This is a genomic window from Methylobacterium sp. XJLW (assembly GCF_003254375.1).
Taxonomy (GTDB): Bacteria; Pseudomonadota; Alphaproteobacteria; order Rhizobiales; family Beijerinckiaceae; genus Methylobacterium; species Methylobacterium fujisawaense.
This window is the reverse complement of record NZ_CP016429.1, coordinates 5,823,577-5,878,866: the sequence shown is the minus strand read 5'-3', so window position 1 is coordinate 5,878,866 and position 55,290 is coordinate 5,823,577. Positions and strand designations below refer to the sequence as shown.

Annotated in this window: 57 protein-coding genes (2 of these 57 cut by a window edge); 20 read left to right on the top strand and 37 right to left on the bottom strand. The window is 71.2% G+C overall.

What is annotated here, in order from left to right; all coding sequences use genetic code 11:
• From A3862_RS27085 to A3862_RS27050, 8 genes are all read right to left on the bottom strand, one after another.
• Positions 1–288, bottom strand: partial view of a DUF4194 domain-containing protein gene (locus A3862_RS27085; protein ID WP_043345479.1) — the start only. The gene continues 339 nt to the left of window position 1, outside the view; the window shows 288 of its 627 coding nt (coding positions 1–288); it begins with the start codon at positions 286–288; its stop codon lies off the left edge, out of view.
• Positions 281–1,651 carry a Wadjet anti-phage system protein JetA family protein gene (locus A3862_RS27080; protein WP_043345481.1) on the bottom strand — a complete coding sequence of 457 codons (1,371 nt, stop codon included), beginning with the start codon at positions 1,649–1,651 and terminating at the stop codon, positions 281–283. Before A3862_RS27080 ends, A3862_RS27085 begins: the two co-directional genes overlap by 8 nt.
• Before the next feature lie 37 nt (positions 1,652–1,688).
• Entirely contained in the window at positions 1,689–2,105 is a 417-nt protein-coding gene (locus A3862_RS27075; protein ID WP_043345483.1) for an FKBP-type peptidyl-prolyl cis-trans isomerase, read from the bottom strand.
• A 107-nt stretch (positions 2,106–2,212) separates the two neighbouring features.
• Positions 2,213–4,309 carry a methyl-accepting chemotaxis protein gene (locus A3862_RS27070; protein WP_100794074.1) on the bottom strand — a complete coding sequence of 699 codons (2,097 nt, stop codon included), beginning with the start codon at positions 4,307–4,309 and terminating at the stop codon, positions 2,213–2,215.
• A gap of 329 nt (positions 4,310–4,638) precedes the next feature.
• Positions 4,639–5,862: a bifunctional phosphopantothenoylcysteine decarboxylase/phosphopantothenate--cysteine ligase CoaBC gene (gene coaBC / locus A3862_RS27065; protein WP_043755923.1), complete on the bottom strand. Its 1,224-nt coding sequence runs from the start codon at positions 5,860–5,862 to the stop codon at positions 4,639–4,641.
• A gap of 43 nt (positions 5,863–5,905) precedes the next feature.
• The gene (locus A3862_RS27060; RefSeq protein ID WP_043755924.1) at positions 5,906–6,628 is read right to left on the bottom strand and encodes a di-trans,poly-cis-decaprenylcistransferase; all 723 of its coding nucleotides are present in this window, start codon (positions 6,626–6,628) and stop codon (positions 5,906–5,908) included.
• 77 nt (positions 6,629–6,705) lie between these two features.
• Complete coding sequence (locus A3862_RS27055) at positions 6,706–7,095, bottom strand: transcriptional regulator (RefSeq protein WP_043345490.1); 390 nt, start codon at positions 7,093–7,095, stop codon at positions 6,706–6,708.
• Positions 7,082–7,699, bottom strand: a complete 618-nt coding sequence (locus tag A3862_RS27050) for a hypothetical protein (RefSeq protein ID WP_043345491.1) — start codon at positions 7,697–7,699, stop codon at positions 7,082–7,084. The genes A3862_RS27055 and A3862_RS27050 overlap by 14 nt, the downstream gene beginning before the upstream one ends.
• Positions 7,700–8,003: 304 nt before the next feature.
• On the opposite strand from A3862_RS27050, the gene uvrB reads away from it, so the two are divergent.
• Complete coding sequence (uvrB, locus tag A3862_RS27045; protein WP_043388682.1) at positions 8,004–10,766, top strand: excinuclease ABC subunit UvrB; 2,763 nt, start codon at positions 8,004–8,006, stop codon at positions 10,764–10,766.
• A 15-nt stretch (positions 10,767–10,781) separates the two neighbouring features.
• Here uvrB and A3862_RS27040 read toward each other — a convergent pair whose 3' ends face one another.
• Positions 10,782–10,994, bottom strand: a complete 213-nt coding sequence (locus A3862_RS27040) for a hypothetical protein (protein WP_043388686.1) — start codon at positions 10,992–10,994, stop codon at positions 10,782–10,784.
• 136 nt (positions 10,995–11,130) lie between these two features.
• Between A3862_RS27040 and A3862_RS27035 the strand changes: the two genes are divergently transcribed.
• From A3862_RS27035 to A3862_RS27025, 3 genes are all read left to right on the top strand, one after another.
• The gene (locus A3862_RS27035) at positions 11,131–11,664 is read left to right on the top strand and encodes an ankyrin repeat domain-containing protein (protein ID WP_043755925.1); all 534 of its coding nucleotides are present in this window, start codon (positions 11,131–11,133) and stop codon (positions 11,662–11,664) included.
• A gap of 84 nt (positions 11,665–11,748) precedes the next feature.
• Positions 11,749–13,482: a pyrroloquinoline quinone-dependent dehydrogenase gene (locus A3862_RS27030; protein ID WP_236962143.1), complete on the top strand. Its 1,734-nt coding sequence runs from the start codon at positions 11,749–11,751 to the stop codon at positions 13,480–13,482.
• 52 nt (positions 13,483–13,534) lie between these two features.
• Positions 13,535–13,966, top strand: coding sequence for an acyl-CoA thioesterase (locus tag A3862_RS27025; RefSeq protein ID WP_051976355.1), 432 nt, complete (start codon positions 13,535–13,537; stop codon positions 13,964–13,966).
• Positions 13,967–14,559: 593 nt separating this feature from the next.
• Here A3862_RS27025 and A3862_RS27020 read toward each other — a convergent pair.
• From A3862_RS27020 to A3862_RS27010, 3 genes are all read right to left on the bottom strand, one after another.
• Complete coding sequence (locus A3862_RS27020; protein WP_043346764.1) at positions 14,560–15,885, bottom strand: O-antigen ligase family protein; 1,326 nt, start codon at positions 15,883–15,885, stop codon at positions 14,560–14,562.
• 126 nt (positions 15,886–16,011) lie between these two features.
• Positions 16,012–16,914 carry an alpha/beta hydrolase gene (locus tag A3862_RS27015; protein WP_043346765.1) on the bottom strand — a complete coding sequence of 301 codons (903 nt, stop codon included), beginning with the start codon at positions 16,912–16,914 and terminating at the stop codon, positions 16,012–16,014.
• An 83-nt stretch (positions 16,915–16,997) separates the two neighbouring features.
• Positions 16,998–17,939, bottom strand: coding sequence for a lytic transglycosylase domain-containing protein (locus A3862_RS27010; protein WP_043755930.1), 942 nt, complete (start codon positions 17,937–17,939; stop codon positions 16,998–17,000).
• 153 nt (positions 17,940–18,092) lie between these two features.
• Between A3862_RS27010 and A3862_RS27005 the strand changes: the two genes are divergently transcribed.
• The gene (locus tag A3862_RS27005) at positions 18,093–18,692 is read left to right on the top strand and encodes a cysteine hydrolase family protein (RefSeq protein WP_043755932.1); all 600 of its coding nucleotides are present in this window, start codon (positions 18,093–18,095) and stop codon (positions 18,690–18,692) included.
• A gap of 80 nt (positions 18,693–18,772) precedes the next feature.
• Here A3862_RS27005 and A3862_RS27000 read toward each other — a convergent pair whose 3' ends face one another.
• From A3862_RS27000 to fliL, 8 genes are all read right to left on the bottom strand, one after another.
• Positions 18,773–20,071 carry a leucine-rich repeat-containing protein kinase family protein gene (locus tag A3862_RS27000; RefSeq protein WP_043755934.1) on the bottom strand — a complete coding sequence of 433 codons (1,299 nt, stop codon included), beginning with the start codon at positions 20,069–20,071 and terminating at the stop codon, positions 18,773–18,775.
• 3 nt (positions 20,072–20,074) lie between these two features.
• A complete protein-coding gene (locus tag A3862_RS26995; protein WP_043388707.1) occupies positions 20,075–20,266 on the bottom strand; it encodes a DUF1192 domain-containing protein in 192 nt (63 codons plus the stop codon).
• Positions 20,267–20,278: 12 nt separating this feature from the next.
• On the bottom strand, positions 20,279–21,502 hold the full coding sequence (locus A3862_RS26990) for a phosphopentomutase (protein ID WP_043755936.1): 1,224 nt from the start codon (positions 21,500–21,502) through the stop codon (positions 20,279–20,281).
• A 2-nt stretch (positions 21,503–21,504) separates the two neighbouring features.
• The gene (locus A3862_RS26985; protein WP_111474121.1) at positions 21,505–23,142 is read right to left on the bottom strand and encodes an ABC transporter ATP-binding protein; all 1,638 of its coding nucleotides are present in this window, start codon (positions 23,140–23,142) and stop codon (positions 21,505–21,507) included.
• Positions 23,143–23,264: 122 nt separating this feature from the next.
• A complete protein-coding gene (locus A3862_RS26980) occupies positions 23,265–24,125 on the bottom strand; it encodes a MotE family protein (RefSeq protein WP_236961559.1) in 861 nt (286 codons plus the stop codon).
• On the bottom strand, positions 24,122–24,622 hold the full coding sequence (locus A3862_RS26975) for a DUF6468 domain-containing protein (RefSeq protein WP_043352105.1): 501 nt from the start codon (positions 24,620–24,622) through the stop codon (positions 24,122–24,124). The genes A3862_RS26980 and A3862_RS26975 overlap by 4 nt, the downstream gene beginning before the upstream one ends.
• 19 nt (positions 24,623–24,641) lie before the next feature.
• Positions 24,642–25,859: a flagellar motor switch protein FliM gene (fliM, locus tag A3862_RS26970; protein WP_085987666.1), complete on the bottom strand. Its 1,218-nt coding sequence runs from the start codon at positions 25,857–25,859 to the stop codon at positions 24,642–24,644.
• A 64-nt stretch (positions 25,860–25,923) separates the two neighbouring features.
• Positions 25,924–26,472, bottom strand: a complete 549-nt coding sequence (gene fliL, locus A3862_RS26965) for a flagellar basal body-associated protein FliL (RefSeq protein ID WP_043755939.1) — start codon at positions 26,470–26,472, stop codon at positions 25,924–25,926.
• 255 nt (positions 26,473–26,727) lie between these two features.
• Between fliL and flgF the strand changes: the two genes are divergently transcribed.
• Genes flgF through flgH form a run of 4 tightly spaced genes read left to right on the top strand, consistent with a single transcriptional unit; the run spans position 26,728 to position 30,246 of the window.
• The gene (gene flgF / locus A3862_RS26960) at positions 26,728–27,468 is read left to right on the top strand and encodes a flagellar basal-body rod protein FlgF (protein WP_043388715.1); all 741 of its coding nucleotides are present in this window, start codon (positions 26,728–26,730) and stop codon (positions 27,466–27,468) included.
• Positions 27,469–27,482: 14 nt separating this feature from the next.
• On the top strand, positions 27,483–28,274 hold the full coding sequence (gene flgG / locus A3862_RS26955) for a flagellar basal-body rod protein FlgG (protein ID WP_043388717.1): 792 nt from the start codon (positions 27,483–27,485) through the stop codon (positions 28,272–28,274).
• 34 nt (positions 28,275–28,308) lie between these two features.
• The gene (gene flgA / locus A3862_RS26950; protein WP_100793914.1) at positions 28,309–29,460 is read left to right on the top strand and encodes a flagellar basal body P-ring formation chaperone FlgA; all 1,152 of its coding nucleotides are present in this window, start codon (positions 28,309–28,311) and stop codon (positions 29,458–29,460) included.
• 36 nt (positions 29,461–29,496) lie between these two features.
• Complete coding sequence (flgH, locus tag A3862_RS26945; RefSeq protein ID WP_043352094.1) at positions 29,497–30,246, top strand: flagellar basal body L-ring protein FlgH; 750 nt, start codon at positions 29,497–29,499, stop codon at positions 30,244–30,246.
• A gap of 6 nt (positions 30,247–30,252) precedes the next feature.
• Here flgH and A3862_RS26940 read toward each other — a convergent pair whose 3' ends face one another.
• The 5 genes from A3862_RS26940 to A3862_RS26920 all read right to left on the bottom strand — a co-directional run bounded on the left by A3862_RS26940 (position 30,253) and on the right by A3862_RS26920 (position 34,568).
• Positions 30,253–31,563, bottom strand: a complete 1,311-nt coding sequence (locus A3862_RS26940; RefSeq protein WP_043755943.1) for a Gfo/Idh/MocA family protein — start codon at positions 31,561–31,563, stop codon at positions 30,253–30,255.
• 83 nt (positions 31,564–31,646) lie between these two features.
• Positions 31,647–32,015: a PilZ domain-containing protein gene (locus A3862_RS26935; RefSeq protein ID WP_043388725.1), complete on the bottom strand. Its 369-nt coding sequence runs from the start codon at positions 32,013–32,015 to the stop codon at positions 31,647–31,649.
• 102 nt (positions 32,016–32,117) lie between these two features.
• Positions 32,118–32,876: a phosphatase PAP2 family protein gene (locus tag A3862_RS26930; RefSeq protein WP_043356220.1), complete on the bottom strand. Its 759-nt coding sequence runs from the start codon at positions 32,874–32,876 to the stop codon at positions 32,118–32,120.
• A gap of 31 nt (positions 32,877–32,907) precedes the next feature.
• Positions 32,908–33,426: a 2'-5' RNA ligase family protein gene (locus tag A3862_RS26925; RefSeq protein WP_043755945.1), complete on the bottom strand. Its 519-nt coding sequence runs from the start codon at positions 33,424–33,426 to the stop codon at positions 32,908–32,910.
• 26 nt (positions 33,427–33,452) lie between these two features.
• Positions 33,453–34,568 carry an SPL family radical SAM protein gene (locus A3862_RS26920; RefSeq protein ID WP_043755948.1) on the bottom strand — a complete coding sequence of 372 codons (1,116 nt, stop codon included), beginning with the start codon at positions 34,566–34,568 and terminating at the stop codon, positions 33,453–33,455.
• A gap of 72 nt (positions 34,569–34,640) precedes the next feature.
• On the opposite strand from A3862_RS26920, the gene A3862_RS26915 reads away from it, so the two are divergent.
• Positions 34,641–35,600: an alginate O-acetyltransferase AlgX-related protein gene (locus A3862_RS26915; RefSeq protein WP_043755950.1), complete on the top strand. Its 960-nt coding sequence runs from the start codon at positions 34,641–34,643 to the stop codon at positions 35,598–35,600.
• Here the strand turns inward: A3862_RS26915 and A3862_RS26910 are convergent.
• On the bottom strand, positions 35,594–35,818 hold the full coding sequence (locus tag A3862_RS26910; RefSeq protein ID WP_043352033.1) for a hypothetical protein: 225 nt from the start codon (positions 35,816–35,818) through the stop codon (positions 35,594–35,596). The genes A3862_RS26915 and A3862_RS26910 overlap by 7 nt on opposite strands.
• A gap of 264 nt (positions 35,819–36,082) precedes the next feature.
• On the opposite strand from A3862_RS26910, the gene A3862_RS26905 reads away from it, so the two are divergent.
• The 6 genes from A3862_RS26905 to A3862_RS26880 all read left to right on the top strand — a co-directional run bounded on the left by A3862_RS26905 (position 36,083) and on the right by A3862_RS26880 (position 40,330).
• Entirely contained in the window at positions 36,083–37,060 is a 978-nt protein-coding gene (locus A3862_RS26905; RefSeq protein WP_043760800.1) for a glutathione S-transferase family protein, read from the top strand.
• A gap of 122 nt (positions 37,061–37,182) precedes the next feature.
• Positions 37,183–37,650 (top strand): hypothetical protein, encoded by a 468-nt coding sequence (locus A3862_RS26900; protein ID WP_043352034.1) that lies wholly within the window; start codon positions 37,183–37,185, stop codon positions 37,648–37,650.
• A gap of 82 nt (positions 37,651–37,732) precedes the next feature.
• Positions 37,733–38,647 (top strand): thioredoxin, encoded by a 915-nt coding sequence (trxA, locus tag A3862_RS26895; RefSeq protein WP_043388738.1) that lies wholly within the window; start codon positions 37,733–37,735, stop codon positions 38,645–38,647.
• Positions 38,648–38,696: 49 nt separating this feature from the next.
• Positions 38,697–39,362 (top strand): LON peptidase substrate-binding domain-containing protein, encoded by a 666-nt coding sequence (locus tag A3862_RS26890; protein ID WP_043352038.1) that lies wholly within the window; start codon positions 38,697–38,699, stop codon positions 39,360–39,362.
• Between the two features lie 12 nt (positions 39,363–39,374).
• A complete protein-coding gene (locus A3862_RS26885) occupies positions 39,375–39,581 on the top strand; it encodes a Trm112 family protein (RefSeq protein WP_043352039.1) in 207 nt (68 codons plus the stop codon).
• A 359-nt stretch (positions 39,582–39,940) separates the two neighbouring features.
• The gene (locus tag A3862_RS26880; RefSeq protein WP_043352078.1) at positions 39,941–40,330 is read left to right on the top strand and encodes a hypothetical protein; all 390 of its coding nucleotides are present in this window, start codon (positions 39,941–39,943) and stop codon (positions 40,328–40,330) included.
• A gap of 6 nt (positions 40,331–40,336) precedes the next feature.
• Here the strand turns inward: A3862_RS26880 and A3862_RS26875 are convergent, their stop codons facing one another.
• The 7 genes from A3862_RS26875 to A3862_RS26845 all read right to left on the bottom strand — a co-directional run bounded on the left by A3862_RS26875 (position 40,337) and on the right by A3862_RS26845 (position 47,581).
• Entirely contained in the window at positions 40,337–40,699 is a 363-nt protein-coding gene (locus A3862_RS26875) for an STAS/SEC14 domain-containing protein (RefSeq protein WP_043352080.1), read from the bottom strand.
• Positions 40,700–40,773: 74 nt separating this feature from the next.
• Positions 40,774–42,963, bottom strand: a complete 2,190-nt coding sequence (locus A3862_RS26870; protein ID WP_043388741.1) for a primosomal protein N' — start codon at positions 42,961–42,963, stop codon at positions 40,774–40,776.
• A 65-nt stretch (positions 42,964–43,028) separates the two neighbouring features.
• A complete protein-coding gene (locus tag A3862_RS26865; protein ID WP_111474120.1) occupies positions 43,029–44,195 on the bottom strand; it encodes an MFS transporter in 1,167 nt (388 codons plus the stop codon).
• A gap of 37 nt (positions 44,196–44,232) precedes the next feature.
• On the bottom strand, positions 44,233–44,490 hold the full coding sequence (locus tag A3862_RS26860) for a hypothetical protein (RefSeq protein ID WP_043352044.1): 258 nt from the start codon (positions 44,488–44,490) through the stop codon (positions 44,233–44,235).
• A 150-nt stretch (positions 44,491–44,640) separates the two neighbouring features.
• The gene (locus tag A3862_RS26855) at positions 44,641–45,756 is read right to left on the bottom strand and encodes an alpha/beta hydrolase (RefSeq protein ID WP_043388744.1); all 1,116 of its coding nucleotides are present in this window, start codon (positions 45,754–45,756) and stop codon (positions 44,641–44,643) included.
• A gap of 124 nt (positions 45,757–45,880) precedes the next feature.
• Positions 45,881–47,161, bottom strand: a complete 1,281-nt coding sequence (locus A3862_RS26850; protein WP_043388746.1) for an App1 family protein — start codon at positions 47,159–47,161, stop codon at positions 45,881–45,883.
• A 21-nt stretch (positions 47,162–47,182) separates the two neighbouring features.
• Positions 47,183–47,581 (bottom strand): DUF3775 domain-containing protein, encoded by a 399-nt coding sequence (locus tag A3862_RS26845; protein ID WP_043352051.1) that lies wholly within the window; start codon positions 47,579–47,581, stop codon positions 47,183–47,185.
• 330 nt (positions 47,582–47,911) lie between these two features.
• Between A3862_RS26845 and A3862_RS26840 the strand changes: the two genes are divergently transcribed.
• Both A3862_RS26840 and A3862_RS26835 read left to right on the top strand, forming a co-directional pair.
• A complete protein-coding gene (locus tag A3862_RS26840) occupies positions 47,912–49,363 on the top strand; it encodes a hypothetical protein (RefSeq protein ID WP_236961551.1) in 1,452 nt (483 codons plus the stop codon).
• Positions 49,364–49,423: 60 nt separating this feature from the next.
• Complete coding sequence (locus tag A3862_RS26835) at positions 49,424–50,746, top strand: HlyC/CorC family transporter (RefSeq protein WP_043388750.1); 1,323 nt, start codon at positions 49,424–49,426, stop codon at positions 50,744–50,746.
• Positions 50,747–50,965: 219 nt separating this feature from the next.
• On the opposite strand, the gene A3862_RS26830 is transcribed toward A3862_RS26835, so the two are convergent.
• Positions 50,966–52,354, bottom strand: a complete 1,389-nt coding sequence (locus A3862_RS26830) for an aminotransferase (RefSeq protein ID WP_043755953.1) — start codon at positions 52,352–52,354, stop codon at positions 50,966–50,968.
• A gap of 136 nt (positions 52,355–52,490) precedes the next feature.
• Here A3862_RS26830 and A3862_RS26825 point away from each other — a divergent pair, with 136 nt between their 5' ends.
• Positions 52,491–53,024, top strand: a complete 534-nt coding sequence (locus A3862_RS26825) for a hypothetical protein (protein WP_111474118.1) — start codon at positions 52,491–52,493, stop codon at positions 53,022–53,024.
• Positions 53,025–53,322: 298 nt separating this feature from the next.
• A complete protein-coding gene (locus A3862_RS26820) occupies positions 53,323–53,814 on the top strand; it encodes a glutathione peroxidase (protein WP_043352061.1) in 492 nt (163 codons plus the stop codon).
• Between the two features lie 23 nt (positions 53,815–53,837).
• Here A3862_RS26820 and A3862_RS31695 read toward each other — a convergent pair whose 3' ends face one another.
• From A3862_RS31695 to A3862_RS26805, 3 genes are all read right to left on the bottom strand, one after another.
• Positions 53,838–53,996: a hypothetical protein gene (locus A3862_RS31695; RefSeq protein WP_162494518.1), complete on the bottom strand. Its 159-nt coding sequence runs from the start codon at positions 53,994–53,996 to the stop codon at positions 53,838–53,840.
• Between the two features lie 299 nt (positions 53,997–54,295).
• Positions 54,296–55,087, bottom strand: coding sequence for an ATP12 family chaperone protein (locus A3862_RS26810; RefSeq protein ID WP_111474117.1), 792 nt, complete (start codon positions 55,085–55,087; stop codon positions 54,296–54,298).
• 46 nt (positions 55,088–55,133) lie between these two features.
• Positions 55,134–55,290: the 3' end of an HAD-IA family hydrolase gene (locus A3862_RS26805; RefSeq protein WP_043352067.1), read on the bottom strand. It continues 509 nt past the right edge of the window; the window shows 157 of its 666 coding nt (coding positions 510–666); the start codon falls outside the window, past its right edge; it ends in the stop codon at positions 55,134–55,136.

The following is a 55,290-nucleotide window of genomic DNA, read 5'->3' as shown; positions in this document are numbered from 1 at the left end:
CGAGACGATGTCGTGGCGGGGCGCGTCGGCGGCCGGGCTCAGCGAGACCATCTGGTCGCGATGCGAGACCGTGAGCGCGTAGCCGAGGCAGGCGAAGTAGTCGGTGAAGAACGGGGCGTAGTGCCGGGCGAGCTCGTAGGAGCGGCCGATCCCCTGGGTCTCGGCGTAGATCACCTGCCCCTTCAGAAGCACTTGGAGGGCACGGCTCAGCTCTTCGGCATCCGGCGCCCTTGCGCCGGGCGGCGGCGGCTCGTCGCCGTCGATGATCGCGCGGAAGCCCTCAAGCATAGGGGCGGCGCTCCAGAAGGAAATCCGGGCAGTCGAGCCAGCCATTGGCCACCCGCTCGGGCAGCCGGGTGACGGCGTAGCGCTCGCCGAGCTTGGCGTCGAACAGCACGTCGATCTCGCGCAGGCGCTGGAACACGATGAAGTCGTCGACGCCCGCGATCACGATCTGCGACCCGCGCAGCCGCACCGCCTTTCCGAGTCGGGCCTCCACGAAGGCGCTCATGCTTTCGGGCGTCACGGTGGTGCGGCGCCGGAACTCCGCCTTGGCGGCCGCGAAGGCGTCGACCACCGGATCGTCCTCGATGTCGGGCAGGGGCTCCATGTCGATCGCGGCCTTGCGGGCCCGCGGCGCCTGGAGATGCGCGTGCCCGATGGGCGGCCGCAGCAGCGAGACGTCGCCCGGCACGTCGGGGGCGATCTCCGACCCGCCGACGGCGCGCAGCATCGCGGCCACGCGCTCGACGCCGCTCGGATCCGGGCGGTCCATCACGTGCAGGGCGGAGGCGATCCGGCGCTCCAGACGCGCCACCACGGCGTCGACGGCATCGAGATGGTTGTCGAGCCCCTCGAACACCGCGAGAATCTGGGCGAGATCCGTCCGGACGGCCCGCTGCGCCGCGTCGAGATCGGCGCTCCGCCCCTCCCGGATGAGGCCCTCGGCCAGGGCCCGGACGGTGAGGGCGTCGCGCAGCGCCCGGCCGGCCTCGCGCACCACGCTGGCGCGGAAGCGGAACGGGTTGAAGCGGGTGTGGAGCGTCCGGTAGTCGCTGATCAGGTGGCGCTCGACGAAATCCTCGAAGAACAGCCGGAAGGTCTTGGCGCGGTCGGGCTCGCGCAGGATGCGCTCCTCGACCTTGCGCATGCCGGCCGCGAGCCCGCGCACGTGCGACAGGAAGGCGGCCGCGCCCCGGGCGGCGTTGGAGAGAGCCTCGGAGCGGTTCGCCGGATCCGACAGGGCGCTCTCGAGGCCACCCAGAACCTCCAGCACGGCCCCGCCGTAGGAGCGGGTCTCGCCCCGTTCCAGCCGGGACAGCTCCTCCAGGAGGAGCCGCGCCTCGGGGTCGAACTCCGCGACGGGGACGTAGCGCTCGCGGCGCTCGATCAGCCAGCCGGTGTCGAGGAGGCGCCGGTAAAGCGCCGTGCGGCGCTCGGTCGGATCGGCGGAGATCGGCTCGTCGCCGCTGACCTCGGGATCGCTCCAGCCGGCGGCGAAGTCGCCGATCTCGGCCAGAAGCTCGGCCTTGCGCACCGGCTCGGCCCCGAGGACGCGCCGGTGCAGATGCAGGAGCAGGGCCGCGTTGAAGCTGCGGCTCGGCGAAGCCAGCGGCTTGAACAGCTCGTCGGACAGCTGCGCGAACAGCATGGTTCTGGAAACTCTCGCCGTCGCGCAGCCGTGCCGCTTACTTCGCGCCGAGGAGTTCGACGTCGAAGATCAGGGTGGCGTTCGGCGGGATCACGCCACCGGCGCCCCGGGCGCCGTAGCCGAGCTGCGGCGGGATGATCAGGGTGCGCTTGCCGCCGGTCTTCATGGTGGCGACGCCCTCGTCCCAGCCCTTGATCACCTGGCCGGCGCCGAGGGGGAAGCTGAAGGGCTGGTTGCGGTCGCGGGACGAATCGAACTTCTTGCCCTTCTTGCCGCCCTCGTCGAGCCAGCCGGTGTACTGGACGGTGACCTGCTGGCCGGCCTTCGGCTCAGGCCCGGTGCCGACGACCTCGTCCTGATACTTGAGGCCGGAGGGCGTGGTCACGGTCTCGGCAGTGGCGGCTGTGGTCATGGCGATCAACGCGGCTCCGAAGAGGGGGGACAGGCGAGGCATGGTTTCTCCCTGGAGCCGGCGCCGTGCGCGCCGGCCGTCGGGAGGCCTTCTATCGCCTCGGACCCGTCCAGGCCAGGGAGCCCGGTCGCCCGAGCCTCCGGGACCGTTCAGGCGGCGCGGACGCTGTCCAGGAACCGGTCGACCTCGGCGGTCAGATGCGCGGACTGGGCCGACAGGGCCGCGGCCGCGGCCAGAACTTCCCCCGCCGCCGCCTCGGTCGCGCTCGAGGCTTCGGCGACGCCGGCGATATGGCCGGTGACCGCGGCCGCGCCCTGCGCCGCCTGTCCGACGTTGCGGACGATCTCTTGAGTGGCGGCGCCCTGCTGCTCTACCGCGGCGGCGATCGAGGTCGCCACGCCGTCGATCTCGCGGATCCGGGCCGTGATCGTCCCGATCGCCGCGACGGCCTCGCCCGTCGAGGCCTGAACCCGCCCGATCTGGCCCGAGATCTCGTCCGTGGCGCGGGCAGTCTGAACGGCCAGCGCCTTCACTTCGGCGGCGACGACCGCGAAGCCGCGACCGGCGGCGCCCGCCCGCGCCGCCTCGATCGTGGCGTTCAACGCCAGCAGGTTCGTCTGGCCCGCGATGGTCGCGATCAGCCCGACGACGTCGCCGATCCGCGACACGGCCTCGCTCAGGTCCCGGACCAGCGCGCCGGTCTGATCGGCCTCCGCGACGGCCGCACGCGCGAGATTGGCCGAGCCGTCGACCTGCCGGCCGATTTCCTGCACGGAGGTGCCGAGTTCCTCGGCAGCCGCCGCCACGGTGTTGACGTTGCTCGCCGCCTGCTCGGCGGCGGCGGCGACGGTTGTTGACTGCCCGGCACTCTCGGCCGCGGTCTCCGTCATGCTCCCGGCGGTGGCCTGCAGGGCCGTGGCCGAGGCCGAGACCTGGGCGATGACGCCGCCGACCGCCCGCTCGAAGCGCTCGGCCATCGCGCGCAGTCCGCTGCGGCGCCGCGCCTCGGCGGCCTGCCGGGCCTCTTCGGCCTCGGCTTCGAGGCGACGGGACCGGATCAGGTTGTCCTTGAAGACCTGCACGGCCCGGACCATGGCGCCGATCTCGTTGCGCCGGTCCAGGCTTGGGACCGCGACGTCGGCATCGCCGGCCGCCAGGGCCTCCATCGTCGCGGTGATCGCCCGGATCGGCCGCAGCACCCCGCGGAAGAGCACGATCAGGGCGAGCGCGACGAGGAGCAGGGTTGCCAGCAGAGCCGCCCCGTCGCGCAGCAGGACGCGCCGGGCCGCGCCGGACAGGGCCTCGGCCCGCGCGATCATCTCGTCGAGGCAGACGAAGGCGAGGTCGACGAGGGTGACCTGCTCGGGCGTATCGAGCTTGCGCGCCTGCGCGAGCGTCAGACCCGGCGGCGTGCCGCGGCTCAGCGCGGTCGCCACTGCGGACCGGCGGGCCAGGGACGGGCCCTCGAAATTGTTCTCCCGGGCCCGGCGGAACGCCGCGCGAACCGTCTCGGACATCTCCGAAGCGGCCTCGATGGCCGATCTCCAGGCCGCGTCGAGACGTCCCCGCTCCTCGGCGGCCGCCACGGTCTCGTCCAGCGTCCAGGCCGTTCCGGCTGCCAGGGACGTCTGCACGCGCAGGGCGACGGCTCCGTTGGCCATGCGCGTCGACCAGGCCGCCCGCTTGAGGGCGAGGTCGCGTCGGAGGATGCCGTCGGACAGCGGGATCGCGGCATCCACGGCATCGCTCGTGGCGATCAGGGCATCGAGCATCTCCTGGAAGTCGGCCTTCGCCTCGGTCGTCACCGCGCCATCCCGCTGGGATCCCGACAGCTTCAGGGCCGCGTCGACCCGGGGCCGGAGGCCTTCGACGCGTCCGCCGGCAGCCCGCAGGGGGCCGAGGGTCGCAGTCACGGCGGGGAGACCCAGCCCGTCGAGGAGGGGCTGTGCTTCGGCCAGCCCGGCGATCACCCGCTGCCGGTCCGCGTAGAGCGACGCGCGGGTCTCGGCCTCGACGGGCTCGGCGGCGGCGAGGAATTGCAGCGTCGCCCCCCGTTCGAACCGGGCCACGTTCAGGGTCTGGAGAAGGGCGCGGCTCGCCCGCACCAGGGTGATGACCTGCTCGGCCTCCGCCGCCTGCTCCTGCGCCTCCCGCACGGCGCCCGTCGCGAAGGCCAGCATGATCGTCGCCATGGCGACGAGGACGAGACACATGGTCGTCCGGATCGACAGGTCCCGCACCCGCATCATGCTTCACCTCCGACGGCCCGACAGATCGAGCGTATCGCAGGATCATAACAAGTTTTTCTCAGGCACAATCAAAAAATCCGATGTATTTCTATGGTCATTCGACCGCGTATAGCCTCATTCGAAATATGATTTGAGGGAATTTCCGGCATTTACCGAATGAAACCGCGAATAATCGCGAAAAGCATCTCTTCCAAAATACAAATATCTCAGGACCGTCTCTCACCCGTCTGCGCGCGATCGACGTCGCCGCCGGGGTGCGGGCCGACGAAGCACCTTCGAAGCACCTTCGCGGGGCAGGGAGGCGGGCTCGCAGCGGCCCCGTCGCGTCAGCCGGCCAGAAGCCCCGCGACATGGGCCACGAGCCGCCGGGCGACTTCCTCCTTGCCGAGGCGCGGCCAGGTTTCCACCGCACCGTCCCGTCGGATCAGGTGAACCGTGTTGTCGGCGCCGCCCATGACGCCGCCCTCGGCCGACACGTCGTTGGCCACGATCAGGTCGCAGCCCTTCCGGGCAATCTTCGCCCGGGCGTGCTCGACGACCGTGTCGGTCTCGGCGGCGAACCCGACCACGAGGGGCGGGCGCCCCACCGGCAGGCGGGCGATCGTGGCGAGGATGTCGGGATTCTCCACCAGCGGCATCGGCGCCGGGCCGGTACCGTCCTTCTTGATCTTCTTGCTGCCGGCCTCCTGCTCCGGACGCCAGTCGGCGACCGCGGCGGCGAAGACCGCGATGTCGGCCGGCAGCGCCGCCTCGACGGCTTCCAGCATCTGCCGGGCGGTCTCGACCCGGACGACGGCGACGCCCGGCGGATCGGGGAGCGCCACGGGCCCGGAGACCAGGGTCACGGCGGCACCGGCCGCAGCGGCGGCCGCCGCGATGGCGTGGCCCTGGCGGCCGGAGGAGCGGTTGGCGATGTAGCGGACCGGATCGATCGGCTCGTGGGTGGGACCGGAGGTCACGAGCACGCGCCGACCGGCCAGGGGCCTGTCCCCGGCCTGCTGGCCGAGCATCCGCTCCAGCGCATCGGCGATCTCGTTGGGCTCGGCCATGCGGCCGGGGCCGGATTCGGGCTCCGCCATCCGGCCGGCATTCGGCCCCACGATCCGGACGCCGTCGCCCTCCAGGACCGCGCGGTTCCGGCGGGTGGCCGGATGCGCCCACATCTGGACGTTCATGGCCGGCGCGATCAGGATCGGAAGGGTCGTCGCCAGCAGGACCGTGGTCGCGAGGTCGGCCGCGTGGCCGCCGGCCATGCGGGCCATCAGGTTGGCGGTCGCGGGCGCCACCACCACGGCATCCGCCTGACGGGCGAGCTTGATGTGGCCGATCTCGGCCTCGGAAGCCCGGTCGAACAGGTCGGTATGGGCCCGCTCGCCGGCGAGCGCGGCGGCGGCAAGGGGCGTCACGAATTCCTGCGCCCCCGCGGTCAGCACCGGGCAGACGCTGGCGCCGCGCTCGCGCAGGCGCCGGATCAGGTCGAGGGCCTTGTAGGCCGCGATGCCGCCGCCGATGACGAGGAGGACGCGGCGCTGGGCGAGGGTCTCGGTCATGCCGACGACCCTCTGCGCGCCGGTGCGCGCCCGTCAAGCGGCCTCAGGCCGCGGCCGAGACTGCCGGAGCCTTCAGCCCGCCGAACCGGCGCTCGCGGCGGCCGAACTCGGCGACCGCCTCGGCCAGGTCCTCGGGACCGAACTCGGGCCACATCCGCTCTGTGAAGTGCAACTCGGCATAGGCCGCCTCCCACAGCATGAAGTCGGAGAGACGCCGCTCGCCGCCGGTGCGGATCAGCAGGTCGACATCGACGGGAGAGCCGTGCATCGGGCCGGCCACCAACTTGCCGAAGCTCTCGCGGGTCGGATCTTCGCCCTGGAGGCGCTGCGCCGCGGCGATGATCGCGTCGCGGGCCGAGTAGTCGACGCAGATCCGGAGATGCAGCCGGGTCCCCGCCGCCGTGGCGGCTTCCGCCGCGGCGATCGCCTCGGGGATGCCGTCCGGCAGACGGTCGCGCCGGCCGACGACGCTGAGGCGCGTGCCGGTCCGGGCGAGGCGCTGGGTCTCGTTGCGCAGGTAGGAGCGCAGGAGCCGCATCAGGCCGCCGACCTCTTCGGCGGGGCGCTGCCAGTTATCCGCCGAGAAGGCGTAGAGCGTGAGCGTGCCGATGCCGAGATCCGGACAGGCCTCGGCGGTGCGCCGGATCGACTCCACGCCGCGGTGGTGGCCGGCCAGCCGCGGCAGGCCGCGCTGCGTGGCCCAGCGCCCGTTACCGTCCATGATGATCGCGGCGTGCAGGGGACCCGGCACCGCTTCGCTTTGCATCGTAAAGTCTCCCGGCATGGGCGTGGCGTTCAGGTCTATCGAGACGGGATTAACATTCCCGGCGGGACGGGGCGGTCTCACGCCGTTTTCGTGGCCGGATCGAGGCCGCGGACACCGGATTCGGGGCCGCGCTCGGCGGCCTGCGCGGCGTCGCGCACCACCTGCTCGAGCACGCCGAGATAGCCGATGAAGCGCTGGCGCCCGGTGACGGTGAGGCGGCAGACTGTCTGCGACCGGTTGTGCGCGAAGCCCTTCTCGAGGCTCACCAGATCGGCCTCGCTCAGCACGGCGAGGTGGCGGCTCAGGTTGCCGTCGGTGAGCCCGCACAGGCGCTTGAGATCCGGGAAGGGCAGGCCCTTCGGATGCGCCACCAGGGAGGTCAGCACGCTGAGGCGCGCCCGCTCGTGGATGATCCTGTCGAGCCCCTCGTAAGAAAAGCGCCCGTCGGAACGGTCAGCGGTCGTCATCGAAGGCCCGGGCCGCGTGATGGATGATCCCGGCCAGCCACGCTTGACCGAGCAGGAAGGGCAGGCCCATCGTCCAGGGGGACAGGGCCCGGGTCTCGGCCGAGACCGCCAGCACGGCGAGCCCGGCGAGCAGGTACCAGGCGCCGACGCCCTGGACAGCCCGCGGCAGGATCCGGGACGAGGCGAACAGGCCGAGGCCGACCAGCACCTGCCAGAGACCCGGCAGCATCCAGACCTCGTCGGGTGCGAAGCGGGCGACGACCAGGGCGAGGCAGGCCCCCGCGCCCGCGGCCGGCAGGAACACCTCGATGGCGTTCCAAACCATGGCGTCGGCGAGGCCGGAATGCAGGCGCCGGCTGCGCCGGACCGCCTCGACGCCGATCATCATGAAAGCCGCGAGGGCGGCCGCGATCCAGAGGCCGAAGAACAGGCCCGGCCGCGCCGCGGGATCGCCGAGCCACAGGGCCTGCCCCGCCGCGCAGGCCAGCGCGAGGAAGCCGGTGCCGGCGACCGTCGCCGCCCCCAAACCCCGGAACGCCGTGTCGCGGGCGATCTGCGAGCGGATCGCCACGATGTCGGCCAGCGCCTTGTCCAGGTCCTGCATGTGCCTCAAGCCCCCGGCTGCAGCATGCTTCGCACCGCGCTTTGCATCGCAAAGTATCGACAGGATGGGCTTTCCGCAAGCCGCCTGTCCCACTCCGCGGATGCGGATCTTCTCAGCATCCGAGCCCGAGGTCGAGATCGGCACCCCGTGAATTCTACTTAATGGCTGTATTCGCTACACCTTCTCCAGTGGAAAGGGGTCTCGCCCACCCGCCGGTCCGAGGCGCGGGCGGCCTCCCACGGAAGTTGTCAAACTGCACCCGTGCAGGGTTCCTCGGAGCGGGGTCCAGGCCCATATTGTTCTCATGCCAGCACCGAAGAAACCGCGCGCCGCTTCCGTTTCGGCGTCGTCCGCCAAGGCGTCGAAGCCCGAGCTCAAGCCGCTCGACACCTATCTGGCCGAGCTCCTGAACCCGGCACTCAACCGGAACCGGCCGGCCGCCGTCGAGCCGCCCCCCGAGCCGCCCGCGCGGCCGGGCAAGCCGAAAGGACGAGCCGGCAAGGACGGCACCAAGGCCGCCGCGCGCCGGGGCGCGATCGCCCGCGACGGCTTCGCGGAGGCTCCGCAGGCCGGTTACGCCCTCGGCGACGCGGCCGATGTCGATCCGCGCCTCGCCCAGGCGCTCGGCCTGACGCCACCGGAGGACGGTCCGGTGCCCGAGGGCGCCGACCTGCCGGATCCCGGCGGCGACGGCGGCGCCTCGGCCACGGTGTCGGCCCTGGAGCGGCTGCTCACCGAGGGCAACCCGCTGTTCAAGGACGGCCAGACCTGGGTCCCGCACCGCCCAGAGCGACCGAAGAAATCCGAGGGTGGCGTCCGGTTCACGCTGAAATCCGAGTTCAAGCCCGCCGGTGACCAGCCGAAAGCGATCGCCGAACTCGTCGGCGGCGTGCAGGGACTCGAGCGCGATCAGGTGCTGCTCGGCGTCACCGGCTCGGGCAAGACCTTCACGATGGCCAAGATCATCGAGGAGACCCAGCGCCCGGCCCTGATCCTGGCGCCCAACAAGACGCTGGCCGCGCAACTCTACGGGGAGTTCAAGGCGTTCTTCCCGGACAACGCCGTCGAGTACTTCGTCTCCTATTACGACTACTACCAGCCCGAGGCCTACGTTCCGCGCTCCGACACGTTCATCGAGAAGGAATCCTCGATCAACGAGCAGATCGACCGGATGCGCCACGCCGCCACCCGCGCCCTACTGGAGCGCGACGACGTCATCATCGTCGCCTCGGTCTCGTGCATCTACGGCATCGGCTCGGTCGAGACCTACACGGCGATGTCGTTCACCGTGTCGCTCGGCGAGCGGATCGAGCAGCGCCAGCTCATCGCCGACCTCGTGGCCCTGCAGTACAAGCGGATCCAGTCGGATTTCGCCCGCGGCACCTTCCGGGTGCGCGGCGATTCCATCGAGCTGTGGCCCGCCCACTTGGAAGACCGCGGCTGGCGCATCGGCCTGTTCGGCGACGAGGTCGAGAGCATCGTCGAGTTCGATCCGCTCACCGGCAAGACGATCTCCGAACTGAAATTCGTGAAGGTCTACGCCAACTCGCACTACGTGACGCCGCGCCCGACGCTGCAGCAGGCGATCAAGGGCATCAAGAACGAGCTGAACGGCCGGATCGAGGAATTGACCAAGATGGGCCGGCTCATCGAGGCGCAGCGCATCGACCAGCGCTGCACCTTCGACATCGAGATGATCGAGGCCACCGGCGCCTGCAACGGCATCGAGAACTATTCCCGCTACCTCACCGGCCGGAAGCCCGGCGAGCCGCCGCCGACCCTATTCGAGTACCTGCCCGACAACGCCCTGGTCTTCACCGACGAGAGCCACGTCACGGTGCCGCAGATCGGCGGCATGTACCGGGGCGACTTCCGCCGGAAGGCGACGCTCGCCGAATACGGCTTCCGGCTGCCCTCCTGCCTCGACAACCGCCCCCTGCGCTTCGAGGAATGGGACGCGATGCGCCCGCAGACGGTCCACGTCTCGGCGACGCCCGGCAAGTGGGAGATGGAGCAGACGGGGGGCGTCTTCGCCGAGCAGGTGATCCGCCCGACGGGACTCGTGGATCCGGTGATCGAGATCCGCCCGGCCCGCAGCCAGGTGGACGACCTGCTGGGCGAGGTCCGCGAAGTCGCGCAGGCCGGCTACCGGACGCTGGTGACGACGCTCACCAAGCGCATGGCCGAGGACCTCACCGAGTATCTCCACGAGAACAGCGTGCGGGTGCGCTACATGCACTCCGACATCGACACGCTGGAGCGCATCGAGATCATCCGCGACCTGCGGCTCGGTGCCTTCGACGTGCTGATCGGCATCAACCTCCTGCGCGAGGGCCTCGACATCCCGGAATGCGCCCTGGTGGCGATCCTCGACGCCGACAAGGAGGGCTTCCTCCGCTCGGAGACCTCGCTGATCCAGACCATCGGCCGCGCCGCCCGCAACGCCGACGCGCGCTGCATCCTGTACGCGGACAACATCACCGGCTCGATGGAGCGGGCGATGGCCGAGACCGAGCGGCGCCGCACCAAGCAGCTCGCCTACAACGAAGAGCACGGGATCACGCCGCAGAGCGTGAAGCGCGGCATCGCCGACATCCTCAGCAGCGTGTTCGAGCGCGACCACGTCCAGGTCGATACCGGGCTGGCCAAGGACGCGATCACGGTGGGCCACAACCTCAAGGCCGTGATGGCGGATCTGGAGAAGCGCATGCGCGCCGCCGCCGCCGATCTCGACTTCGAGGAGGCAGCCCGCCTGCGCGACGAGCTGAAGCGGCTCCAGGCCACCGAGCTTCTGGTCTCGGACGACCCGATGGCACGACAGAGCGACGTGGAGCGCGAGGCCGGGAAGTTCGGCCGGAAGGCGCCGCGCGGGGCAGGGGGCGCAGGCGGAGGCGGCAGCCGCATCGCCAAGCCCGACCTCGACAATATGGGCCCCGGCACGGACCGGGAGCTTCCGGTGGGCGGCCTCGCGCCGGCCTGGCAGGAGCGGCCGAAGCCGCGCTCGACGCAGGGGCTCGGCGGGCAGAAGCCCAAATACAAGGGCGGCGGCGGACGGCGGCGGGGCTGACCGGCCGCCGTTGGCTCAGGCGGCCTCGTGATCCCGGCCATGCGCCGTCGCGGCCTCGCCGGCATCGACGATGGCCTGGGCGATCCGGACGGCGAGGGCGTTGCAGGCCTCGTCGTAGGCGTGGGGATCGGCCTGTACGGCCGCCTGTGCGACCGCGCCTGCGCGCTCCCGGACGATGTCGCGCGCGGTGCGCAAGGCGTCGGCGAAGGGCTCGAAGGGTCGGGGCATCGGCGCGCTCCGGAAGCGTCGGGCCTTTGGCCCGGATTGGCGGCTGGAACGAGCAGCGCCCCGAAACTGTTCCCGCCGCCGCTGGACGTGGACGCCGGACCGGCCCAGATCAGCGGCCAGAAGAGACGAGCACGCGATGGCCTCAGAGACGAACACGCCCCCGACCCTCGATGACGAGACCCTGGCCTTCGCTGCCCGCGTCTTCCAGTACGCGCGGATGGGCCATGCGGAGGATCTCGCCGACCTGTTCGGGCAGGGGCTGCCGGCGAACCTGCGCAACGACAAGGGCGACAGCCTGCTGATGCTGGCCGCCTATAACGGCCAGGCGGACGCCACGCGGGTGATCCTGGAGGCCGGCGGCGACCCGGAACTCGCCAATGACCGTGGCCAGACGCCCCTCGCCGGCGCGGCCTTCAAGAACGATCTCGCGATCGCGCAGCTCCTGCTCCAGCACGGGGCCAGGGTGGACGGGACCGGCGACGGCACCCGCACGGCCCTGATGACGGCGGCGATGTTCGACCGCACCGAGATGGTCGACCTGCTCCTCCGCCACGGCGCCGACCCGGACCGGCGCGACGCCTCCGGACAGAGCGCCGCCGACATGGCCCGGGCAATGGGTGCCCAGGCGACGCCGGCGCAGCTCGACGGGGCGCCCCGGAGGCAGGCTTAGGCTCACACTCAGAAACGGATCCAGGCGGGCGCGACTGTCGCCGCACAAGGGAGCACAGCTTTGGCGCGATGGATTGGGGCGGTCCTGCTGGCCTGCTTTGCGGGACCGGCGTCCCTCGGGTCGAGCTCCGCCGCTGAATCGCCCTGGCCGGCCTTCGGACACGATCCGAGCAACCGCAACTTCTCCGACCTGACCCAGATCGATCGCGACACTGTCGGTCGGCTGCGCCCCGCCTGGATCTTCCAGACCGGAATCACCGGATACTTCCAGGCCCAGCCCGTGATGGTGGACGGCACCCTCTTCGTCTCCACGACGCAGAACAACGTCGCGGCCCTCGACGCGAAGACCGGCAAGCCCGTCTGGACCTACACCCACAAGCCGCGCACCGAGAAGATCTTCGGACCGCCCTCGAACCGCGGGGTGGCGGTGTCGGGGGGTCTCGTCTTCGAGGCGACCATGGACGGGCGGCTGATCGCCCTCGACGCGAAGACCGGCAGGATCGTCTGGGACAAGGAGGCGGTCCGCCCCGAGGAGGGCGAGAGCGAGACCGCCTCGGGCCTCGCCGCGACGCTCGGCGGCAAGCCCGTCCAGGGCTCGAGCCGCCTCGGCTTCAAGATGCCGCCGTTGGTTGCCGACGGGCTCGTGATCGTCGGCGTCACCGGCGCCGGATACGGCCTCCACATCGAGGACGAGGCGGGCGGCCTCGATGGCGGCGCCGTCGTCGGCATCGAGGGCGGGTACGGGCGACGCGGCTGGCTCGCGGCCTACGACGCGAAGACCGGCGAGGAACGCTGGCGCTGGTACGTCACGCCGTCCGAGGGTTGGGAGGGGGGCTTCGTCGCCCAGACCGCCGACGGCACGCCGCTCCACCGGGACATCGCCGCCGAGAAGGCCGCCGCTCCGGCCAACCGCGACGCTTGGCGCGTCGGCGGCGGCTCCCTCTGGATGACGCCGGCCTATGATCCGGATCTCGGCCTGATCTTCCTCGGCACCGGCAACCCGGCCCCGCAGAATTTCGGCCTCTCGCGTCCGGGCGACAATCTCTACACGATGTGCCTCGTGGCCCTCGACGTGAAGACCGGCGCGCTGCGCTGGTACTACCAGCAGGTGCCGCACGACGAATGGGGCTACGACGTCGCCGCGCCGCCCTTCCTGCTCGACATGCCCGATGGCGCGAAGGCGGTGGCTTCGGCAAGCAAGACCGGCTGGATCTACGTCCACGACCGCGCCACGGGGACGCTCCTGGCGCGGTCCGCGCCGCTCGTCGATCAGAAGAACCTGTTCGCGCCGCCGACGCCGCAGGGCACCGTGGTGGCGCCCGGTCCCCTCGGCGCGGTCTCGTGGCCGCCCACCGCCTATGACGGCCGGCGCGCCTACGTTCAGGTCCGCCACGGGGCGACGACCTACACGGTGAAGACCGTTCCGGCGGCCGCCGGGCGTCCGGAGATCCGCTACACGGAGACGGGCGAGGCGAAGGGCGAGGCGTCCTTCAGCACGCTGACGGCGGTCGACCTCGTGGATGGCGGTAGGATCGCCTGGTCGGTCCGCAGCGGGAGCCGTCTCTCCGGAGGGACCCTGGCGACGGCCGGCGGCCTCGTCTTCTCGGGAGAGGAGGACGGCCATCTCGACGCCCACGATGCGAAGGACGGCCGGATTCTCTGGCGCTTCCAGTGCGGGGCCGGCATCAGCGGCCCGGCGATGACCTACGCGCTGGACGGCAAGCAATACCTCGCGGTGGCGGCGGGCGGCGCCTCCTTCACCAAGGCATCCGGGTTCGGCACCGGCGACGCATTGCTGGTCTTCGCGCTGCCCGATTGACCGCGACCGAGCTTGGCCGGATGTCTCCCGTCCGTTCGGGGGACGGATGGCCATGGCGGACCTGTGCGAGGACATCGGGGGCGGGGCGACGGTCCAGCCGACGGATCGCGGTCCGCCGGTCATCCGCACCATCGCGATGCCCGCCGACACCAATCCCGCCGGCGACATCTTCGGCGGCTGGCTCATGGCACAGATGGATCTCGCGGCCGGCAACGTCGCGGCCCGTCGGGCACGGGGCCGGTGCGCCACCCTCGCGGTCGACGCGATCACCTTCCACCACCCTGTCTTCGTGGGCGACGAGGTGAGCCTCTATGCGTGGCTCCTGAAGGTCGGGCGCTCCTCCCTGCGCATCCAGGTCGAGGTCTGGCGGCGCGAACGGGCGAGCGAGGTCACCATGAAGGTGACCGAGGCGACCTTCACCTTCGTGGCGATCGGCGAGGACCGGCGCCCGCGGCCGGTGCCGCCGGCCGAATCCGGGCTCTGATCCGGTTTCGAGGACGGGATCGGGGCGACCTTCAGCGACGCGGCGCGATCCTCGGCGCCTGAGGGGACCGGCGCGGATCCGGACCGGTGGCGTGCGCCCGAGGGTCAGCATTCTATGCGCGCGGGCGGTTTTGCCGATCCGGGACCGTATCGGATCGGTGCCGGACGGCCGCAGCCCTGTCATCGCGGGCCGTGAGACCGTGGCGACCGTTGAAGCGCCGGGAAACATGCGCCTCGGTGGCGAAGCCGCACCGATACGCGAAGGCGCCGATCGACATGTGGAGGCAGGCCGGGTCGGATCGACGTCCCTCTCCGGGCCCTAGAGAGGCAGTTCCAGGAACCGTCCGGGCTGTCGGCGTCCGACGCGACGCCGCCAGCCCGTCGATCCGGCAGGATGATCCCGCCCGGAGCCTGAACCGAGCGCCGGTCGGCAGGGCGAGCCACATCCATCCTGCGCCGATCCCGCAGGGCGGTCGCCAAGCGGCTGCATCTCGGTCGCGAGGACGGCATTCCGCGCGCGTCCCGCGTCCGGCGGCGATACGCGTGGGATGGCGAAGCGCCGAGGGTCGGGGACGATCGGGCGGCGGATCCGCCTCAGCGCGCCAGGACGGCGTAGCGGGTGCGCAGGCGCAGGCCGAACACCGCCATCATGAACATGCAGCAGGTGGCGTTGTTACCGTTGTAGAGCACCGTCTCGAAGGAGGCCGAGACCAGCCCGAGAAACCACAGCCGCAGGAACAGCATGGTCTCCGCGTCGAGGCGCATTCCGCCGGCCACGCGCTGCAGGTCGCGCACCGGGGCGAGGACGAAGGCCACCACGGTGAGCGCGAGGAACGGCAGGCCGCCGATCAGCGCGGTGTCGAGATAGGCGTTGTGGGCATGGTCGACGGTGGTGACCCAGGTCAGCTCCTCGGAGCCGGCGTACATGGTGCGTTCGGTCATCCAGAAGGCGCCGATGCCCCAGCCGCGCCAGGGCCGGATCATGATGTTGTCGATGGCGAACTGCCAGATCTCGCTGCGGCCCGTGAAGGTCGCGTCGGTGAGCAGCGCCCCCACTGCGTCCTGGATCGGCGGCGCGAGCACGGAGCCGATGGAGATCAGCGAGAACCCGATCACGGGGCCGAGGAGCAGCAGGCGCCGCAGGAACCCGCCGGTGAGGACCTGGCACAGGCCGGTGACGGCGAGGATCACCGGAAGGAGCAGGATCGCGGTCTTCGAGCCGCTCGCCACCAGGAAGCCGGCCGCCAGGAGCACGATCGCCCAGCCGAGCAGACGGCTCGCGACGGTGGCGACGTAGAGGCCGACGATCACCAGGATCACCATGGCTGCCCCGGCCTCGTTCTTCTGCGGGAAGATTCCGCGCCAGAGACCGGGATGGCTGGGATCGGAATTGACGTCGAAGGCCGAGTGGATCGCGAGATTGGGCACGAGGGCGACCGCGAGGTAGGAGCCGAGCACGATCACCAGGGCGGATCCGGCCATGGTCAGCGCCAACTGCCGGGGGGATCGGGCCACGATCAGCACGCCTGCCGAGAGCATCGCCGCGATGGCGAACAGGACGAGCCGCCGCAGCGACAGGCTGGGCTCGATCGACAGGAGCGCCGTCGCCCCGAGCCAGAGGGCGCAGAGGACGAGGGGACGCGTCAGCAGCGGATGAAGGTGCCGGACGCCGATCCGGTGGATCGCCGCGGCCATGGCGGCACCGGCGCCGAGAAACAGGACCTGCGTCAGCAGGCTTCCATCCTCGGAGGCCGCGAGCATCGACCGATCCGACAGATCCTTCAGCCAGACGTGGTTCCAGAGCAGGACGAAGACGAACCCGTTCAGAAGCACGCGCAGCACGTCGGGCATGTCCCGGCCCGCGACGCCGCGCTGCCGCCCGTCGGCCGGGATCCCGATCGCCGCGTCCGCAGAAGCCATGCCGTCCCACCGCGAGGCCGCGCCGTGCGGCCGAGACCATTCTAGCGGCCCGCGGGTCCGGGGCGATGGAAAATCAGACGTTCCGGCCGACGATCGCGCGATAACCTTGACGTAAGCCCGAAGCGATCAGCGCCGCATCGTGTACTGCGAGCGGCCGGCGGATTGCCGCATCAGGAACGAGGCCATCTCGGCGAGTTCCGGGGCCTTGGAGCGGAAGGTGACGGACAGCGCCAGCAACGTGTCCTTGTGATCGAGCCCCGCATAGATCCGCTCCTGGACCGGGACGTGCTCGGCCCGCAGCTTGGCGGCGAGGCTGACCGTGTGCCGCGGCTTCACCACCGTGTCGGCGTCGCCGGTCGCCAGGAAGGCGGGGGGCGAGAGCGGGCCCGCGAAGGCCACCGGCTGCGTTGCCTCCGGATCGGGAGCCTTCCCGAACACCTTCACGGTGGTGTCCTGATCGAACGGCAGGAAATCGTAGGGTCCGGACAGGCCCGCGACCGCCTTGATGACCTTGGGATCGATTCCGGCCGCGATCACGTAGCGCGGGTCGAGGCCGAGCATCACCGCGTTGTAGGCCCCGGCCGAGTGGCCGGCGAGCACGATCCGGCGCGGATCGCCGCCATAGCCCGCGATGTTGTCGCGCACCCAGGCGATGGCCGCCGCACCATCCTCCAGGAAGCCGGGAAACGGTGCCTCCGGGTAGAGCCGGTAGTCGGGCAGCACCGTGACGAAGCCCTGCGCGGCGAGCGCGTGCCCGACGAAGGCGTAATCGTCCTTGGAGCCACTCTGCCAGGAGCCGCCGTAGAAGAACACGAGGACCGGCGCATTCTCGGCGGCCGCCGTCGGGACGTAGACATCGAGGTGCCGCCGCGGCCCTTCGCCGAAGGGCTGGTCCTTCGCGGCGAGGCGCCCCCCCGGATCGCGCGGGCCGATCGCGTCGAACAGGGCGAGCGGCGAGGCAGCGGTGAAGCCGAACGCGGCGAGCCCGAGACAGAGGAGGCTAGCAAACGCGGTGAGGAGGCGTGTCATATCCCATCCGGTTATCCCGACCGGCTCATACCGCACCGCCCTCGGGGCGGATTGATGACGGTCCCGCGGCGGATCGTGAAAAATCAGGTCCGCAGGACGATGCAGGCGCCCCCGACCTTGCGGATGCGGCCGCACAGGTCGTCGGCCGCCTGCCGGCTCTGCGCCGGGATGCGGATCCGGTAGAAGGCGCGGGTGCCGCGGTTGCGCAGGCGGGTACCGATGATCATCGGCCGCACCTCGCCGATCACCCCCGCATAAGCGCTCCGCGCCCGGTTGAAGCTCTGGAGCGCCAGCGCCTTGGAGAAGTTGCCCGCGAGCTGGATCCCCCAGGGAGCGGCCGGTCCCTCGTTGAGGCCGAGGGCGAAGCGGTCGCCGCGGGACGGAACGCGCAGGCTGGCGGTCACCTGCAGGCAGGTCTGCGGTGCCTCCGGATGGGCCTCCTTCGGGTCCTTCGGGTCCTTCGCGTCCTTGCCCTCGGGCTTGGCGGGTGCGCCGCCCTCCGGGTACTCGATCGCCTTGGCGGGCCCGGTCCGCCAATCGTCCACCGGCCGGCCCGTGATGACCGCCACGTAGGTCCGGGTCTCGGCGGGCAGGCCGCCATCGCCGGCGAGCCATTTGCTGACCCGCGCGGCGCCACCGTTATAGGCCGCGGCGGCGAGCCCAAGATTGCCGAACTGTCTGTTCAGGTCGGCGAGCAGGTGGGCTGCATGCGGGATCGCCTGCTCGGGATCGAACGGGTCGAGGAGGCCGCGCTCCCGTGCCGTTCCCGGCATGAATTGCGCGATGCCCTGCGCCCCGGCCGGGCTCACGACCCCCACGCGAAAGCTGCTCTCGCGCCAGATCAGGCGCGTCAGGAACGGCACCGGCAGGCCACGGGCCTTGGCGGATTCGTCGATCAGGCGGCACAGGGCCTGCTCGACGGTCTCGGTCGCCCCTTCGGACGGGGCGGCCGCGGCCGGATGCGCGCAGGCGAGGGCGAGGAGCAGGGCGCCGAGGCGCAGGGGCGGGGCAATCACGCCGCGCATGTAGCGACCTGCGGGTGCGGATCAATCCAGACCGTCAACCTTCCCGTGCGGTTCGGGCGGTGCACCTTTGCGCTATGGCGCTTCCGGGCCGGTCCGTCGTAGCGTCCCGACATTCGAGCGCCCCACCAAGGCGGCGCCATGGGAGATGCGCCGATGTCCGATCTGGCAACCCTGCGCGGCCTGTCCGGCCTGAGCCCCGCGCCGGCCCCGCTCACGGGCTCCGCTCTGGTGATGATCGACCTGCAGCAGACCTATCGCGAGGGCGTCATGCGGCTCGAGGGCGTCGAGCCTGCGCTCCGCGAGGCCGCGGGCCTGCTGAAGCGGGCGCGCGACGCGGGGATCCCGGTGATCCATGTCCGCCACAATGCCGGGCCGGGAACGCCCTACGATGTAACCGCGCCGATCGGCCAGATCAGCCCGGAGGTGGCGCCGCAGGGCGACGAGCCGGTGATCACCAAGGCCTATCCGAGTTCCTTCGTGGGCACGGACCTGCAGGCACGCCTCCAGGAAGCCGGCGTGCAGGACGTCATCCTGGCGGGATTCATGACGCATATGTGCGTCAATTCCACCGCCCGGAGCGCCTTCAACCTCGGGTTCCGTCCCACCGTCGTGGCCGCCGCCACGGCGACGCGGGATCTTCCCGGGCTGGACGGACACGTGGTGCCGGCAGCCCAGCTCCAGGCCGCGAGCCTCGCCGCCCTCGGCGATCTGTTCGCCGTGATCGCGCGCGGGCAGGGCGACATCCCGGACTGACGCCGTGGGAACAAGGCTCCCGCTCCGCACAGCCCGCGCGGTATCCGCCTGAAGCGGCGGCACGGTCGAATCCGACGGGATCAGGACTGGAGCCGGTCGATCTCGGCGATCACCGCGTCGAGCGCCGGCCGCCCGTCGGGATCCGGCTGCATACAGGCCTGCGCCAGAGCCCGCAGAGTCTCCGGCGGCGTCGCGCAACGATCGAGCAGCTCATCGATCAGGATGCCGACGGCGCGCACCTCGACCCGCGCCAGCACCGCGCCGCCCCGTCCGTCCGGGAGCGCCGAGGCGGCACCGAAATCGCTGAGCACGGCGGCGCCGGTTGCGGCATCCCACAGGGTGTTGTGGGCATACACGTCGCCGTGGAGCAGCCCGCGCCCGTGCAGATGGGTCACCGCCTCCGCGACCGAGCGGGCGATCCGCAGGGCCTTGGCCGGCTCCAGCCGCAGGCTCGGATCGTAGACGTCGCGGCTGCAACTCGCGAGGCTCGGCGGGCCGGCGAGCACCCGCCAGTGCGACGGGAGAAGCCGGAGCAGCAGCCCCTGGACGCCGGCGGGATGATCGTGGAGCCGGCCCAGCGCACCGGTAAGCGCCGGATGCGTGCCGGCAGCGAGACAGGCCTCCATCTCCCGCTCGGGCAGGCCGTCGCTGGTCATGGCGCCCTTGAACAGCTTCAGGGCGACATCCTGCGCGGCGATGGGACCGCGCCAGGCCGCGCGGAAGACGCGGCCCGACGCACCCTCACCGAGCTGATCGCCGACGTCCAGGTCCGCCCACGGCACGCGCGGCGCGTCCGCGGGCTCGGAGGCCGGCTCGGCGGGATTGCCCGCGTAGGCGACCCAGGCGAGGCGCGGAAGGGTGCCGAGCCAGGGCGGCAGCGCTTCGAGCCGGTTGCAGGAGAGCCGGATCAGTTCGAGACGCGCCGCGCCCGCGAAGCTGTCCGGCAGCGCCGCGATCCGGTTCCCCGACAGCATCAGCTTCTGGAGCAGCGGCCGCTCGCCGAGGGCGGCGGGCAGCTTCGCGATCGCGTTGTCGGTCAGCGTCAGCCAGCGCAGGTCGCGCGGCAGCGACTCCGCCGGGACCTCGCGGATGCCGCAGCCGCGGAAGCCCAACTGGCTGAGCGCGGGGCAGGCGCCGAGCACCGGCGGCAGGCGCGGGAACGGATTGCCGGAGCAGAACAGCACGCGCAGGCGGTGGAGGCGGCCGAAATCGTCCGGCAGGTCGGCGAGGTCGCCCCGGCCGAGATCCAGCACCTCCAGCGTGTCGGCGAGGGCGAACACCTCGCGCGGCACCGCCGTCAGCCCGTCGGGCAGCCGCAGCTCCCGCGCGCCGCCGAGATCGCCGCGCCGCAGGGCCGCGAGGGTTTCGCTCCGGTCCAAGCTTCAGCTCCGCTTGAAGAAAGCGTCGGCCGCGCCCTGCGCCGCCTGCTTGGCGGCCCGCGCCGCCTCGAGCCGGGCGATCTCGGCGCGCAGGAGCGCGACGCGCGCGTCGAGATCCCCGAGGGAGAGCGTGTCGAGGGGCTGCCCGATCTCGTGGGCAACGGCCTTGCGCGGCCGGTCGTCGTCGTCCCGCACGTCGTGTCCTCCTTAGTCCAGGAACGATGTTCCGGCCCCGTCCCAGGCCAGCCCGAGATGGGCCGCCACGGTGGCGCCGATATCCGCGAAGGTCTCCCGCCGGCCGATCGACCGGGCGGCCACGCCGGGGCCGAAGGCCAGGACCGGGACCTGCTCGCGGGTGTGGTCGGTCCCGGTCCAGGTCGGATCGTTGCCGTGATCGGCGGTGATCACGGCGAGGTCGCCCGGCGCCAGCGCCGCCAGGATCTCGGGGATCCGGGCGTCGAACGCCTCCAGCTCCGCGGCATAGCCCGGCACGTCGCGGCGGTGGCCGTGCTCCGTGTCGAAATCCACCAGGTTGACGAAGATCAGGCCGCCCGCCGGCAGGGTCGCCAGCGCGGCGAGTCCCGCCGTCACGCAGGCCGCATTCGGGCCCGGCTTGATCTCGCGGCCGGTGGCGCGGTGGGCGAAGATGTCGCCGATCTTGCCGACGCTCACCACCGCGCGGCCGGCCGACTCGGCCCGGTCGAGCAGGGTGCGCCCGGGCGGCGCGACCGCGAAATCCTTGCGGTTGCCGGTCCGGCGGAAGCCCGCCTCCGCCGAGCCCACGAAGGGCCGGGCGATCACCCGGCAGACGCGGTAGGGGTCGCACAGCCGGCGCGCCACGCGGCACAGGTCGTAGAGCCGCTCCAGCCCGAACGCCTCCTCGTGGGCGGCGATCTGGAACACGCTGTCGGCCGAGGTGTAGCAGATCGGCTGTCCGGTCCGGACATGCGCGGCGCCCAGCGCGTCGATGATCGCGACGCCCGGCGCGTGGCAATCGCCCAGGATGCCCGGGATGCCGCCTTCCGTGATCAGCGTGCGGGTCAGCTCCGGCGGGAAGGCCGGCCGGGTGTCGGGGAAATGCCCCCAGGGCTCGGTCAGGGGAAGCCCGGCGATCTCCCAGTGACCGGAGGGCGTGTCCTTGCCGGCGGCCTTCTCCACCGCGTGGCCGTAGGCGCCCCGCGGCGGCCCCGCCGGCGCGAGGTTCGGCGGGATGCGGCCCGAGGCGCCGCCGGCCGCCAGTCCGAGCCCGAGTCCGGCGAGATGGGGCAGACGCAGCGGACCCGCGCGCAGCCCCGCCCGATCGCCGCTTCCCTCCGCGCAGCGCTCGGCGATATGCCCCAGCGTGTCGGAGCCGGCATCGCCGTAGCTCTCCGCATCCGGGGCCCCGCCCACGCCCACGGAATCGAGGACGATGATGAGGGCGCGCGCCATGGTCAGGCGGATTCCAGCTCGGCGGGCGCGTCGCTCTCGAGGACGAAGGCGGCCTTGAACAGGGCGCGGGTGTAGGGGGTCTGAGGTTTCGCGAAGATCGACTCCGCAGGGCCTTCCTCGACCACGTGGCCGTTCTGCATGACGATCACGTAGTTGGCGAGGGCCCGCACCACCTTCAGGTCGTGGCTGATGAACAGGTACGCGAGGCCGCGCTCGCGCTGGAGGTCGCGAAGCAGGGTCACGATCTGCGCCTGGACCGAGCGGTCGAGGGCCGAGGTCGGCTCGTCGAGGACGACGAAGCGGGGATTGAGGACCATGGCCCGCGCGATGGCGATGCGCTGGCGCTGGCCGCCGGAGAACTCGTGCGGGTAGCGGTCCATGGCGGCCGGGTCGAGCCCGACATCGGTCAGGGCCTTGGCGACCACGGCGCGGCGCTCCGCCCGGGAACGCGCCGCGCCCTGCACCACCAGCCCCTCGGCGACGATGTCGGCCACCGACATGCGCGGCGAGAGAGAGCCGTAGGGATCCTGGAAGACCACCTGCATGTCCTTCCGCAGCGGGCGCATCTGCGCCACGCCGAAGCCGTCGATCGCCCGTCCGAGGAAGACGATCGGCCCTTCCGAGCGCGTGAGCCGCAGCAGGGCGAGGCCGAGGGTCGTCTTGCCGGAGCCGGACTCGCCGACGACGCCGACGGTCTCGCCGGTCCGGACCCGCAGGGACACGCCGTCCACGGCCCTGACATGGCCGGTGACGCGCCGGAGCAGACCCGATTTCAGCGGGAACCAGACCTTCAGGGGCCCGGCCTCCAGCAGCGGCGCGGCATCGGCCGGGACGGGGTTGGCCCGGCCCTTCGGCTCGGAGGCGATCAGGCGGCGCGTGTACTCGTGCTGCGGATCCGCGAAGACGGCCTTGGTCGCACCGGCCTCCACGATGCGGCCCTTGAGCATTACGCAGACGCGGTCGGCGATCCGCTCGACGATGCCGAGATCGTGGGTGATGAACAGCATCGCCATGCCGAGGCGCTTCTGCAGGTCGGCGAGCAGCGCCAGGATCTGCGCCTGCACGGTGACGTCCAGGGCCGTGGTCGGCTCGTCGGCGACCAGAAGGTCCGGCTCGCAGGCGAGCGCCATGGCGATCATCACGCGCTGGCGCTGGCCGCCGGAGAGTTCGTGCGGGTAGGCGCCCATGCGCCGCTCCGCGTCGCGCAGGCCCACGAGGTCCAGAAGCTCCAGGATCCGCCGACGGGCCGCCTTGCCGGAGAGTCCGCGATGCAGGCCGAGTACCTCGCCGATCTGCCGCTCGATCGTGTGGAGCGGGTTCAGCGAGGTCATCGGCTCCTGGAACACCATGGTGATGTCGGCGCCGCGGACGTCGCGCATCGCCCGCTCGGGCAGCTGCGCGAGGTCGCGGTCCTTGAACAGGATCCGGCCGTCCTGCCGGGCCGATCCATCGAGGAGGCGCAGGATCGCCAGCGCCGTCACCGACTTGCCCGATCCCGATTCGCCCACGAGGGCGAGGGTCTCGCCCCGGCGGATGGCGAAGGAGACGCCGTCGACCGCCACGGTCTCGCCCTCCCGCGCGCGGAACGCCACGGACAGGTCCTCGACGGCGAGGAGCGGCTGGGGATCGGCCTCTGACATGAGCCCCTTATAGCGCGCCCGGCCCCGGACCCTAGCCCGTACGGGTGCCGCATGACGCCGACCCGACATGTGCGACGGCGCGCTCCGGGAAGTCGCGCGGCCGCCCGCGCTGCGCCGCGTTCCTACCGCGCCGGCGCCCCGGGATCGATCGCCGGCAACTCGTTGGCGGGCAGCCCCATCCCGGCCTGGGCCTGCGGCCCTCCGGCGCCGCGGGCGCGGTTGGCGAGGGCCACGGTCAGGCGCTCGGCGGTCTCGGGCTGCATCACCGCCAGGACCTCGGACATCTTGCGGGGATTCATGGCCAGCACGATCGGGACCAGCACGTCGAGCCCGAGCCGGTCGAACACCCGGGCGGCGTCCTTGGGCTTCATCGCCTCGTACATCGTGACGATGTTCTTCAGTCCCTGCTTCTCGGCGTCCTCCTTCGCCTTCACGACGGCGTCGACCTTGTCCTCGGCCTTCTTGAGGTCGCCGAGGCCGGTCTCGAGCTTGCGCTCGGCCTCCCCCAGCATCTTCTCGCGCAGCTCCAGCTCCTCGCTCTTCTGGCGCAGGGCGTCGCGCCGGGCGCCGAGCTTCTCCAGGAGCAGGCGCTCGGTGGGCGAGGCCGGGTTCCCGGCCGCGGGCGGTGCGGGCCGCGCCGGGGGCGGTTCCGGCGGCTTCTCGGTCGCGGCGGCCGGCGCCTCCTTGGCGCCCACCGATCCGGTCGTCACCGGGTCGTAGGGCTCGTAGCCGGTGCGCGCCCGGGCGACCGCGCGCCCGTATTCCGGAAGCTCGGCGCTCTCCGGCAGGCCGGCCTGCAGCAGGCTGAGCAGCTTGAGCACGAGCAGCCCGCCCGCCGCGAGCGCCACGGCGTCGATGAGGCGCAGCCGGAACTGCCGGACGGGCTTCCGGCGCGCGCGCCGCTGCGGCGTCGCGGCGCGGCGTATCCGCTCCTCGGGATCCGGCTTCGGCGGCGGGATCTTCGGGGCCTTTACGCCGGTCACGCGGCGCGCGCCCGGACGCGGGCGAGGGCGCGCTCGCTCATGGCGAGGGCCGCCGCGGCCGCCACCCCGAGGCGCTCCCCGTTCGGACCGGCCTGCTCCGGCCTGCGCTCGGGCGGGATCTCCGGCGCGGGCCTCGGCTCAGGGGACGGCTCGGGACGGATCGGGACGGCGCGCATCTGCGCCACGATGGCGCCGATGCGCGTGATCACGCCCTCGCCGGCCTCGACCTGCAGCTTCAGCTCGGCGGCGCGGATGGTGGCGGTTTCCAGGCTGGCGTTCAGCGTGCGGTCGCCCTCGTCGATCGTCGCCCGCAGACCGGCGATGGCCCGCTCGGCCGTGCCGGTCGCCACCATCAGGTCGCCGATGGTCTGGCGCAGGGCGGCCTCGTCGCCCTTCATCTGGCCGATGCGGCGCGAGAGACGGAGGGACGTGACGATGGTCGCCGCCAGGAGGACGGCAACCAGGATGTCGGCGGCGAGGGTGACGAAGAGACTCATGTTGGGACCCTCATCGGCCCTAATTGTCCGACCGGTTGTTCATCGAGGCCTCGTAGGCCTGGATCGTCGTGCGCGAGCGGCGCAGGGGCCGCGTGACCTGGACGGCGATGTGCCCGTCGACGCGGCCCATCCGCCCCTGGGTGAGCGCCCAGTCGCCGCAGCGCACGGTGATGAGATCCGACGGCTTGGCGTCGAACATCAGCGTCTCGCCGACCTTCAGGCTCATGACCTGTTTGAGCGGCAGCATCATCTCGTGCAGCACCGCCTCCATGGTCACGTCGGCCTGCCAGATCTCGGTGGCGAGGTGGCCTTCCCAGACGTGATCGCGGCCGAGCTTCTCACCCATGAAGCTCTGGGTCAGGAGTTCCCGGATCGGCTCGATCGTCGCGTAGGGGAACAGGATCTGCAGCATGCCGCCGCGCCCGTCGACGTCCAGGCGCAGGCTGATCAGGATCGCGGCGTTGCCCGGCCGCGTGATCGTGGCGAAGCGCGGGTTGGTCTCGATCCGGTCGATGCCGAAGGTCACGGGCGACAGCGGCTGGAACGACAGCTCGAGATCGCCCAGCACGATCTCCACGAGGCGGCGCACCAGCGTCATCTCGATGGCGGTGAACGGGCGACCGTCCAGACGGCTCGACAAGCCGCCGCGCTTGCCGCCGAGCAGCAGGTCGAAGGTCGCGTAGGCGAGGTTCGAATCGACCGTGACGAGGCCGGAATTCTCCCATTGCTCGGCCCGGAACACGCCGAGCAGGGTCGGCAGCGGGATCGCGTTGAGATAGTCGCCGAAGCGCACCGAGGTGATGTTGTCCAGCGTCACCTCGACGTTGTCCTGGAACAGGTTGCGCAGGGAGGTCGACAGCAACCGGATCATCCGGTCGAAGACGATCTCCAGCATCGGCAGGCGTTCGTACTGGACGACGCCCGAATCGACGATGGCCTGAACGCCCCCGGCCCCCGAGGCCGAGAGCTCGCGCATGGAGAAGCCGAGGACGCCGTCGATCTCGTCCTGGTTCAGCACCCGGTCGTTGCCGGCGAGTTCGGGGAGGTTGTCGCTCTCCCCGTCCTCGATCATCGTCGCCCATTCGGCGGCGACGTCGCTCGCGTTGCGCGTGGTGCCCTGCTCGGCGAGGGCCGCGCCCCATTCCTCGGCGAGGGACGAGTCGCCGCCCTCGGCGCCCTGCTCCAGAAGGGCTGCCGACCAATCGTCCTCGGGGAGTTCGTCCTCGGGTTCCATCAGGCGTGCTCGATCGGGGGCCGGCCCGGCGCGGGGTTGGAGGCGATGGGGGTGGTCGCAGGCGCGCTCATTGGACGATCACGTCCTTGAAGAGCACGGCATCGACCTTGGCGGGATACAGGGCGATGTTGACCCGCCGCAGCAATTCCTCGCGCAGCCGGAACAGGCCCACCGAGTTCGTGATGTCGCTGGCGCGCAGCTCGCGCATGTAGACCTGCAGAGCGTCCTCCACCCGCGGCATCAGCGGCTTGACCTCCTCCTCGGCCCTCGCGTCCTTAAGCTCCAGGGCGATCCGGACCTTCGCGTACCGGGCCTTGTCCTGCGGCTGGTCCGGACTGAGGTTGAGGAGCATCTCGCGCACGTCCACGAAGACCACGGGCTTCTTGCCGTCCGGGCCGACACCCTTGCCGTCTGCGCCGTGCCCTCCGCCGTGGCCGCCGTCCTGTGCGGCCTCCTTGCCGCCGCCGCCGCCCATCATCAGGAAGGCGCCCGCGCCGCCGCCCACGAGCAGGACCGCGACGGCCACCATGATCATGAGCTTCTTCTTGCCCTTCGGGGCGCTTTCGGCTCCGGCCCCGCCTTCCTCGGCGGAGGCCTTCTTCGGCTTCTTGGCCATGGAATAATGCTCTCTCGCGGGAGACTGCGCGCCAGGTACACCCGGATATCGGAGCATCACGGTTAACGTGCCGTTAAGCAGGCAATTCCTGCCGGGCCAGGTTTGCCGCAACGCAGACCCGGCGCCGACGCGACGACCGCGCAATTCCCGTCAAGCCCTTGTCAGAACGATGGAATTTTCTTCCGTTGGGTTTGGCACAGCGGATGCTGAATGGATCGTTGCCGCCTCCGCGGCCCGCGAGTCCCAGAGTCCACGATGCAGAATGCCCTCTTCGTCGGCGTGTCGAGCCAGATGGCGCTCCAGCGCGAGCTGGACGTGATCGCCAACAACATGGCGAACGTCTCGACCACCGGGTTCAAGGCTCGCAACACCCGCTTCCAGGAATACCTGATGCCGGTGGCCAGCGCGGATTCGTTCGCCCGGCCCGACCGGCGTCTCTCCTACGTCATCGACCAGGGCACCACCCTCGATCTCGGGCAGGGCCCGGTCGAGCGGACCGGCAACCCGCTCAACGTCGCGATCAAGGGCGCGGCCTTCATCGCCGTGCAGTCCCCCCAGGGCGAGCGCTACACCCGAAACGGCGCCTTCGAGATCGACCCGCAGGGCGCGCTCGTCACCAGCGACGGCTACAAGGTGGCGGGCGAGGGCGGACCGATCACCATCAACCCGCAGGAGACCGGCCTCGCCATCGGCCCCGACGGTACCGTGTCGACCAATCTCGGCATCCGCGGGCGCATCAAGCTCGTCACCTTCGCCAACCCGCAGCGGCTGACCAACGAGGGGGGCAACCTCTACGCCTCGCCGGAGCCGGCACGCCCCGCCGGCATCGACGGACGCCTGGAATCCGAAGCGCTGGAACGCTCGAACGTCCGCCCGGTGATCGAGATGACCCGGCTGATGGACGTGAACCGGTCCTACGCCATGGTGTCGAGCATGATCTCGCGCCTCGACGACCTGCGGGGCACGGCGATCCGCCGCCTCGCCGACGTCGCCTAAGGGGAGCTCGGCCGATGCGCGCCCTCTACTCCGCCGCCACCGGCATGGCGGCCCAGGAACTCAACGTCCAGGTCATCTCGAACAACATCGCGAACCTGCGCACCACCGGCTACAAGCGCCAGCAGGTGCACTTCCAGGATCTGCTCTACCAGAACCTGCGACGGGCCGGCGCCTCGACCTCGCAGCAGAACACCCAGCTTCCGGCCGGCCTCGCCCTCGGCTCGGGCGTGAAGACGACCTCGACAGCCCGCGTGATGTCACAGGGCACGCTCTCGTCCACCGAGAAGGATTACGACGTCGCGATCCGCGGCGAGGGGTTCTTCCGGGTGACGCTCCCGGACGGCCGCACCGCCTATTCCCGGGACGGCTCCTTCGACCTCTCGGCCTCGGGCCAGCTCGTCACCCGCGACGGCTACCTGCTCGATCCGGCGATCACCGTGCCGCAGAACGCGACGTCGGTGACGATCAGCGCGACGGGCGTCGTGCAGGCGAGCATTCCGGGCCAGACGGCGCCGCAGGCGCTCGGCCAGTTCCAGCTCTCGCGCTTCGTCAACAAGGTCGGCCTCGAATCGATCGGCGACAACCTGTTCGTCGAGACCGCGGCCTCCGGGCAGGCGATCAGCGGCCTGCCGGGCGCCGACGGCTTCGGCAACCTCCAGCAGAGCTACCTGGAAGAGGCGAACGTGAACGCCGTCACCGAGATCTCGTCCCTGATCGCCGCGCAGCGCGCCTACGAGATGAACTCGAAGGTCGTCACCGCGGCCGACCAGATGCTCTCCACCACCACGCAGATGTTCCGCAGCTAACCGCGCGACCCGCACCCGCTTCAGGTCCCTGAACATGTATGCCGGCATGCATCCCGCTCATCCCGCTCATCCCGATCCCGACTTCGAGACCCTCGATCTGCCCCGTATCGGCATGGCGGACGGAAGTGACATCAGCCCGATCATCCGCCGTCCCCGGCCGCGGGTCTCCCCCCTGGGCTCGGCCGTGATCCTGCGCGCGGTGCTGGCCTTCCTGACCTTCGCGGTCCTCGGCGCCCTGGCGATCCCCGCCATGGCCCAGGCTGAAGGTCTGCGGCTGCGCGGCGACGTCACAGCCCGCGGAGACATCCTGACGCTGGCCGACCTGGTCGAGGGCGTGCCGGAGCGCCTGGCCGCGCGTCCGCTGTTCCGCGCACCCACCCTGGGTGCCACCGGGACGATCCAGACCCGCCGCATCCTCGACGCCGCCGCCGCCCTGGGTCTCGCCAACCTGGAGACCGGGGGCCGGCTGCAGATCGCCGTGCAGCGCGCCGCCCGCCGCCTCGGGCCGCCGGAGATCGAAGCCGCGCTCAAGCGCGGCCTCGAGACCAGCTACGGGCTCGACCCCCGCAGCGTCACGATCCGCTTCGACGGCGACGGCCCGACCCTGCTCGCTCCGGTGGACCTCGAAGGGCAGGCCGCAGCCCTCGACGTCACCTACGACCTGCGCTCCCGCCGCGTCGCGGGGCTGGTCAGCCTCGGCGAGCGGCAGGCCTCCCTGCGGGTATCCGGCGTGGTCGTCGAACTGCGCGAAGTGGCGGTGCTCACCCGGACGCTCAACCGCGGCGAACCGGTGAAGGAGGGCGACGTCGTGGCGGAGCGGCGTCCGCGCGAGACCGTCGCCTCCGACGCGCAGGGAAGCGCCACGGCGGTCATCGGCGAGGTCGCCCAGAACACGCTCACCGCCGGGACCGTGCTGCGGATGACCGATACCGCCCCGCCCGAGCTGGTCGCGCGCGGCGAGAACGTGACCATCGTGTACGAGACGCCGAACGTCAGCCTGTCGATGCGCGGCCTGTCGAACGATTCCGGCCGCATGGGCGCCGTCGTCAACGTCGTCAACGTCGCCTCCAAGAAGATCCTGCAGGCCACCGTGATCGGCCCCGGCCGGGTCTCGGTGAGCCCCAGCCCCGCGGCTCAGCAGGCCGCCGGCGCCGCCCCCGTCCAGGCGACCGCCTCCCTGCGCTGACCGCCCGTCCTGCACGCGTCGAAGAGTGATTGCCCGATGGCCCGCCGCATCGTCCTGAACCCGCTCGCCGCCGCTCTGATCGCCGGCGCGCTCGGTGCCTGCAACACCGCCGACCGCCTCTCGCAGGTGGGCGCGACCCCGGCCTTGTCAGCGATCGAGGATCCCACCACCCAGCCGGGCTACAAGCCGGTGCGGATGCCGATGCCCGACGTCCAGCCGGTCTCGTACGCCCCGAACTCGCTGTGGCGGACGGGCTCCCGCGCCTTCTTCAAGGATCAGCGCGCCGCCCGGCTCGGCGACCTCCTGACCGTGAAGGTCAACGTCACCGATCAGGCCAACATCAGCAACGAGACCAAGCGCTCCCGGGCCAACACCGAGAGCTTCGGCCTGCCGAACGCCCTGGGACTGGAGAACAACGCGGTCGGCAAGTCCTTCGGCGTCGGCAGCACCGCGCTGCTGTCCGCCACCTCGGCCACCGCCAATGACGGTGCCGGCTCGGTCCAGCGCGCCGAGACCGTGACGACGAACGTCGCCGCGGTGGTCACCCAGGTTCTGCCCAACGGCAACCTCGTGGTCGAGGGCAAGCAGGAGATCCGCGTCAACTTCGAAGTGCGCGAGATGGTGGTCGCGGGCGTTGTCCGGCCGGAGGATATCGAGTCGGACAACACCATCGACTCGACCAAGATCGCCCAGGCCCGGATCGCCTATGGCGGGCGGGGCCAGATCACCGACGTGCAGCAGCCGCGCTACGGCCAGCAGATCGTCGACATCCTGCTGCCGTTCTGAGGCCCTTCAGCCCGGCTCCTCCGGCTCCGGCCCACGGGTGACGTCGAGGCCGGACCCGGCGCCGGGGGGCGGCCCGACCTTGACCGGAGCGCCGGTCCGCGCGGCCTCATAGATCGCCTCCATCAGCACCTGATCCTGCAGCCCCTCCTCGCCGGGGGTGCGGGGGCGCAGATCCTCCTGGATGCAGCGCGCGAAGTGGTCGAGTTCCAGGGCGAACTGGTTCTTGGGGCTCAGGACCTTCTCGTCCCGCGCGGCGTTCTTGCCGTCGCGGTGGCCGATGATGAGCCGCTGGCCCTGGTAGGCGAAGGCGTTCTGGAGGTCGATGGCGGCGGTTCCGGTGTGCAGGGTCAGGCTTCGCGCCTCGTAGACCCCGTAGCTCGACAGGCACTGGGCGATCACGCCGGACGGGAAGTGCAGGGTGAAGCTCGCCGTCTCCTCGACCTCGCGGTACTTAAGATCGTCCGGCGGCGAGTGGATCTGGGCCTGGATCAGGTTCGGCTCCTCGCCGAGGACCGCGCGGGTGGTGTTCAGGCAGTAGAGCCCGATATCCGGCAGCGACCCGCCTCCTGCCAGCGCCTTCCGCAGGCGCCACTGCTCCGGCAGTCCCGTGGTCTGGCCGTTGAAGGCCTGGATCAGCCGGGGCCGGCCGAACTCGCCCGAACGGGCGAGCTTGATCACGGCCCGGTTGTGCGGCTCGTACTGGCACCGATAGGCGATCATCAGCTTGACGCCGGCCTTGGCGCAGGCCGCGATCATCTCGCGACACTCGTCCGAGGAGACCGCCATCGGCTTCTCGCAGAGCACCTGCTTGCCCGCCGCCGCGGCCGCCACGACGTTGTCCCGGTGCACGCCGTTCGGCGTGACGATGTAGACCGCCTGGACGTTCGGGTTGGCCTTCAGCCGATCCCACCCGTCGTAGCCGTACACGGCATCGTCCGGCAGCCCGTATTGCCGGGCCACGAGCTTCGCCTTGTCGGGGGAGCCCGACATCACCGCCGCCAGGCGGGCGCGCTTGGCCTCGCCGAAAGCCGGGAGAATCTCGTCGAGGCTCAGGCGCCCCAGACCGACGACGCAGTAGCCGACCCGCTGGCCCGGCGGCTGAGGCGCCGGGCTCGGGGCGGGCGGCCTGTCGCCGGCACCGCGCCAGTTCGGGAACATCACCCGTCCGCCCTGCACGGCACCGGTATCGGCCGGAACCGAGGGGGCCGGTGGAGTGCCCGCCGGGGCGGCCTGGGCGCCGCCGCCCATCGCGGTGCCGGCCAGGGCGCCCCCGGCTGCGAGAAGATTGCGTCGTGAGAGCCGGGTGTCGTCTGCCATGGGCCTCGCCGTGTCGCCGGGACGGAATGGAGGCGCCTTGGGCGCCGCATGGCGTGGAAGCCGCCGAGGGCGGGACCGCGCTTTCAGTGAACGCGACCCGGCGGCGTGCCGTTTCCGTCGAGAAGCGCGGCGCGCAGACGCGCCACCTCCGCCTCGCTGGCGGCGAGCCGGCGCGCGATCGCCGCCGGCTGCGTCGCGGCCCCCGTCTCGGCGAAACCGAGACCGACGCTCTCGCCCGCCCGCCAAGCTATGAAGGCCCGCCGGGTCTCGCCGCGGCAGGGGATGAACAGCTCGATGCAATCGGGCAGCGTTGCGTCGGCTGGGACCCGGATCCGTGCCCCGTCCAGGGACACGTCGCGGACCGTGCAGTCGAGATCCGGCAGAAAGGCCGCGACGCGCAGTCGGCCGCCCAGGCAGACGCGGCGTCGGGCAGTACGGCGTCGGTCGACCACGAGCGCTTCATCCTGATGGGTTCGGATGTCGGGACAACCGCCTTTCAGCCCGAAGCGGACCGGCGCGTCTCCTTTAACCGTCGGTTTACCTTAACGTTGGCCTCAGGCGGGCGGCGGCGGATCGGGCGCCTCGACCTCGCCGCGACGCTGCAGCTGCAGGGCGACGAACCAGCACAGGGATGCCCAGGCCGCGCCGATGCACCAGCCGGCCAGCACGTCGCTCGGCCAGTGCACGCCGAGATAGATGCGGCTGATGCCGACCAGCAGCGTCACGCTGACTCCGAGGGCCAGGACCAGTGCCTTCGCGCGGCGGTTGCGCTCGACCCGGGCGATGAGGGTCGCCAGGGTCAGATAGGCGATGGCCGACATGGTGGCGTGGCCGCTCGGAAAACTCGCCGTGAACACCTCCATGCCGTGAGGGACGAGGTCCGGTCGCGGCCGGTGGTAGAGCATCTTCAGCAAGGTCGAGACCAGCTCGCCGCTGCCCACCGCGGCCAGGACGTAGAGGCCGATGCGCCGCCGCCCGGACACGGCGAGATAGCCCGCCACCGCGCAGGTGAGGAACAGCACCGTGAAGACGCTGCCGAGCCCGGTGATGTCGCGCATCGTCTCCTCGAGCCAGGGCGGCCCGATCGGATCGGCGAGATCGGCGGGGTTGCGCAGGGCGAGCAGGATCCGGCGGTCGAGGGCCGCGGTGGAGCCCTCGCCGACCTCGTGGGCGAGGTAGAAGAACCCATAGCCGAGGGTGCTCAGGCAGAGCAGGGCGACGAGGGGACCGACTTCGTTCAGGCGCAACCGCAGCCACACCGCCAGGGCGGGCTCGATCAGGCGATTGTTGCGGATCTGGCTCGGGGCCTTCATGCGACGGGATCCGGGTCGGGGACGTGCGTCATCAGTCGTTCTCTCCGAAGGGCAGGCGGGCCACCGCATCCCAGAGACCGCCACGGTAGCGCCAGAGCAGCGTCGCCGGCGCGGCGAAGCGGAACGGCGCGAAACCGGCCGACAGGTCGGCGTGGAGCGCCCGGGCCTTGTCCGGAGCCACCTTGTTCTGGACCGTAACGTGGGGGCGCCAGCCCTGCCGATCCTGGGCGGTGAGATGAGGCGCGAAGCCCTGCGCAAGGCGGGCCCGGAAGTTCGACAGCGCGTCGGATTCGAGCACGTAGGCGACGCCCCGGCCGGTGAAGCGCAGGCCCGTCACGGCGACCTCCGGCCTCGGAACGGTGCGGGCGAGGACGGTGATGGCCTCGATCACGCCCCGCTCCCGGTCGCCCGGAAGGTGGTGGAACAGGGTCGCATGGGCGGGAATGCGATTCAGCGCTTCGGGGAAGTAGCGACGCCGCTCGCCGTCGAATCGGGCGAAGGTCGGCTCATCGAAGGCGAGCGTCAGGATCAGGGGGTCCGCGTCCATCATGCGGGCCAGATGGCGCCCGAAGCCGCTCAGGTCCAGTACAGAATCCGCGCCGTCGGCAGGTCTCGGGCGAGGCACGCGGTGAGGTGGCTGCGCATCGCCTGCATCAGGAGCTTCGGGAAGACATACTTCACGGAGCCGAACTTGGTGCGCTTCTCGACGCGCTCGGCCTCGTCGAGGGGCAGGTCCGAGCCGGGATACCAGCCGCGCAGCACCGCCTTCGAGCCGGGGGTGAAGCGATGGGTGATGAGTTCGGCGGTGAGGTCGAGATCCGGCACATCGGCGAGGGCGTCGGCGGCGGCGCGGATCAGCCCGGCATAGGCCGCCTCCCACTCCGGGACCGGCAGGATCGGCGCGACGGTCAGGCCGACCGGATAACCGGCCCGGGCCACCTCGGCCATGGCGGCGAGCCGGGCGGGGAGGGGATCGGTGCCGCCCTCGTAACGCGCGGCGGCCCGCGGGTTGACCGAGAAGCGGATCCGCGTGCGCCGGTTGTGCGGCAGGTCGAGGAGCGGTGCCACCGCGGCGAACTTGGTGGTGAAGCGCAACTGAACCGGCGCGTCCCAGGCGCCGAAATGCCGGATCGCCGCCGAGAGCGAGCCGGTCAGGTGCTCGACGCCGAGGGGATCGGTGTAGCAGGACGCCTCGAAGGTGGTTCCCTCGTGCGCCCGCTCCCGGGACGCCGAGGTCACTGCCCCGCGCCCGGCATAGGCCGTGAGGTTGCCGAGGATCGCCTCGAGATTGGCATAGGCGCGCGTCACCGGCGGCCCCGCGAGCGAGCCGGCGAGGTAGCAGTACTGGCAATGGGCGGGGCAGCCCTCGGCAAGGTCGAAGCGCCAGTCGGCCGAGGGCGGGATCGGCTGCAGCCGCAGCTTGGTCGGCGGGGCGCTCGTCAGGACGAGGGTCGCCTTCGCGGCCGCGTAGGCCCGGCGGGGATCCGCCTCGCGCGGGCTCGGCAGGCGGTTGGACGGCAGGCGCTCCACCGGCAGGCCCAGGGCCTCGGCGCGGGCCAGCATGGCCCGGCCATGGGGATGCTCCAGAGCGGACGGCATCACCAGCACCCGGCGCGGGCGCCACGGGCGCCCCGGGCGGACGGGCTCCGGGCCATCGGGGGTCTGAACGGCCGGGAGGGACGAAGGCGGCATGCCTGAGGAACGCCTCGTCCCGGCACCGGGTCCGGCCTAGTCGCCCGCTCACGGTGCGGCTAAAGCACCGTCATGTCTTCAGGCAGGGAGAGCGTCCATGTCGGCCGCGACGGCTGGTTATTTCTCACCGGAGGAACCAACCGGGTCATGGACCGGTATCGCGGCGGTCTGCGGCACTGGCTGCTGCTGCGCGGCTGGACGCGGCTGATCAAGGCCCGTGCGCGGCGGGCCGAGGACCTCGGCATTCGCTGCCTCCACGTGATCGTGCCGGAGAAGCTGTCGGTCTACGACGACAAGACCGACGGCCTGCGCTACGCGCCGGGCAAGGCTTCGACCCGGCGACTGGCCCGACGCCTCGCGCGACACCCGGCCTATCTCGACCTTCTCGCGCCGCTTCGCGCTGCCCGCAACGGAGCGACGCCACTCTACCTGCGCACCGACACCCACTGGACCGCGCAGGGGTGCCTGCTGGCCTATCGCGAGATCATGCGGGCGCTCGGGGCGGTTCCGCCCGCTGATATCGGCGGGCGTCCCGGCACCGTCTCGGAACAGATTATGGATCTCGGCGAGAAGCTGCCCGAGCGGCCGCGCGAGCGGCTGGAGCGGTTCATGCTGCAGCGCGATGCGATTCGGGTGGAGACCGGGCCGCTACTGGCCGCCTACGAGGCGCAGGGCCGCGACCGCGAGGTGCATGTCGGCGCGCATGTCGTCTATCGAAACCCGTCCCCGGGGGCCGATCCGCGACGGCTCGTCCTGTTCGGCGATTCCTGCGCCCATTTCGACCCGTTCCTGCTGACCGGGCTGCTCGCCGAGAGTTTCAGCGAGGTTCACTTCGTTTGGTCCTCGAGCCTCGACTGGCCCTACATCGAGCGCGTGCGTCCGGACATCCTGCTGTTCGAGATCGCCGAGCGCTTCCTGGCCAAGCTGCCGAAGGACGATTTCGACGTGGCCGTCGCCGGTCAGCGCGGGACGGGCGGTCGCCTCGCGCGGCTCAGGAGCGACGGCCTGGGACGTGCCGTGGCGCCTCAGTAGATGGCCGGATCCAGGCGGGCGAAGTCGGTGACGCTGGCGGCCTGATACTTGGCGACGGATTCCGGCGCGCAGGCGATCCCGATCATCAGGACGAGGAGTGTCGCGAGGCACGCGAGCGTTGCCGTGACCACGTCGGCATGGCGCCGCAGAGCATGGATCACCAAGCATCCGAACGTGAACAGGGCCGCCTCGGCGACGGGCACCAGCGCGAACGACATCACTTCACCTCCATCGATCTCCCCACGCGATCGGGCCGCTGCGGCACGTGCGCGGCGACGGGTGGGTGCCCGAGAGATGGCTCAGTTTGCTGCACCGCAACAGAAGGATCGGCGCAGCCCTGCCTTGCGCAGAACTCGCGGGCCGGCGGGACCGGGCGCACCGGTCGCGCGGTCGGCGCTCCTCGGATGCAGACCGGCATCCGTCTTCACAGACGCCGCGCGAGGCCCATCTGGGTCGGATCGCTTATGGGACCGGAGACGACGATGGGCCTCCTCGTGGACGGCATCTGGCGCGACCAGTGGTACGACACCGCCGCGACGGGCGGCCGCTTCGAGCGCAAGGCCTCCGCCTTCCGCAACTGGGTGACCGCCGACGGATCACCGGGTCCCTCCGGATCGGGCGGCTTCCGGGCCGAGCCGGGCCGCTACCATCTCTACGTCTCCCTGGCCTGTCCCTGGGCGCACCGCACGCTGATCGGGCGCGCGCTCAAAGGGCTGGAAGACGCGATCTCCGTCTCAGTGGTCGATCCGCACATGGGCGCCGAGGGCTGGGTGTTCGGCGACACGCCGGGCGCGACGCCGGACCCGATCCACGGCGCACGGCGCCTCTACGAGGTCTACCTGGCGGCCGACCCGTCCTACAGCGGCCGCGTCACCGTGCCGGTGCTGTGGGACCGGGAGCGCGGCACCATCGTGTCGAACGAATCCGCCGAGATCCTGCGGATGCTGAACGACGCCTTCGGAAGCACGGGTCCGGATCTCTACCCGGCGGACCTGCGTCCCGAGATCGACGCGGTGAACGCTCGGGTCTACGACCGGGTGAACAACGGTGTCTACAAGGCGGGCTTAGCCACCACCCAGGACGCCTATGCCCAAGCCTTCGAGGCCCTGTTCGCCGAGCTCGATGCGCTCGAAGCGCGGCTCGACCGGAGCCGTTACCTCTGCGGCGACCGCGTGACCGAGGCGGATATCCGCCTGTTCACCACCCTGGTGCGATTCGACGCGGTCTATGTCGGGCACTTCAAGTGCAACAGGCGCCGGATCGCCGACTATCCGAACCTGTCGAACTATCTCCGCGATCTCTATGCCATGCCCGGCATCGCGCCGACCGTCGATCTGACGCATATCAAGCGGCATTATTACGAGAGCCATCCGACCATCAATCCGACGGGGATCGTGCCCCTCGGACCGGAGCTGGATTTCGCCGCCCCGAACGACCGCGCCCTGCGGTTTGCGGGCTAGCCGGCTGCGGCTGGGGTTCGGCCCGTGGTGAGCCCGACGCCGGCCCCGTCCCGATACCGCCCCCTCGACGGCGGACGCCGTGCGCCTAGTTCGGCTCTCAACCGGAGGATGCCCGACCCGCCATGACCAATCGCCTGCGCCTCGCGCTGCTCTGCGCTCTCGTCAGTCTTCCCTCCGCGGCACGCGCCCAGGCCGCGTTGCGGCTGGACGGCACCTGCGAGAAGCTCGTGATCGGCACGCAGGATCTGAGCAGCTCCTGCAGCAACGTCCTGACGAACGCGGTGAGCCGCAATCGCACCAGCTTCGACTTCACCACCTCCGACGGTCAGGCGCTCAGCTTCAGCGGTAACGGCGCCCAGCAGGAAGCCACCGAGGAGACCGATCCGCTGCAGCCGATCAACGTGGTCACCACCGGAAAGGATGGCGCCCCGATCCTGGCGATCGGCGCCTGCCGCTTCTCCACCCCGGAACCGGGCCGCACCGCGATCACCTGCGAGGCCAGCACGGCCGACGGACGCCCGTTTGCCGGAACGTTCGTGACTGCGGCCAAGGCGCCTGCCGGTGCGCCGGCCGCCGCACCGGCCCGCTGAGCGTCCCTGTCTTTGGGCTGGTCAGATCATGGCGGAAGCCCCATTTAGGGAACTCCACGAAAAAGGTTCCGAAGCCAGACCGATGCTCAACGACACCCTCGCCGGGGGCGGTGCCCCGGCCGGCGACACCGGCACCCTCATCAAGGACACGACCACTGCGAGCTTCCGGCAGGACGTGCTCGCCGAGTCGATGCACCGGCCTGTGCTGGTCGACTTCTGGGCGCCCTGGTGTGGGCCCTGCAAGCAGCTCACGCCGGTGCTGGAGAAGGTGGTCCGGGAGGCCGCCGGCGCGGTCGCCCTGGTGAAGATGAACATCGACGAGCATCCCTCGATAGCGGGTCAGCTCGGCATCCAGTCGATTCCGGCGGTCATCGTCTTCCAGAAGGGCCAGCCGGTCGACGGCTTCATGGGCGCGGTCCCCGAGAGCCAGATCAAGGAGCTGATTGGGCGCGTGGCCGGTCCTCAGCAGGATCCGCTCGAGGCCGCGCTCGCGGACGCCGCCGCCCTCATCGAGGAGGGCGACCTCGCCGGTGCTGCGGAAATCTACGCGGCGGTCCTGGAGCAGCAGCCCGACAACGTCACGGCGCTGGCCGGCCTCGCCAAGATGCAGCTCGACGCAGGCGAGATCGAGAACGCCAAGCGGGTTCTGGCCATGGTGCCGGAGGCGAAGGCTGGCGATCCGGCGCTCGCCGGCATCCGCGCCGCCCTCGAACTCGCCGAGCAGGCCGCCTCGCTCGGCGATCTCGCGGGCGTGCAGCGGGAAGTGGAGGCCAACCCGGACGCCCATCAGGCGCGGTTCGACCTCGCGCTGGGCCTCGCCGCCCGAGGCGAGCGGGGCCAGGCGGTCGACCACCTGATCGAACTGCGCCGGCGCGACAAGGACTGGAACGACGACGGGGCGCGCAAGCAGCTGCTGCAGTTCTTCGAGGCCTGGGGCGTGATGGATCCGGATACGATCCGCGGACGGCGCAAGCTCTCGGCGCTTTTGTTCTCGTGAGGTTCCGGCTCGCGCTTCGGACCACCAATCGGCCCCCCCGGGAGGCGCCATGAGCACCCATGCGAGCTACAAGGGCCCGGCGGATTGTCCCGCGGTCATCCCGGTCTTCCCCCTCTCCGGGGCGCTGCTGCTGCCCCGCGGGCAGATGCCGCTGAACATCTTCGAGCCGCGCTATCTCGCCATGGTCGACGATGCCATGCGCACGGACCGGATCATCGGCATGATCCAGCCGGATCCGGAAGGATCGGGCGGGGCCAATCCGAAACTCTACCGCGTCGGCTGCGCGGGGCGGGTGACCCAGTACGCGGAGACCGGCGACGGACGATACCTGATCTCGCTCACCGGCATCACGCGCTTCCGGGTCGAGAGCGAATTGGCATCGATCGGCCCCTATCGCCGCTGCCACGTCTCCTATGACGACTTCGCTGTGGACTTCGAGCCCCGGGCGGGCGAGGAGCAAGTCGACCGCGCGGGCGTGCTCAAGGCGTTGCGCGACTTCGTGGAGTCGAACGACCTCAAGGTGGACTGGGCCGGAATCGACGAGGCGCCCGACGAGGCGCTGGTCAACGCTCTCTGCATGATGAGTCCGTTCGGTGTGCGCGAGAAACAGGCGATGCTCGAGGCCCCCGACCTGAAGACGCGGGCCGAGATCCTGATCGCGGTCACGCAGATGGAACTGGTTCGCGGCTCGGGCCCCGAGTCGACGATGCAATAGGCTGCACGAACGATGACCAACGACCTCACCGCCCCCGTCGAAGCGACCCGCGTGGACCCGAAGCTTTTGGAGATCCTGGTCTGCCCGCTGACCAAAGGGACACTGGAATACGATTCCGTCCGCCAGGAACTGATCAGCCGTTCCGCCAAGCTCGCTTATCCGATCCGCGACGGGATCCCGATCATGCTGCCGGAAGAAGCCCGGCCGCTGACGGACTGATCGCCCGGGCCGCTCGTTTGCGCGGGGGGCAGCCCGCGTCGCTTCGCATCCCGAGCGCCCCGTGCTTACGGGACCCACTCCCTCCGGTCGGGCTCGGCGCGCCCCGTGCCGGCCGCCCCCTGCCAAACCTCAGGATGTCGGCGAGACTTGGCATCAGGTCTTCCGATCGGAGAGCAGATTCGGCTCTATCGAGCTTGACTATTACTCCGCCCTTCGCCGACCCTGATCTATCTTGAGCTAACGCGTGGCGGCCATACTCTTGCCGCTTCGATCGTTCAGCGTCGAGTCATCCCCGATCGATGATTCTGACCGTGCATCCCGCCTCAGGCGGCATCCACTTCGCTGAGAGATCGCCCCGCATGATCAAGCTGACCGCCGTCGCGGCCCTCGCCGCCGGCCTGTTCCTTCCCCTTTGCGCGCCCGCCAGCGCGGAGCCCGGCACGCATAACGGACGGTGGTCGGTGGAACTGGTCACGGAAACCGGTCTGTGCAGCGCCCGCTACACCTACGCGCTCGCCATTCGCGAGGGTCACGTGCAGCTGATCTCCGGCGCCGCCGGCGCGCAGGTGAACGGGCATGTCGGGGCCGATGGCAGCGTCGGGCTCACCGTCAACAACGGCACCGCGAGCGGCACGGGAACGGGGCGGCTCCGGGCCGGGAGCGGCGCGGGGACCTGGAAGGTCTCGTCCCTCTGCTCCGGCCACTGGACCGCGCGGCGCAGCGATACCCGCACCGCGCAGGCCGACTGAGACCGCTCAGACGGCGGCTGCGAGCCAGGTGCGCGCCTCGTCGATGCGGGCCCGCTCGAACACCTTGATCTGGGTCGGCGAGACGAAATTGAAGGTTTCGGCCAGCGCCTTGAGCCAGGGTGCGTCCGTCACCAGGGCGACGTGGCTGACGCTCTTCATCATCGAGAAGCCGAAGCGCGGATCCTTGAAGAAGGCGGCCGGCTCCATGCCCTCGAAGGCGCGGATGTCCTCGAGCAGCTTGATCTTGCCGCCCTTGTCGAGGTCGGCCTTCATCGCCGTCATCATGGCGTTCATCTCTTCGTCGGTGATCTTCCCGTCGACCACGATCTCGGCGACGTTGGAATCCGGCGTCTTGGTATAAGTCAGCACTGATCGCTCCTCCGGGAACCGCATGCGTCCCGGCCAATCTCCGGCCGGGATCCGCCGCCCGTCGCCCGAGTGTCCTACAAAAAGCTCTGCGGGTCGACATCGATGGCGACCCGGACGTTGCCGCGCACCTTCGGACCCCGGGCGATCCAGGCGCGCAGGTAGGCCTGCAGATCGACGTTGCGCTCGGTCTTCACGAGCAGGCGGAAGCGGTATCGGCCGCGCACCAGGGCCAGCGGCGCCTCGGCGGGACCCAGCACCATCACGCCCTCCGGCGGCTCGGCCGCGCGGGCCAGCGCCTGGCCGTGGGCCTCCGCCACCTCGCGCTCGGTCGCCGAAACGATCAGCGCGGCGAGCCGCCCGAACGGCGGAAGGCCCGCCGCCTCGCGGGCCTGGATCTCCTCCGCGTAGAAGCGCTCGGCATCCCCCGACAGGAGGGCCGCGATCACGGGATGGTCCGGCTGGTAGGTCTGGACGAGGGCGCGGCCGGGCTTCTCTCCGCGGCCGGCACGGCCGGTGACCTGCTGCAGCAGCTGGAACGTCCGTTCCGCGGCCCGCGGATCGCCCGAGGTCAGGCCGATATCGGCGTCGAGCACGCCGACCAGGGTCAGGAACGGGAAATTGTGGCCCTTCGCCACGAGTTGCGTCCCGATCACGATATCGCATTCGCCGGCTGCCACGGCATCGAGTTCCTGCCGCAGGCGCTCCGCGCCGCCGGGGAAGTCGCTCGACAGGACGACGACGCGCCGGTCCGGAAACAAGGCCGTGGCCTCCTCGGCGATCCGTTCGACGCCGGGGCCGCAGGCGGTGAGATTGTCGAATGTGCCGCACTCGGTGCAGGCCTCCGGCCGGCGCTCGGCATAGCCGCATTGATGGCAGACCAGCGCCCGGCGGAACCGGTGCTCCACCAGCCAGGTCGAGCAGTTCTTGCACTGGTAGCGGTGGCCGCAGGCCCGGCAGAGGGTCAGGGGCGCGTAGCCCCGGCGGTTGAGGAACAGCAGCGCCTGCTCGCCGCGCTCCAGGGTGCTCTTCACCGCGTTGACCAGCGGCGGGCTCAGGAAGCGGCCGCGCTCGGGCTGGTCGAGGCGCATGTCGATCGCCGCGATGTCGGGCAGGCGCCGCCCGCCGAAGCGCTCGGGGAGCAGGATGTGCCGGTAGCGCCCCCTTGCGGCGTTGACGCGGGTCTCGATGGCGGGCGTCGCCGAGGTCAGCACCACCGGGCAGGACTCGAGACGCCCGCGCACCACCGCCATATCGCGGGCATGGTAATGGACGCCGTCCTCCTGCTTGTAGGCGGTCTCGTGCTCCTCATCGACCACGATCAGCCCCAGCCGCGCGAAGGGCAGGAACAGGGCCGAGCGCGCGCCGACCACCACCAGCGCCTCGCCCTCGGCCACCGCGGCCCGCAGGCGCTCGCGACGCCTGCCGCCGATTCCGGAATGCCACGCCGCCGGCCGAACCCCGAACCGGGCTGCGAAGCGGTCCAGGAACTGGGCCGTCAGCGCGATTTCCGGCATCAGGATCAGCGCTTGGCGGCCCGCCCGGATGCAGGCGGCCACGGCCTCGAAATAGACCTCGGTCTTGCCCGAGCCGGTGACCCCCTCCAGCAGGACGGGCCTGAGATCGGCCGGATCCTCCGCCGGCGGCCGGTCCCACGGAAAGGGCGCGACCAGAGCCGCCACGGCCTCGGCCTGGGCGGGCGAGAGCGGCGAGCGCGGGAAGTCCGGATCGGGCCGCGGCGCGACCGGCTCGGGCGCGACCGCCACGGTCTCCAGGGCACCGTCGTCGATGAGCCCGTCGACCACCGAGAGCGAGACCCCGGCCTCCTTGGCCAGGGCGCTCTTGCCCCGCAGACCGCCGTCGGCGGCCGCGGCGAGGACCTTGGTGCGGGCCGGGGTCGGCCGGGCCGGGGGCTTGTCGGTGATGCGCACGGCGACCCGGGCGGTCTCGCCGGCCGCCGCCTCGTCGGGCAGGCGCAACACCATGGCCAGCGCCGAGCCTTTCGGCGCCAGCGTGTAGCGGGCGATCCAGTCGACGAGGCTGCGCAGCGAGTCCGACAGGGGCGGGAAGGGCAGGCGGTCGGTCACAGGCCGCAGGTTCGAGCCGCCGGGGCTCTCGGCCACGCCCCAGACGACCCCGACGATCTCGCGCGGTCCGAGAGGCACCTGCACCACGTCGCCGGCGGCGAGGTCGAGCCCGGCCGGCGCCACGTAGCTGTAGGGTGTATCGAGGGCCAGCGGGATCAGGATCTCGGCGACGACGGGCATGCTGGGCTTTTCGGGCGGGTCCGTTCCGGGTCCGTACCACAGGCCCGGGAAAAGAACCCGCCGCTTCAGCGATCCCGCAGCCCCGGCACCAGCGGCAGGGCCGCGAGACTCAGGGCCGCCATCGCCCAGAAGGCGGAAGCCCCAAACGACCCGTAGAGCGCCCCGGAGGCCAGGGTCGCGGCGACGCCGGACAGGCCGAGGCCCAGGGTGCCGTACAGGGCCAGCGCGGTCGTCCGGAGGTCGGCCGGCGTGGTGGCTTCGATGAGCCCGAGGCAGGCGAGGTGGAGGAGGGCGAAGCTCACCCCGTGCAGGGCCTCGACGGCGGCGAGCCACGGGATCGCGGTCGTGGAGCCCAGCACCGCCCAGCGGACGGCCCCCGCGCAGGCCGCGGCCGCGACGCCTGCCGCAGGGCCGATCCGCGCCAGCAGGGGCGGCCCGACCAGCAGGAAGACCAGAACCTCGGCGGCCACCGACACCGACCAGAGGAGGCCCGCGGTGGCCGGCGCGATCCCGGCGGAGCGCCACAGGATCATGGCGAAGCCGTCGTGCATCGCGTGGGCGCCGATCACCAGGGCGGCGACCAGCACCGTGCGGCGGAAACGCGGCAGCGCGATCAGGGCAGCGAAACCGTGCCACGGCGCCCCGGCCCGGGTCGTTCGGGCCCGATCCGCCGGCAGCGCCAGGGCCGACGCACCGGCGGCGAGGAACAGGCCGCCGCTCGCGACGAGGGCGGCGGCGAGGCCGAAGATCCCGATCGACCAGCCCGCGGCGGCGGTGCCCGCGATGAAAGCGGCCGAGCCCGCGCCACGGATCCAGCCGTACTGGAACGCCGCCCCGCCCCGCGCGGCGGCCAGGGCCAGCGCGTCGACGAGCGGCGCCGGGGCCGCGGTGCCCACCGCATAGAGCAGAGCCGGGGCGATCAACTGCGCCAACCCGACGCCCGGCAGATGCGCCAGGGTGCTGAGCCCCGCCAGCGCGAGACTCGCCGCAAGAATGGATCTGCCGACGCGATGGCGGTCGGCGAAGGCACCGGCCAGCGGCCCGATCCCGAGGCGCAGCGCACCCGCGGCGGCGAGAAGAAGACCGATCTCAGCCGGCGTCAGGCCACGGGCCGCCAGGAAGCCCGGCAGGATCGGCGACAGAACGCCATAGGCACCGTAGAGCGCCGCATACAGGACGAGGAACCGGGGGAGCCCGCCACGTCGTTCCGCCCCTGGCGCCCGCTTCTGCATGGGCGGAACGTAGTCCGGCAGGCCTCCCGAAGTCAGGTCAGCAGGGGCGACGGACGGCGTAGCGGTAGCGCCGCCCTTGCGCGTCGAGCAGCTCGCTGTCGGGACCTTCCTGCCAGACGACCTCGTCCTCGGGCCCCGCCGCGTTGGTCAGGGTTGCCCCACGGACGATGTCGAGGCTGAGGCCGAACCCGTAATTGGTGGCGGTCGCGTCGGTGATCGCGGCCGTGATGTCGGCCTCGTCGGGCAGGCAGGCGAACAAGACGCCGTCGGCGATGGCGAGGGTGTAGGTTTGCACGGATGGGCTCCAACAGGCTCGAAGAGCGTGGACCGGCACGGGAGCGCCCAAACCTAGGCATCGCCACCGGTATGTGAAGGCTTCCCACCGAAATGCTGCATTGCACCATTTCGTGAGGACAAGCCCCGCGCAAGCCCGCCGCGCCGCGTCTCACCGCCCCAGATGGCTATCGAAGAACCGCGCCATCTCGGCGAACACCTCCTTGGTCTCCGGGGCGTCCGGGGTGAAGAGGTACTGGGCGTGGGACATGCCCTCGAACACCTGGAGGGACGCCTCGATCCCGGCGGCGCGCAGCTTCCGATGGGTGCGCACGGTGTTCGACAGGAACAGGTCGCGGGTGCCGGTGATCAGGATCGCGGGCGGCAGGCCGGCGAAATCGCCATAGATCGGCGAGAGCTGCGGGTCCTTCAGGTCCCGACCGGCGGCGTAGAGCTTGGCGGCCGGCGTCAGGTAGCCGGAATAGCTGACGAGGACGTTGTCCAGCCACTCGTTGGTCCGGTAGCTGTCGCCGGTCTCGGTCATGTCGGACCAGGGCGTGCCGAGGCCGATCGCCGCCGGCAGCGCCAGTCCCTCGGCCTTGGCGCGGAGCATCAGAGCCAGGGTCATGCCGCCGCCCGTGGAGGTGCCGAACACCGCCATGTTCTGAGGCTTCTGCATGGTCAGCATGGCGCGCCACACGGCGGTCGCGTCGTCCATGGCGGCGGGGTAGGGGGCATCCGGCGGCATGCGGTAATCCACCGCGATGACCTTGTAGCCGCCGAGGCCGGCCATCAGGATCGCCTCCAGCGTGCCGGACTCGCCGGGATTGTAGACGTAGCCGCCCCCGTGGATGTGCAGGAGCAGGCGGTTGCGGTTGGCTTCGGGCATCTGCCGGGGCTGGATCACGAAGGCCTTCACGCCGCCGATCACGGCGGCCTCGCTGGTGACGCCGAGCTTCTCACGCAGGGCGGGGAGGGCGGCGGCGCCGGCGGCGGCCAGCCGGTCGACCAGGGCCTTCCAGGCCGCGGCGTCCGGCGGGTTCGCGTTCCAGGCCGGCACGCGGTAGGGCGCCGCCACAGCCGTGCGGAATTGCGGACTCGTCGTGTCGGCGGGCACCGGCACGACCTTGGCCGGTACCGTCCGTGGCCCCGGCGCGGCATTGGCCGCTCCGATCTCGGCCTCGAGCTGCTCGAAACGGGGAACTGGCCTCTCGGCGGGTGCGGCCTGCCCGAGGGCGGCGTGGGTTCCGCAGGCGATCATCAGCAGCGCGGACAGGCTCAGGCGCATCTCGGTTCCTCCTGGGCAGCCCGGTCTGCGGACCCGTCTCGGCGGGGGCCGGCTGCGTGGATCCATGAAGTATCGGACGGGGCGGACCGCGACAGCGGCCCCGGTTACGATCACGGCCTTGCGTTCACGCTTCGAGGCGCGGCAGCGCAGCCGGGGTGGCCGGCTCGACCACCAGGGTCGCCGGCACGGCGCCGTCACCGGCCAGCGCCTCGGCGATCGCCTCGGGGGCGATCGGGTCCTCGGCGGCAGAACCGGCGAGATCCGGCGTGATCCGGGCGGTCTCCCGCCGTGTATCGGTCTCCGCCGCGGCATGCTCGTCGGCGACGCCGGCCACCGCCTCGGGGGCGATCAACCCGATGGCCGCCGCATGCTCGGCCATCGCGACACTGTCGCCGGCCAGCACCAGGCTCGATCCGGCCCGGGCGACGGCGCCGGCGAGGCGGACGATCTCCTCGACCCGGGCCGAGTCGCGGGACACGTTGCGGATGTAGACTGCCAGCACCCGCCCGGGATTCTCCTCGACGATCTGCGCGTAGACCTCCGGATCGTGCTGGCCGCTGTCGCCGATCAGCACGAAGGGCAGATCCCGGTAGAGGGCGAGCATGTGGCGGATCAGCGCCTGCTTGTGGTCGGTGGCCCGGCGCGGCAGCGGATGCGTCCAGGACAGGCCCCATTCCCTCAGGAACAGCACCGGCCCCGCCGGAATGCCGTGGCGCTGGAAGAATTCCGACAGCATTTCGTAGAGGCCCCAGGGGGCCCGGGAGACGTAGAGCATCGGGTTGCCCTCGCCGCCGCCGGCGCCCGCATGCAGGGCCCGGTAGAGGGCGGCCACACCCGGGAAGGCGACCCGGCTCTCGGCATCCTCCACGAACAGGCGCCAGAGCATCGTCAGCTTGTTGGCGACACCGGTGCGCATGACCGTGTCGTCGATGTCACTGACGACGACGACACGGCACTGGTCGGGCGGGATGAACACCGCGCCCTCGGCGGGGATCGGCGGGTCGGCGTCGAGAAGGAGATCGACCGCGTGCCACTCCCCCGGCGCAGCCGGTCGCGTGCGCGGGTGCAGGTGCAGACGGAAATAACCGTCGCGGTCGGTCTCGACCCGGACGGCGTCGTCGCCGAACCGGGCGGTCACGGCGGCTCCGGCAATCGCCCGCCGGGCGATGCGGCGCCGCAGGTCGCGCCATTGCGCCCGCAGGGAATCGGGATCCTCGCCGGGGATCCCGGGCGATTGCCGGAAGACGCGGCCGATCAGGAATACTTCATCGCGTGAGCCGTAGCCGCGGTACGGCTCGACCACGAGGCCGCCCGGTCCCTTGCCGCCCCGGCCCTGCGCCCGGCGGACCGGCCGGGTGAGGACCCGCAGCGCCTTGGTGGCGCCCTTGCGCACGCGTGAGGCCATGGACCGGCCGCTCCCGGGCGCTCAGGCCTGCGGCAGTTCGGGGCTGAGCCCCATCGCGTCGAGGCCCTCCTCCAGCAGATCCCCGGCGTCGGGCGAGCCCAGCAGCTCCCGCACGGCGCCCTCGCCAGCGGCCTCGCGCTCGCGGGCGAAGCGCACGGCCTCGCTCCACTCCTCGGGCTCCATGTCGCCGCGTCCGATATAGAGAAGGGCGAGCAGCTCGGCCCGGGAATCGTCGTCGAGCCCGGCGATCAGGCCCCGGACCTCGGATTCCGTGGCGTCGTCGGTGCCGGAGGTCAGGACGTCGGTGGACCCGTCGTCGATCGGGTTCGAGCCCGAATCCGGATCGGTGTTGCCCTCCTTCACCTCGATGGCGCGCAGCCGCATGACGATGTCGGTGACGGTTTCGACGGCGATATCCATGCGCTGATCTCCGAACGCTGACAGGAGCGGCCAAGCGGGGCCCTCAAGCCGCGACAACGGACGAGCGGGCCCGGGGTTCGCCCCATCCCCATCGAAGGCGCGGTGCGTGGTCCGCGCCACTTCCCGGTTCGACCACCGTAGGATAGAGCCTGCGAGACTATTTCGATAACCGGGTCAACATCGGCGATAGACGTGGTTTCTATAGAGTCTGCTGGAACATCCTTCGCCGATACCACCGTCTCCTGCGTACGCGACTCAAGGTCTCGGCGCTCGGCCGGGCGCCGCTGGCACGTCGGCGCCCTCGCGGGGCTCTGGGGAGTGGCCGGATCCGTGCTGCTTGGACCGGTCCACGCCGAGGCCAGGCCCGCGAGCTACGAGGGCAGCGCGCCGAGCTGCTTCCTCACCGGCGGCGGCGCCCTCGAGATTTGCCGGGATGGCTCGGAGGCCGAGGGCGTCCTGATCGCGCCGGCGCCCTGCGCGTTCGTACGCGGCGTTCAGCTCCTGCGGCTTGCCCGTTCCGAGGCACCGGGCCCGATCCAGGCCCTGTTCCAGGGGCAGACCCCGGTGGCATCCCGACGGGACGAGCCCTGCCCGGAGCGCCGCGCCACGGACAGCCGGGATGGCGGCGCCCTGCGCACCGGGCGGACCTTCGAGGCCTTGGTCACGACGCTGCCGCCCACGGCCGACCGGTTCTGGGTCGACCTGCCAGAGCAGAGCACGCGGGCGCGCGGCTGGTCCGAACCGACACCGACGGCCGAGGGGATCGGCCCGCGCGACCCGATCGCGGTGACGGGCCGCACCTGGGCCGGGGAGGCCTACAGCTACGTCTTCCTGCTCGGGCAGGAGCGCGTGGGCGTCACCGGCGGGGACGATGCCGAGACCGAGCGCCGGGGCCGCCGTGGGCGCCGGCGAGCGGAGCAGGACGCGCCGACGTCCGGCCCGGCCGATGTCCGCCGCCGCGTGCAGATCGAGGCCCGGACCCTCGATTTCCAAACCTTCGAGATCCGCACCCGCACCGCGGACGGGTACGGCCTGGCCTGGACGCCGTTCGAGGCGGGCGCGGGCCGCGGGCGGCGCAGCGACCCGCCCGCCCCCGCCGCGGTGATCGACGAGGCGGGCAAGCCGGTGACCTCGGCCTGCACGGCCCCGGCCTTCGAGACCCACGGGCTCGCCGGTTCGATCAGCGTCGTGGATCGCACCTATCACTACGTCTACACCGACGTGCTGCCCGAGGATTGCGGCCTCGCCCCCGAGAAGCGCCGCACCGGGCTCTTCCTGCGCACCGCACAGGACCTGTCCGGGGCGAAGGTCTGGTCGACGGCCCGCAAGCTCGCCGGGCCGCTGCCGCCCGGGTCCCTCGTGCGGGTGGCCCGGGCCAAGGGCTTGCAGCGCTGGGCGGTCTCCTACACGTGCCAGCGGCCGGCCAACGCGCCGGGCGGCCCCGTGGCGGACATCTGCCTCCAGTACACCGCCGACATGAACCTCGACGGCATCGGCGCCCTCAAGCTCTACGCCGATCCGGTCGAAGCCGGCCGCTCGCCGGCCTATCTCGGACTGCGCTCGGGGGGCGACGGCAGCGGCCGGTACGATCGGAGCGCGCATTTCTGGATGACGGACGCGGAAGGCAACCTCGACACGCCGGCGATCTATCCGAACAAGGCCGGGTTCCTGACCTGGCTCGACCGGCTCGCTCCGACCGCCTCCGGCCGCGACACGTCGAGCCTCTACGGAAGGCCCGTCTACTGGGCGACGTGGACGGTGCGCCAGATCGGCGCGCAATAAGTCGCGGGAGGCGCTATATGGGCGGCCGACAAGCCGCGCGCGGCGTGCCTGACGGACCCGATGGAAACCCATATCGACCTGTGGTTCGCCGCGAGCATCGTGGCGATCTCGTTGCTCCTCTCGGCTTTCTTCGCGGGCGCGGAGACGGCCTTCACGGCCGCGTCGCGGGCGCGGATGCACGCCCTCGAACAGGCGGGCGACCCGCGGGCCGCGATCGTCAACCGCATCCTGGCGATCCGCGAGCGCTTCATCGGCGCCATGCTGATCGGCTACAACATCGTGGCGATCGGTGCCTCGGCCTTCACCACCAGCGTGCTCACCGCGCTGTTCGGCAAGAGCGGCGTGATCTACGCCACGGTCGGCATGTCGGTGCTGGTCATCGTGTTCGCCGAGGTGCTGCCGAAGACCCTCGCCATCTCCAAGCCCGACAAGGCGGCGCTGCTCACCGCCCGGCCGGTGGCCTTCGCGGTGGCGCTGATGGGCCCGCTGGCCATCGCCATCGAGCATCTCGTGCGGCTGATGCTGAAGCCGTTCGGCGTCACCATCGGCGAGCACCAGTCGATCCTCACCGCCGCCGAGGAGCTGCGCGGGCAGGTGGCGCTGATGCACCGGGAGGGGGGCGTCGCAAAGGCCGAGCGCGACATGCTGGGCGGCCTCCTCGACCTCTCGGACCTGTCGGTCTCCGACGTCATGGTCCACCGCACCAAGATGCGGGCGATCGACGCCGACCAGCCCTCCGAGGACATCGTCCGCGCCGTCCTGTCCTCGCCCTATACGCGCATGCCCCTGTGGCGCGGCACGCCGGAGAACATCGTCGGCGTGCTCCACGCCAAGGACCTTCTGCGGGCGCTCGACGCGGCGGGGGGCGACGCCTCGGGCCTCAAGGTCGAGGCGCTCGCCCTGGAGACGTGGTTCGTGCCGGGCACCACGTCCCTGCGCGCCCAGCTCAAGGCCTTCCTCACCAAGAAGACCCACTTCGCCCTGGTGGTCGACGAGTACGGCGAGGTGATGGGCCTCGTGACTCTGGAAGACATCCTGGAGGAGATCGTCGGCGACATCGCCGACGAGCACGACGTCACGGTCTCGGGGGTGCGCCCGCAGGGGGACGGGTCGGTGAACGTCGATGGCGGCGTGCCGATCCGCGACCTGAATCGCGCGATGGACTGGAAACTCCCCGACGAGGAGGCGACCACGATCGCGGGCCTCGTCATCCACGAGGCCCGGACCATCCCGGATCAGGGGACGGCCTTCAACTTCCACGGCTTCCGCTTCCAGGTGCTGCGGAAGGCCAAGAACCGGATCACCACGCTGCGCATCACGCCGCTGACGGCGACCGGGCTCCAGGCCACCGCTCAGCCGGACGCGCAGCGCGACGCGGTGTGATGCCGCGTGCGGGCGGCGGCTTCGACGTCGCCGCGTCCGCGCGCACAGCGCCGCCTTTTGGAGGCGCGATGCTGATGGACCTCGCGGCATGCCGGGTCACGTCGCGCCACGCAAAATGACGGGGCGCGCGTCTTCGACCGGAATGCGGGTGCGGCACCGGGTCCGGACGACGGTTTTCCCGCCGTCCGTCTGAGGTCCATCCGCGACCGGCCGCGCGCCTCAGCCCGGCATCGCCTCCAGCCCCTCGGCACGGATCCAGTCCCGGGTGCGGTCGAGCGCCCGGCCGAGCCGGTCGAACAGGGCATCGATCTCATCCGGCGCGATGATCAGCGGCGGGCAGACCGCGACGCGGTCGCCGGCAAGCGCCCGCACGATCAGCCCTTCGCCCTGCGCGAAGGCGACGCAGCGCGCAGCGACGCCGGTCTTGGGGTCGTATTGCCGCTTGGTGGCCTTGTCGGCGACGATCTCCAGGCCGCCGATCAGCCCGATGCCCCCGGCCTCGCCCACGAGGTCGTGCCCGGCCAGCGCCGAGAGGCGACGCTGGAACTGGGGTGCCTTCTCGGCCGCCCCCTCGATGATGCGGTCGCGGCGATAGATCTCGATGGCCTTCAGCGCCACGGCCGCAGCCACCGGGTGTCCGGAATAGGTGGTGCCGTGGCCGAAGGTGCCGATCTTCTCGCTCTGGCCGACAAGGGCTTCGTAGAGCGGTTCGTCGATGCTCACGCCGCCGAGCGGCATGTAGGCCGAGGTCAGGGCCTTGGCGAAGGAGATCGAATCGGGCCGGGCACCCAGCGCCTCGCTGCCGAACCACGTGCCGAGCCGTCCGAAGCCGCAGATCACCTCATCGGCGATGAAGCGGACCTCGTATTTCGCCAGCACCGCCTGGATCGCGGAAAAATAGCCCCGCGGCGGCACGATCGCGCCGCCCGCGCCCATGACCGGCTCGGCGATGAAGGCCGCCACCGTGTCCGGCCCCTCCCGCAGGATGGTCTCCTCCAGTTCGGCGGCGAGGCGCGCGGAATAGGCCTCCTCGCTCTCGCCCGGCTCGGCGCCCCGGTAATGGTGGGCGGCGGAGACGTGCAGGAAGCCCGGAAGCGGCAGGTCCCAGTCGGCGTGATTCGCGGCGAGCCCGGTCATCGACGCACTGGCGACCGTCACGCCATGATAGCCCTTCTGCCGAGCGATGATCTTCTTTTTATTCCGGCGCCCGAGGGCGTTGTTGTAATACCACGTGAGCTTGACCTGCGTGTCGTTGGCCTCGGATCCCGAAGACGTGAAAAAGATCTTCGAGGTCGGAACCGGCATCAGCTCCTTGAGCGTCTCGGCGAGTTCGATACCCGGATCGTGGCTGCGGCCGGAGAACAGGTGCGTGAAGGGCAGGCGCGCCATCTGCGCCCGGGCCGCCTCCACCAGCTCGGCGTTGGAATAGCCCAAGGCCGTGCACCACAGGCCGGACATGCCCTCGATATAGGGACGCCCCTCGGTGTCGTAGACATGCACACCCTCGCCGCGCTCCAGAACCAGCGGACCGATCTGTCGGTGCGTCGACAGGTTGGTGTAGGGGTGGAGAACGGTTTCGACGTCGCGGGTCGCGAGATTCGAGAGCATGGTTCGCAAGGTCCTCGTGCGAGGGTCACCGCCGCCACACTACCGACCCGATGCCCCGGCAGGTAGCCCGAAGGACCCGCGGCCGGCCGTTACCGGACGCATGCCGCCCGCGACCGCCTCTGTTGACGCCCGACCGATGCTCAATCCGGAAACGTTCGTCGCACAACCCGCCCCCGGCCGCGCCTGCGGCGCCTGCACGCTCTGCTGCAAGGTCTACGACGTGCCCGCGGTGGAGAGCGTGGCCGGACAATGGTGCCGGCACACCAGGGCCGGCCAGGGCTGCGCCATCCACGCCACCCGGCCCGACCATTGCCGGGCATTCCACTGCCTCTGGATGACGGAAGGCTGGCTCGGACCGGAATGGAAGCCGGATCGCGCCAAGATGGTGCTGAGCCTCGACCCGCTCACCCGCAACATGAACGTCCAGGTCGATCCCGGCCAAGCGGGCGCGTGGCGGCGCGAACCCTATTACGGGCAGCTCAAACGCTGGGCCGTCGCCTCGGTGCCGCTGCGGCGGCACGTGCTGGTCCACCTCAACAAGAGCACCACCGTCGTCCTGCCGGACCGCGATGTCAGTCTCGGAGTGGTCGGCGCCCACGAACGCATCGTCACCACCGACCGCATGACCCCGCAGGGCCCGAGCTTCGACGTCCGGAAAGTCCCGGCCTGAGCCCATCGGCCCGGACCGGAGGAGCCCACTCTCAGGGGCTCATGGACACGTGACCGCTCCGTTTCAGCACTCCGGGTCGGACGCTCGTCAGCCGGGCGGATTGCCTGTCCGGCAGTCCGGTGCCCGGCGCCTCCGGCACCGTGGATGCGCCCCGGATGGGGACGCGACAGCGCGGCATCCCCACGCCGGACTCGGAGGGGAGGCGGGCCCGACGCGCCGCCGGCGCCGCCGCGGCGCGGTCGCGATGAGATGATGCGCGCGTCTTGCGGAACCGGCCGGTTTGTTCAAGTGATCGGGCATGACGACAGTTCACGATCTCAGCGTGTCCGCGGCCGACGGCACGCCTTACCCGCTCGCGCAGCATCGCGGACAGGTGCTGCTCATCGTCAACACGGCCTCCCGCTGCGGCTTCACCCCGCAATATGAGGGCCTGGAGGCGCTGTGGCGCCGATACCGGGAGGAAGGTCTGACGATCCTGGGCTTCCCCTGCAACCAGTTCGGCGCCCAGGAGCCGGGCGACGCCACCGAAATCGCGCAGTTCTGCTCGCTGCGCTACGACGTGAGTTTCCCGGTCCTCGCCAAGATCGCGGTGAACGGGCCGGATGCCGATCCGCTCTACGCCCATCTTACCCAGGCCCGACCGGGGCTGTTCGGCACGCGGATGGTCAAGTGGAACTTCACCAAGTTTCTGGTGGGTCGTGACGGCCGGGTCATCGCCCGTTTCGCGCCCGGGACGAAGCCCGCGGCCCTGGAGGCGAAGATCCAGGCGGCCCTGGCCGCGCCAGCCTGAGCCGCGTCGGCGTGACCTTGGCGTCAGACCGCGTCGAGATCCGCCGCCTCGGAGGCGGGAACGCGGCGTCGGTCGACCCGCTCGCGAGCCCGCAGCACCGTCCGCAGGGACGCGACCGGGAAGGGGCGCACCGACTCGCGCAGGATGCCCGTCAGGAAGCGGATCTCGGCGATCTTGCGCAAGGTCAGGTCGGGGGCACCGGCGCTCTTTGCCCTGCGTTCGAGGTCCGAAAGAGCGTCGAAGAGCGCGTATCGCGCGGGTAGATCCCGGAACGATTGCTTCGAGGCAATCAGCGTCGCCAGTTCGCCTTCAAATCTGCATCGGACAGGCTGATCGGAACGCATTGTCGACTCGAACACAATGTGCGCCGACCGTAAAACAGTGTTCGCGGCTTGTCAGCCGCTGAAGCCGACCGGGCGCCGCGAATGCCGGATTGTTGCCCAATTGCATCTGCGCGACGGATCGCACTTCGGGTCTCGGCTCAGCCTTCGACGCCGACGAACGCGGCCGCCGCCTCGAACTCGATCCGGCGCGCCGCGAGGCGTGCTTCCGCCTCCGCGTCGCGCCCCCAGACGGCAGCCTGGTAGGTCTCGTCGACGTGAGCGGCGTCCCAGGCTTCCGCCGGGGCCAGGCGGCCACGCAGCACCGCCAGCGCGATCAGAAGGGAGCCGGTCAGGGTGGTCAGGGTGTGCAGTCCGGCCAACCGGAACGGATCCGTCACCGCATTCACCGCCGTGGAGAGGGTCTGGATCGTGTCGGCGGGCTGCTCGACATGCATGACGCCCTCGCTCAGGATCACCCGCGCACCGAACTCGTCCCGCGCCCAGGCGAGGATCGGGTCCCAGGCCGCCGCCTGCGCCGCCACGAGGCGCTCCGGGTCACCAGCGCGATAGGCCACGAGATCGGTGCCGGCATAGGCGCAGAGATCGGCCGCCACTGCAGCCAAGCGGGGCGTGACGCCGTCGATCGCCGTGTTGGCGAGCCGCGTCAGCGGCATCTGTGCCGGGTCGATCGCAGTGTCCTGGGCCGCCCATTCCGCCGCGACCCGCTCGGCCAGGGCGCGGCTCGGGAGCCGCAGCGGGTTGCGGGCCGGCGTGTTGGCCGGACGTCCGTCCAGGGTCAGCCGGAATCCGTCGGCCTCTTCGGAGAAGCCGGCCTCCGTGTAGAACCGCCGGGGCAGGGCGGGCTTGGAATGGCCCCGGGCCGCACGGATCGGGTCGGGCCGCGCGCCGTCGCCCGGTTCGCCGAGCCAGTCTGTCGTCTGATCGCTCATGGACGCGAGATAGGCGTTTCCGGCCCGGCGCGCGAGCCTTTCGCCATCAGCCGCCCGTCGCGAGGCCCTCGAGAAGCAGCACCTCCAGCGCAGCGGCCGTCGGGACGACCGTCACGGCCCCGGCCCCGTAGAGCGCGTCCGGCGGATGATACCCCCAGGCGACCCCAATGGCCGTGGCACCGGCCGCCACGCCCATGGCGATG

Excerpts from the sequence above, each read along its gene's own strand:
- A3862_RS27080 (WP_043345481.1), bottom strand. The coding sequence starts at position 1,651 with ATGCTGTTCGCGCAGCTGTCCGACGAGCTGTTCAAGCCGCTGGCTTCG.
- A3862_RS27075 (WP_043345483.1), bottom strand. The coding sequence starts at position 2,105 with ATGCCTCGCCTGTCCCCCCTCTTCGGAGCCGCGTTGATCGCCATGACC.
- A3862_RS27070 (WP_100794074.1), bottom strand. The coding sequence starts at position 4,309 with ATGCGGGTGCGGGACCTGTCGATCCGGACGACCATGTGTCTCGTCCTC.
- coaBC (WP_043755923.1), bottom strand. The coding sequence starts at position 5,862 with ATGACCGAGACCCTCGCCCAGCGCCGCGTCCTCCTCGTCATCGGCGGC.
- A3862_RS27060 (WP_043755924.1), bottom strand. The coding sequence starts at position 6,628 with ATGCAAAGCGAAGCGGTGCCGGGTCCCCTGCACGCCGCGATCATCATG.
- A3862_RS27055 (WP_043345490.1), bottom strand. The coding sequence starts at position 7,095 with ATGACGACCGCTGACCGTTCCGACGGGCGCTTTTCTTACGAGGGGCTC.
- A3862_RS27050 (WP_043345491.1), bottom strand. The coding sequence starts at position 7,699 with ATGCAGGACCTGGACAAGGCGCTGGCCGACATCGTGGCGATCCGCTCG.
- uvrB (WP_043388682.1), top strand. The coding sequence starts at position 8,004 with ATGCCAGCACCGAAGAAACCGCGCGCCGCTTCCGTTTCGGCGTCGTCC.
- A3862_RS27040 (WP_043388686.1), bottom strand. The coding sequence starts at position 10,994 with ATGCCCCGACCCTTCGAGCCCTTCGCCGACGCCTTGCGCACCGCGCGC.
- A3862_RS27035 (WP_043755925.1), top strand. The coding sequence starts at position 11,131 with ATGGCCTCAGAGACGAACACGCCCCCGACCCTCGATGACGAGACCCTG.
- A3862_RS27025 (WP_051976355.1), top strand. The coding sequence starts at position 13,535 with ATGGCGGACCTGTGCGAGGACATCGGGGGCGGGGCGACGGTCCAGCCG.
- A3862_RS27020 (WP_043346764.1), bottom strand. The coding sequence starts at position 15,885 with ATGGCTTCTGCGGACGCGGCGATCGGGATCCCGGCCGACGGGCGGCAG.
- A3862_RS27015 (WP_043346765.1), bottom strand. The coding sequence starts at position 16,914 with ATGACACGCCTCCTCACCGCGTTTGCTAGCCTCCTCTGTCTCGGGCTC.
- A3862_RS27010 (WP_043755930.1), bottom strand. The coding sequence starts at position 17,939 with ATGCGCGGCGTGATTGCCCCGCCCCTGCGCCTCGGCGCCCTGCTCCTC.
- A3862_RS27005 (WP_043755932.1), top strand. The coding sequence starts at position 18,093 with ATGTCCGATCTGGCAACCCTGCGCGGCCTGTCCGGCCTGAGCCCCGCG.
- A3862_RS26990 (WP_043755936.1), bottom strand. The coding sequence starts at position 21,502 with ATGGCGCGCGCCCTCATCATCGTCCTCGATTCCGTGGGCGTGGGCGGG.
- A3862_RS26985 (WP_111474121.1), bottom strand. The coding sequence starts at position 23,142 with ATGTCAGAGGCCGATCCCCAGCCGCTCCTCGCCGTCGAGGACCTGTCC.
- A3862_RS26975 (WP_043352105.1), bottom strand. The coding sequence starts at position 24,622 with ATGAGTCTCTTCGTCACCCTCGCCGCCGACATCCTGGTTGCCGTCCTC.
- fliL (WP_043755939.1), bottom strand. The coding sequence starts at position 26,472 with ATGGCCAAGAAGCCGAAGAAGGCCTCCGCCGAGGAAGGCGGGGCCGGA.
- flgF (WP_043388715.1), top strand. The coding sequence starts at position 26,728 with ATGCAGAATGCCCTCTTCGTCGGCGTGTCGAGCCAGATGGCGCTCCAG.
- flgG (WP_043388717.1), top strand. The coding sequence starts at position 27,483 with ATGCGCGCCCTCTACTCCGCCGCCACCGGCATGGCGGCCCAGGAACTC.
- flgA (WP_100793914.1), top strand. The coding sequence starts at position 28,309 with ATGTATGCCGGCATGCATCCCGCTCATCCCGCTCATCCCGATCCCGAC.
- flgH (WP_043352094.1), top strand. The coding sequence starts at position 29,497 with ATGGCCCGCCGCATCGTCCTGAACCCGCTCGCCGCCGCTCTGATCGCC.
- A3862_RS26940 (WP_043755943.1), bottom strand. The coding sequence starts at position 31,563 with ATGGCAGACGACACCCGGCTCTCACGACGCAATCTTCTCGCAGCCGGG.
- A3862_RS26930 (WP_043356220.1), bottom strand. The coding sequence starts at position 32,876 with ATGAAGGCCCCGAGCCAGATCCGCAACAATCGCCTGATCGAGCCCGCC.
- A3862_RS26925 (WP_043755945.1), bottom strand. The coding sequence starts at position 33,426 with ATGATGGACGCGGACCCCCTGATCCTGACGCTCGCCTTCGATGAGCCG.
- A3862_RS26920 (WP_043755948.1), bottom strand. The coding sequence starts at position 34,568 with ATGCCGCCTTCGTCCCTCCCGGCCGTTCAGACCCCCGATGGCCCGGAG.
- A3862_RS26915 (WP_043755950.1), top strand. The coding sequence starts at position 34,641 with ATGTCTTCAGGCAGGGAGAGCGTCCATGTCGGCCGCGACGGCTGGTTA.
- A3862_RS26910 (WP_043352033.1), bottom strand. The coding sequence starts at position 35,818 with ATGTCGTTCGCGCTGGTGCCCGTCGCCGAGGCGGCCCTGTTCACGTTC.
- A3862_RS26905 (WP_043760800.1), top strand. The coding sequence starts at position 36,083 with ATGGGCCTCCTCGTGGACGGCATCTGGCGCGACCAGTGGTACGACACC.
- A3862_RS26900 (WP_043352034.1), top strand. The coding sequence starts at position 37,183 with ATGACCAATCGCCTGCGCCTCGCGCTGCTCTGCGCTCTCGTCAGTCTT.
- trxA (WP_043388738.1), top strand. The coding sequence starts at position 37,733 with ATGCTCAACGACACCCTCGCCGGGGGCGGTGCCCCGGCCGGCGACACC.
- A3862_RS26890 (WP_043352038.1), top strand. The coding sequence starts at position 38,697 with ATGAGCACCCATGCGAGCTACAAGGGCCCGGCGGATTGTCCCGCGGTC.
- A3862_RS26885 (WP_043352039.1), top strand. The coding sequence starts at position 39,375 with ATGACCAACGACCTCACCGCCCCCGTCGAAGCGACCCGCGTGGACCCG.
- A3862_RS26880 (WP_043352078.1), top strand. The coding sequence starts at position 39,941 with ATGATCAAGCTGACCGCCGTCGCGGCCCTCGCCGCCGGCCTGTTCCTT.
- A3862_RS26870 (WP_043388741.1), bottom strand. The coding sequence starts at position 42,963 with ATGCCCGTCGTCGCCGAGATCCTGATCCCGCTGGCCCTCGATACACCC.
- A3862_RS26865 (WP_111474120.1), bottom strand. The coding sequence starts at position 44,195 with ATGCAGAAGCGGGCGCCAGGGGCGGAACGACGTGGCGGGCTCCCCCGG.
- A3862_RS26855 (WP_043388744.1), bottom strand. The coding sequence starts at position 45,756 with ATGCGCCTGAGCCTGTCCGCGCTGCTGATGATCGCCTGCGGAACCCAC.
- A3862_RS26850 (WP_043388746.1), bottom strand. The coding sequence starts at position 47,161 with ATGGCCTCACGCGTGCGCAAGGGCGCCACCAAGGCGCTGCGGGTCCTC.
- A3862_RS26845 (WP_043352051.1), bottom strand. The coding sequence starts at position 47,581 with ATGGATATCGCCGTCGAAACCGTCACCGACATCGTCATGCGGCTGCGC.
- A3862_RS26835 (WP_043388750.1), top strand. The coding sequence starts at position 49,424 with ATGGAAACCCATATCGACCTGTGGTTCGCCGCGAGCATCGTGGCGATC.
- A3862_RS26830 (WP_043755953.1), bottom strand. The coding sequence starts at position 52,354 with ATGCTCTCGAATCTCGCGACCCGCGACGTCGAAACCGTTCTCCACCCC.
- A3862_RS26825 (WP_111474118.1), top strand. The coding sequence starts at position 52,491 with ATGCTCAATCCGGAAACGTTCGTCGCACAACCCGCCCCCGGCCGCGCC.
- A3862_RS26820 (WP_043352061.1), top strand. The coding sequence starts at position 53,323 with ATGACGACAGTTCACGATCTCAGCGTGTCCGCGGCCGACGGCACGCCT.
- A3862_RS26810 (WP_111474117.1), bottom strand. The coding sequence starts at position 55,087 with ATGAGCGATCAGACGACAGACTGGCTCGGCGAACCGGGCGACGGCGCG.